This is a genomic window from Spirosoma humi (genome assembly GCF_054776575.1).
Genome location: NZ_BAAHBR010000008.1, coordinates 747,652 through 804,152, shown reverse-complemented (window position 1 = coordinate 804,152; position 56,501 = coordinate 747,652). Strand labels below are relative to the sequence as shown.

The 56,501-nt window shown below is 51.6% G+C and carries 55 protein-coding genes (2 of these 55 only partly in view); 29 read left to right on the top strand and 26 right to left on the bottom strand.

Annotation, left to right across the window (positions count from 1 at the left end):
- From ACYU8Y_RS12090 to ACYU8Y_RS12065, 6 genes are all read left to right on the top strand, one after another.
- On the top strand, window positions 1–1,028 hold the 3' portion of the coding sequence (locus tag ACYU8Y_RS12090; RefSeq protein WP_460937452.1) for a GAF domain-containing sensor histidine kinase. Its footprint begins 190 nt before the window's first position; only the last 1,028 of its 1,218 coding nucleotides appear in the window; its start codon lies off the left edge, out of view; it ends in the stop codon at window positions 1,026–1,028.
- A 140-nt stretch (window positions 1,029–1,168) separates the two neighbouring features.
- Window positions 1,169–1,879 (top strand): TerC family protein, encoded by a 711-nt coding sequence (locus tag ACYU8Y_RS12085; RefSeq protein ID WP_460937450.1) that lies wholly within the window; start codon window positions 1,169–1,171, stop codon window positions 1,877–1,879.
- A gap of 102 nt (window positions 1,880–1,981) precedes the next feature.
- Window positions 1,982–2,677 (top strand): response regulator, encoded by a 696-nt coding sequence (locus tag ACYU8Y_RS12080; protein WP_460937448.1) that lies wholly within the window; start codon window positions 1,982–1,984, stop codon window positions 2,675–2,677.
- On the top strand, window positions 2,674–4,035 hold the full coding sequence (locus tag ACYU8Y_RS12075; protein ID WP_460937446.1) for a HAMP domain-containing sensor histidine kinase: 1,362 nt from the start codon (window positions 2,674–2,676) through the stop codon (window positions 4,033–4,035). The genes ACYU8Y_RS12080 and ACYU8Y_RS12075 overlap by 4 nt, the downstream gene beginning before the upstream one ends.
- Before the next feature lie 152 nt (window positions 4,036–4,187).
- Window positions 4,188–4,583, top strand: coding sequence for a hypothetical protein (locus ACYU8Y_RS12070; protein ID WP_460937444.1), 396 nt, complete (start codon window positions 4,188–4,190; stop codon window positions 4,581–4,583).
- A gap of 152 nt (window positions 4,584–4,735) precedes the next feature.
- Window positions 4,736–5,089 (top strand): tellurite resistance TerB family protein, encoded by a 354-nt coding sequence (locus ACYU8Y_RS12065; protein ID WP_460937442.1) that lies wholly within the window; start codon window positions 4,736–4,738, stop codon window positions 5,087–5,089.
- A gap of 59 nt (window positions 5,090–5,148) precedes the next feature.
- Here the strand turns inward: ACYU8Y_RS12065 and ACYU8Y_RS12060 are convergent, their stop codons facing one another.
- The 5 genes from ACYU8Y_RS12060 to ACYU8Y_RS12040 form a co-directional block, all read right to left on the bottom strand.
- The gene (locus tag ACYU8Y_RS12060; protein ID WP_460937440.1) at window positions 5,149–5,547 is read right to left on the bottom strand and encodes a hypothetical protein; all 399 of its coding nucleotides are present in this window, start codon (window positions 5,545–5,547) and stop codon (window positions 5,149–5,151) included.
- A 202-nt stretch (window positions 5,548–5,749) separates the two neighbouring features.
- Window positions 5,750–6,655, bottom strand: a complete 906-nt coding sequence (locus tag ACYU8Y_RS12055) for an alpha/beta hydrolase (protein ID WP_460937438.1) — start codon at window positions 6,653–6,655, stop codon at window positions 5,750–5,752.
- 260 nt (window positions 6,656–6,915) lie between these two features.
- Window positions 6,916–7,752 carry a sugar phosphate isomerase/epimerase family protein gene (locus ACYU8Y_RS12050; RefSeq protein WP_460937436.1) on the bottom strand — a complete coding sequence of 279 codons (837 nt, stop codon included), beginning with the start codon at window positions 7,750–7,752 and terminating at the stop codon, window positions 6,916–6,918.
- Window positions 7,753–7,941: 189 nt separating this feature from the next.
- Complete coding sequence (locus ACYU8Y_RS12045; RefSeq protein WP_460937434.1) at window positions 7,942–8,304, bottom strand: hypothetical protein; 363 nt, start codon at window positions 8,302–8,304, stop codon at window positions 7,942–7,944.
- A gap of 112 nt (window positions 8,305–8,416) precedes the next feature.
- Window positions 8,417–10,696, bottom strand: coding sequence for a T9SS type A sorting domain-containing protein (locus ACYU8Y_RS12040; protein WP_460937432.1), 2,280 nt, complete (start codon window positions 10,694–10,696; stop codon window positions 8,417–8,419).
- 107 nt (window positions 10,697–10,803) lie between these two features.
- Between ACYU8Y_RS12040 and ACYU8Y_RS12035 the strand changes: the two genes are divergently transcribed.
- Both ACYU8Y_RS12035 and ACYU8Y_RS12030 read left to right on the top strand, forming a co-directional pair.
- The gene (locus tag ACYU8Y_RS12035) at window positions 10,804–12,126 is read left to right on the top strand and encodes a UDP-N-acetylmuramoyl-tripeptide--D-alanyl-D-alanine ligase (protein ID WP_460939032.1); all 1,323 of its coding nucleotides are present in this window, start codon (window positions 10,804–10,806) and stop codon (window positions 12,124–12,126) included.
- 29 nt (window positions 12,127–12,155) lie between these two features.
- Window positions 12,156–12,821, top strand: a complete 666-nt coding sequence (locus ACYU8Y_RS12030) for a GDSL-type esterase/lipase family protein (RefSeq protein WP_460937430.1) — start codon at window positions 12,156–12,158, stop codon at window positions 12,819–12,821.
- Window positions 12,822–12,855: 34 nt separating this feature from the next.
- Here ACYU8Y_RS12030 and ACYU8Y_RS12025 read toward each other — a convergent pair whose 3' ends face one another.
- Window positions 12,856–13,332, bottom strand: coding sequence for a GNAT family N-acetyltransferase (locus tag ACYU8Y_RS12025; protein WP_460937428.1), 477 nt, complete (start codon window positions 13,330–13,332; stop codon window positions 12,856–12,858).
- Window positions 13,333–13,338: 6 nt separating this feature from the next.
- Window positions 13,339–13,830 (bottom strand): MarR family winged helix-turn-helix transcriptional regulator, encoded by a 492-nt coding sequence (locus ACYU8Y_RS12020; RefSeq protein WP_460937426.1) that lies wholly within the window; start codon window positions 13,828–13,830, stop codon window positions 13,339–13,341.
- A gap of 158 nt (window positions 13,831–13,988) precedes the next feature.
- Here ACYU8Y_RS12020 and ACYU8Y_RS12015 point away from each other — a divergent pair, with 158 nt between their 5' ends.
- From ACYU8Y_RS12015 to ACYU8Y_RS12000, 4 genes are all read left to right on the top strand, one after another.
- A complete protein-coding gene (locus tag ACYU8Y_RS12015) occupies window positions 13,989–14,687 on the top strand; it encodes a hypothetical protein (RefSeq protein WP_460937424.1) in 699 nt (232 codons plus the stop codon).
- 258 nt (window positions 14,688–14,945) lie between these two features.
- Window positions 14,946–17,375: a TonB-dependent receptor domain-containing protein gene (locus ACYU8Y_RS12010; protein WP_460937422.1), complete on the top strand. Its 2,430-nt coding sequence runs from the start codon at window positions 14,946–14,948 to the stop codon at window positions 17,373–17,375.
- 86 nt (window positions 17,376–17,461) lie between these two features.
- Window positions 17,462–18,616, top strand: a complete 1,155-nt coding sequence (locus tag ACYU8Y_RS12005) for a PepSY-associated TM helix domain-containing protein (RefSeq protein ID WP_460937420.1) — start codon at window positions 17,462–17,464, stop codon at window positions 18,614–18,616.
- A gap of 24 nt (window positions 18,617–18,640) precedes the next feature.
- The gene (locus ACYU8Y_RS12000; protein ID WP_460937418.1) at window positions 18,641–18,850 is read left to right on the top strand and encodes a hypothetical protein; all 210 of its coding nucleotides are present in this window, start codon (window positions 18,641–18,643) and stop codon (window positions 18,848–18,850) included.
- 50 nt (window positions 18,851–18,900) lie between these two features.
- On the opposite strand, the gene ACYU8Y_RS11995 is transcribed toward ACYU8Y_RS12000, so the two are convergent.
- Window positions 18,901–19,959: a response regulator gene (locus ACYU8Y_RS11995; protein WP_460937416.1), complete on the bottom strand. Its 1,059-nt coding sequence runs from the start codon at window positions 19,957–19,959 to the stop codon at window positions 18,901–18,903.
- The gene (locus ACYU8Y_RS11990; RefSeq protein WP_460937414.1) at window positions 19,937–21,151 is read right to left on the bottom strand and encodes a PAS domain-containing sensor histidine kinase; all 1,215 of its coding nucleotides are present in this window, start codon (window positions 21,149–21,151) and stop codon (window positions 19,937–19,939) included. The genes ACYU8Y_RS11995 and ACYU8Y_RS11990 overlap by 23 nt, the downstream gene beginning before the upstream one ends.
- 139 nt (window positions 21,152–21,290) lie before the next feature.
- Between ACYU8Y_RS11990 and ACYU8Y_RS11985 the strand changes: the two genes are divergently transcribed.
- Window positions 21,291–21,620 (top strand): thioredoxin family protein, encoded by a 330-nt coding sequence (locus ACYU8Y_RS11985; RefSeq protein WP_460937412.1) that lies wholly within the window; start codon window positions 21,291–21,293, stop codon window positions 21,618–21,620.
- Between the two features lie 5 nt (window positions 21,621–21,625).
- Window positions 21,626–22,039 carry a hypothetical protein gene (locus ACYU8Y_RS11980; protein WP_460937410.1) on the top strand — a complete coding sequence of 138 codons (414 nt, stop codon included), beginning with the start codon at window positions 21,626–21,628 and terminating at the stop codon, window positions 22,037–22,039.
- Between the two features lie 48 nt (window positions 22,040–22,087).
- On the opposite strand, the gene ACYU8Y_RS11975 is transcribed toward ACYU8Y_RS11980, so the two are convergent.
- The 9 genes from ACYU8Y_RS11975 to ACYU8Y_RS11935 form a co-directional block, all read right to left on the bottom strand.
- Window positions 22,088–22,783: a sulfite exporter TauE/SafE family protein gene (locus ACYU8Y_RS11975; RefSeq protein WP_460937408.1), complete on the bottom strand. Its 696-nt coding sequence runs from the start codon at window positions 22,781–22,783 to the stop codon at window positions 22,088–22,090.
- Between the two features lie 2 nt (window positions 22,784–22,785).
- Entirely contained in the window at window positions 22,786–23,229 is a 444-nt protein-coding gene (locus tag ACYU8Y_RS11970) for a FixH family protein (RefSeq protein ID WP_460937406.1), read from the bottom strand.
- A 94-nt stretch (window positions 23,230–23,323) separates the two neighbouring features.
- Window positions 23,324–24,766 (bottom strand): cytochrome c oxidase accessory protein CcoG, encoded by a 1,443-nt coding sequence (ccoG, locus tag ACYU8Y_RS11965; protein ID WP_460937404.1) that lies wholly within the window; start codon window positions 24,764–24,766, stop codon window positions 23,324–23,326.
- Window positions 24,767–24,841: 75 nt separating this feature from the next.
- On the bottom strand, window positions 24,842–25,672 hold the full coding sequence (locus ACYU8Y_RS11960; RefSeq protein ID WP_460937402.1) for a cbb3-type cytochrome c oxidase N-terminal domain-containing protein: 831 nt from the start codon (window positions 25,670–25,672) through the stop codon (window positions 24,842–24,844).
- Between the two features lie 12 nt (window positions 25,673–25,684).
- Complete coding sequence (locus tag ACYU8Y_RS11955) at window positions 25,685–25,870, bottom strand: hypothetical protein (RefSeq protein ID WP_460937400.1); 186 nt, start codon at window positions 25,868–25,870, stop codon at window positions 25,685–25,687.
- 2 nt (window positions 25,871–25,872) lie between these two features.
- Window positions 25,873–28,077 (bottom strand): cytochrome-c oxidase, cbb3-type subunit I, encoded by a 2,205-nt coding sequence (ccoN, locus tag ACYU8Y_RS11950; RefSeq protein ID WP_460937398.1) that lies wholly within the window; start codon window positions 28,075–28,077, stop codon window positions 25,873–25,875.
- Window positions 28,078–28,094: 17 nt separating this feature from the next.
- Window positions 28,095–28,280 (bottom strand): cbb3-type cytochrome oxidase assembly protein CcoS, encoded by a 186-nt coding sequence (gene ccoS / locus ACYU8Y_RS11945; RefSeq protein ID WP_460937396.1) that lies wholly within the window; start codon window positions 28,278–28,280, stop codon window positions 28,095–28,097.
- Window positions 28,281–28,380: 100 nt separating this feature from the next.
- A complete protein-coding gene (locus tag ACYU8Y_RS11940) occupies window positions 28,381–29,133 on the bottom strand; it encodes an acyl-CoA desaturase (protein WP_460937394.1) in 753 nt (250 codons plus the stop codon).
- Between the two features lie 118 nt (window positions 29,134–29,251).
- The gene (locus ACYU8Y_RS11935) at window positions 29,252–31,729 is read right to left on the bottom strand and encodes a heavy metal translocating P-type ATPase (RefSeq protein ID WP_460937392.1); all 2,478 of its coding nucleotides are present in this window, start codon (window positions 31,727–31,729) and stop codon (window positions 29,252–29,254) included.
- Window positions 31,730–31,863: 134 nt separating this feature from the next.
- On the opposite strand from ACYU8Y_RS11935, the gene hemN reads away from it, so the two are divergent.
- The gene (gene hemN / locus ACYU8Y_RS11930) at window positions 31,864–33,240 is read left to right on the top strand and encodes an oxygen-independent coproporphyrinogen III oxidase (RefSeq protein WP_460939030.1); all 1,377 of its coding nucleotides are present in this window, start codon (window positions 31,864–31,866) and stop codon (window positions 33,238–33,240) included.
- An 82-nt stretch (window positions 33,241–33,322) separates the two neighbouring features.
- Here hemN and ACYU8Y_RS11925 read toward each other — a convergent pair whose 3' ends face one another.
- On the bottom strand, window positions 33,323–33,652 hold the full coding sequence (locus ACYU8Y_RS11925) for a hypothetical protein (protein WP_460937390.1): 330 nt from the start codon (window positions 33,650–33,652) through the stop codon (window positions 33,323–33,325).
- Window positions 33,653–33,956: 304 nt separating this feature from the next.
- On the opposite strand from ACYU8Y_RS11925, the gene ahcY reads away from it, so the two are divergent.
- The 6 genes from ahcY (at window position 33,957) to ACYU8Y_RS11895 (ending at window position 40,316) form a co-directional block, all read left to right on the top strand.
- Window positions 33,957–35,267: an adenosylhomocysteinase gene (gene ahcY / locus ACYU8Y_RS11920; RefSeq protein ID WP_460937388.1), complete on the top strand. Its 1,311-nt coding sequence runs from the start codon at window positions 33,957–33,959 to the stop codon at window positions 35,265–35,267.
- Between the two features lie 148 nt (window positions 35,268–35,415).
- Complete coding sequence (locus ACYU8Y_RS11915) at window positions 35,416–36,564, top strand: hypothetical protein (protein ID WP_460937386.1); 1,149 nt, start codon at window positions 35,416–35,418, stop codon at window positions 36,562–36,564.
- A gap of 98 nt (window positions 36,565–36,662) precedes the next feature.
- On the top strand, window positions 36,663–37,403 hold the full coding sequence (locus tag ACYU8Y_RS11910; RefSeq protein ID WP_460937384.1) for a 5'-nucleotidase C-terminal domain-containing protein: 741 nt from the start codon (window positions 36,663–36,665) through the stop codon (window positions 37,401–37,403).
- Window positions 37,381–38,328, top strand: coding sequence for a bifunctional metallophosphatase/5'-nucleotidase (locus ACYU8Y_RS11905; protein WP_460937382.1), 948 nt, complete (start codon window positions 37,381–37,383; stop codon window positions 38,326–38,328). Before ACYU8Y_RS11910 ends, ACYU8Y_RS11905 begins: the two co-directional genes overlap by 23 nt.
- Window positions 38,329–38,415: 87 nt before the next feature.
- Entirely contained in the window at window positions 38,416–39,756 is a 1,341-nt protein-coding gene (gene xylA / locus ACYU8Y_RS11900; protein ID WP_460937380.1) for a xylose isomerase, read from the top strand.
- 98 nt (window positions 39,757–39,854) lie between these two features.
- Entirely contained in the window at window positions 39,855–40,316 is a 462-nt protein-coding gene (locus tag ACYU8Y_RS11895; protein ID WP_460937378.1) for a nuclear transport factor 2 family protein, read from the top strand.
- On the opposite strand, the gene ACYU8Y_RS11890 is transcribed toward ACYU8Y_RS11895, so the two are convergent.
- Window positions 40,317–41,135, bottom strand: coding sequence for an enoyl-CoA hydratase-related protein (locus ACYU8Y_RS11890; protein WP_460937376.1), 819 nt, complete (start codon window positions 41,133–41,135; stop codon window positions 40,317–40,319). It abuts the gene before it with no gap.
- Between the two features lie 112 nt (window positions 41,136–41,247).
- Here ACYU8Y_RS11890 and ACYU8Y_RS11885 point away from each other — a divergent pair, with 112 nt between their 5' ends.
- On the top strand, window positions 41,248–42,372 hold the full coding sequence (locus ACYU8Y_RS11885) for a T9SS type A sorting domain-containing protein (RefSeq protein ID WP_460937374.1): 1,125 nt from the start codon (window positions 41,248–41,250) through the stop codon (window positions 42,370–42,372).
- 25 nt (window positions 42,373–42,397) lie between these two features.
- Here ACYU8Y_RS11885 and ACYU8Y_RS11880 read toward each other — a convergent pair whose 3' ends face one another.
- Window positions 42,398–43,375, bottom strand: coding sequence for a radical SAM protein (locus ACYU8Y_RS11880; protein ID WP_460937372.1), 978 nt, complete (start codon window positions 43,373–43,375; stop codon window positions 42,398–42,400).
- An 83-nt stretch (window positions 43,376–43,458) separates the two neighbouring features.
- Window positions 43,459–44,301, bottom strand: a complete 843-nt coding sequence (gene accD, locus ACYU8Y_RS11875; protein WP_460937370.1) for an acetyl-CoA carboxylase, carboxyltransferase subunit beta — start codon at window positions 44,299–44,301, stop codon at window positions 43,459–43,461.
- Window positions 44,302–44,484: 183 nt separating this feature from the next.
- Between accD and ACYU8Y_RS11870 the strand changes: the two genes are divergently transcribed.
- Window positions 44,485–44,928 carry a hypothetical protein gene (locus tag ACYU8Y_RS11870; protein ID WP_460937368.1) on the top strand — a complete coding sequence of 148 codons (444 nt, stop codon included), beginning with the start codon at window positions 44,485–44,487 and terminating at the stop codon, window positions 44,926–44,928.
- Window positions 44,929–45,027: 99 nt separating this feature from the next.
- Here ACYU8Y_RS11870 and ACYU8Y_RS11865 read toward each other — a convergent pair whose 3' ends face one another.
- Window positions 45,028–46,758: a S41 family peptidase gene (locus ACYU8Y_RS11865; RefSeq protein ID WP_460937366.1), complete on the bottom strand. Its 1,731-nt coding sequence runs from the start codon at window positions 46,756–46,758 to the stop codon at window positions 45,028–45,030.
- 234 nt (window positions 46,759–46,992) lie between these two features.
- Between ACYU8Y_RS11865 and ACYU8Y_RS11860 the strand changes: the two genes are divergently transcribed.
- Window positions 46,993–47,292: a Dabb family protein gene (locus tag ACYU8Y_RS11860; RefSeq protein ID WP_460937364.1), complete on the top strand. Its 300-nt coding sequence runs from the start codon at window positions 46,993–46,995 to the stop codon at window positions 47,290–47,292.
- Between the two features lie 84 nt (window positions 47,293–47,376).
- On the opposite strand, the gene ACYU8Y_RS11855 is transcribed toward ACYU8Y_RS11860, so the two are convergent.
- Window positions 47,377–47,790, bottom strand: coding sequence for an Ohr family peroxiredoxin (locus ACYU8Y_RS11855; protein ID WP_460937362.1), 414 nt, complete (start codon window positions 47,788–47,790; stop codon window positions 47,377–47,379).
- Between the two features lie 366 nt (window positions 47,791–48,156).
- On the opposite strand from ACYU8Y_RS11855, the gene ACYU8Y_RS11850 reads away from it, so the two are divergent.
- The 5 genes from ACYU8Y_RS11850 (at window position 48,157) to ACYU8Y_RS11830 (ending at window position 54,147) form a co-directional block, all read left to right on the top strand.
- Entirely contained in the window at window positions 48,157–49,941 is a 1,785-nt protein-coding gene (locus ACYU8Y_RS11850; RefSeq protein WP_460937360.1) for a tetratricopeptide repeat protein, read from the top strand.
- A gap of 95 nt (window positions 49,942–50,036) precedes the next feature.
- The gene (locus ACYU8Y_RS11845) at window positions 50,037–50,915 is read left to right on the top strand and encodes a DUF4292 domain-containing protein (RefSeq protein WP_460937358.1); all 879 of its coding nucleotides are present in this window, start codon (window positions 50,037–50,039) and stop codon (window positions 50,913–50,915) included.
- 24 nt (window positions 50,916–50,939) lie between these two features.
- On the top strand, window positions 50,940–52,367 hold the full coding sequence (locus tag ACYU8Y_RS11840; RefSeq protein WP_460937356.1) for a murein hydrolase activator EnvC family protein: 1,428 nt from the start codon (window positions 50,940–50,942) through the stop codon (window positions 52,365–52,367).
- Window positions 52,368–52,451: 84 nt separating this feature from the next.
- A complete protein-coding gene (gene panB / locus ACYU8Y_RS11835) occupies window positions 52,452–53,270 on the top strand; it encodes a 3-methyl-2-oxobutanoate hydroxymethyltransferase (protein ID WP_460937354.1) in 819 nt (272 codons plus the stop codon).
- Between the two features lie 130 nt (window positions 53,271–53,400).
- Window positions 53,401–54,147 (top strand): RluA family pseudouridine synthase, encoded by a 747-nt coding sequence (locus ACYU8Y_RS11830; protein WP_460937352.1) that lies wholly within the window; start codon window positions 53,401–53,403, stop codon window positions 54,145–54,147.
- A 903-nt stretch (window positions 54,148–55,050) separates the two neighbouring features.
- Here the strand turns inward: ACYU8Y_RS11830 and ACYU8Y_RS11825 are convergent.
- A complete protein-coding gene (locus ACYU8Y_RS11825; RefSeq protein WP_460937350.1) occupies window positions 55,051–56,268 on the bottom strand; it encodes a pyridoxal phosphate-dependent aminotransferase in 1,218 nt (405 codons plus the stop codon).
- Between the two features lie 166 nt (window positions 56,269–56,434).
- A protein-coding gene (gene folK / locus ACYU8Y_RS11820) for a 2-amino-4-hydroxy-6-hydroxymethyldihydropteridine diphosphokinase (RefSeq protein ID WP_460937348.1) crosses the window boundary here: on the bottom strand, window positions 56,435–56,501 show its final stretch. 410 nt of this gene lie beyond the right edge of the window; 67 of the gene's 477 nt are visible here — the last part of the coding sequence; its start codon lies beyond the right edge, outside the window; it ends in the stop codon at window positions 56,435–56,437.

Genomic DNA, 56,501 nt, shown 5'->3' with positions numbered 1-56,501 from the left:
ACGGGCTGGATTTAAAATTTATGCCCCGTGAAGAATCTGTCTGCCAATACACTATTCTGGAGGAGGATAGCTTTGAGGTGAAGGACCTGCAAAACGATGAACGGTTTGCCAAGCAGTGGTATGTAGCCGATGACCCCAACCTACGGTATTATTTTGGCATACCCCTGAAGTCGAGCAAAGGCAACTCACTTGGTGCTCTTTGCGTACTCGATAAGAGCCCCAAAGAGCTTTCTCCTGAGAAGATTGAACTCTTACGGATTATAGCCGCCGAAATCGTGAGCCGGCTGAACACCATCCGGGAGATTCATTATTTAAAACGGCAGGCATCTGAACTGAATGAATCACGCAAACGCGTAGCGCACGACATCCGGGGTCCATTAGGCGGTATCATCACCATGGCCCAACTGGTCACCAGCAGTGGGGACACGATCAAGCTTCAGGAGATCCTGGAATTTATCGAGCTGATTCAAATGAGCAGTAAATCGCTGCTCGAACTGGCCGATGAAATACTTATTCAGGACGATAAGTGGAAAGATAAAAACGAGCCAGCCGAAGAGGTGTTCCATCAAGTGAAATTGAAGGAAATGCTGGAAAAGTTATACACCCCCCAGGCACTGGTAAAAGGGGTTCAGTTGTCTGTCATTACAGATGCTTCGACCGAACTGATGCCCTTTTCCAGAAATAAAGTGCTGCAGATTGTGGGTAATTTGATTTCAAATGCCATTAAGTTTACTCCGCAGACAGGCCGTGTTGAGGTCAACACCAAGCTAACCATGGAGGACTCCCACAACACGCTTCGCCTTACGGTTCAGGATACGGGCGTGGGCATGAGCGAGGAAACAGTCAACCATATTCTAAACGGCCAGAGTCAGTCCAGCCAGGGCACGGCCGGGGAATCGGGCTACGGGTTTGGCTTACCGCTGGTCAAACACCTTGTCGATACCCTGAACGGATCCATGACAATACGCTCGGCCCCCGGCGATGGCACCCACTTTAACGTTAGTTTGTCGCAGGCAAAGCGCAGGTGATGTGGTTCGCGGAAAAGTAAGGAAGGGGGACCTGACCGTTCAGTCATCAAAAACTACCTGAACATCAATCAGCTAACGCAGGTTGTATCGGTGGGTATTTTCATCATGCCCATAACGTTTCAACCTAACGGCGATACTCCATGCAACTGGCTGATCATGTTGTCCCCCTTCTAACACTGATTGTTCTGGAAACCATTCTGGGAATTGACAATATCATTTTTATCTCTATTCTCGCCGACAAGTTGCCCTCTGAACAACGGGACAAGTTGCGCTATTGGGGTATCGGGCTGTCGATGGTCATGCGGCTGGGTCTGCTGGCCCTCATTGCCTGGATTATGCAGCTCGACCAAACCCTGTTTGTGGTGGCGGGTATTGCCATCACGGGCAAGGGCCTGATTTTACTGGCAGGTGGCTTATTCCTGCTTTATAAAAGCACCAAAGAAATTTACCACAAAGCCGAACTGGGCGATGACGCCAACGCCCCGGAGACCACTAAGGCTACATTTCGCGATATGCTGATTCAGGTTCTTATTCTTGATCTGGTGTTTTCCATCGACTCCATCATTACGGCCGTCGGAATGGTCGATCAGCTCTGGGTGATGTACACCGCGGTGATCGTTACGGTGGGCGTTATGCTTGTAGCCTCCAGGCCGATTGCCTCGTTTATTAGTCGCCACCCTTCGTTTAAGATTCTGGCGCTATGCTTTTTACTGATCATCGGGATGTCGTTGGTTGCCGAAGGACTGCATGTAAAAATACCGAAAGGCTATATTTACTTCTCCATGGCCTTTGCCTTTCTGGTTGATCTTATTCAGATGAAGACCGTCCGCCCCACGAAACCCGGCAACTGATTGTCAGGGGTTCATGCACGCTATTTCGTATTGGTTGCTACCTTGCCACGAGTTGTTCTCCGTACGGGGAATCAATTTGCGTCTTAAACTAGTCTTAGCCGTATGATGTCTGGTGCCAATGCGCATTTGCTGGTAGTTGAAGATGAACCCAAGGTAGCGACGTTCATCAAAAAAGGGCTTCAAACCCAGTCGTATACGGTCGATATAGCGTTGACCGGCGAAGAAGGTAAACAACTCTTCGACACAACAGCCTACAAACTGGTCATTCTGGACGTTAACCTGCCTGGTTTGAGCGGACTCGATCTGGCCGAATATATTCGTAGTCAGCAAAGCCGGTTACCGATTCTGATGTTGACGGCCCTGGATACGACCGCCGATAAACTGCTGGGCTTCGAAGCCGGTGCCGACGATTACCTGGCCAAGCCCTTTGATTTTCTTGAATTATTGGCTCGGGTGAAAGCCCTGCTCCGCCGGTCGACGCCGAAGGAGGAAGAGAGCCAGATCCTGCGCGCGGCCGATCTGGAACTGGATCTTCACCAGCGGGTAGCCCGTCGACGGGGCGAAACCATCGACCTGACCGCCCGTGAGTTTTCCCTGCTGGAGTATCTGATGCGCAATGCCGGACGGGTCGTCTCACGGGTCGATATTGCCGAACATGTCTGGGATATCGGCTTCGATACGGGCACCAATGTAATCGATGTTTACATTAGCTACCTGCGCGCTAAAATCGATAAAGACTCACCCGTCAAACTCATTCATACCCTGATTGGCATGGGCTATGTGCTGAAAGAAAAATGAGCCTCCGTAATCGACTGACCCTTCTGTTCACCGCCATTGTCTCGGTTTTACTGGCGCTGTTTTGCGGACTCCTGTTCAAGCTGGCCGGTCAATACCGGGAGCAGCAGTTTCAGGAACGCCTTCAGGCAGAAGCGACGACGGCCGGCCATCTGCTGCTGAGCCAGGAGCGAATAGGGCCGACACTGTATAAACTACTGGACAAAAACCAGTTGACGGTTCTTCCGGACGAGGAGATCATCATTTATAATACGGAGAACAAACTGGTGTACGAAAGCGGGACAGACTACCTCACGCTCAGCCCCGAAAACCTGAACCACATACGCCAAAGCCAACGGGTGGCCTGGAAAGAAGCTAACCGCGAAATCGTCGGTATTTTATTTGCCAACCATCAGCAGCCATTTGTTATTGTTGCCTCTGCCGTAGACACGTACGGGACCCGCACGGTAGCGAGCTTAGGCAACCTATTGGGTATTGGCTGGTGTATAATGATCGGTCTGCTATGGCTCGCTGGCCGTTTTCTTGCGGGTCGTGCCCTCCGGCCTATCAGTCAGATCAACCGACAAATCGATGCGATAACGGCTTCCAGCCTCTCGCTACGCTTACCCGAAGATGCGCAGGGAGACGAATTGGCCCAGCTAGCGCAGCGGTTTAATCGCATGTTAAGTCGACTGGAAGAAGCTTTTCGGCTGCAACGTTCGTTTGTGTCGAGTGCGTCCCATGAATTGCGAACGCCCCTCACCGCCATTACGGGGCAGTTGGAAGTTTCCCTGCTGGCCGACGATGAACCCGACGAATTACGGGCTACGCTCCAGTCGGTTCTGGAGGATGTGCGCGGGCTGAACCGCATGGCGAATGGCCTGTTGGCACTGGCCAATGCCAGCATGGACGCTTCGGCCGTACCGATGGCTCCCGTGCGACTGGATACCCTGCTGGAGCAGATTCAATTGGAGTTCCGGCGAATTCAGCCGACGTATACAATTCACCTGCATATTGACTCGACAACATCGGACACGGCAAACTGGCAGTTGCCGGGTAGCGAGGCCCTGTTGCGAACGGCCTTTTTTAATTTGCTGGACAATGGCGGGAAATTCTCGCCAGACCATACCGTTTGGGTGCAGTTGATTAGTCAGCCTACGGCCATTCAATTGACCGTTCGTAACCTGGGCTCCGTGATTGCTCCTGACCAACTGACCCTCATTTTCAGCCCTTTCCAGCGGGGGCGGAATGCCAGTGGCCACCCCGGACACGGTATCGGCCTGGCCCTGACGGAGCGCATCATCCAGCTACACCAGGGTCAGATACGAGTCGACTCATCGGCCGAGACGGGAACGACCTTCACGGTTAGCCTGCCCCGTTAACACCTCCCAACTACGTACTGCATTTCTAATCCCGTTCTAATGTGGTTCTAACACGAGCCTAACACCGGGATGCGACCTTTGTAAAGTCAACCAGCAGATGAGATTCATTGATCTCACGGCGGTCTGGATTTGACTATATAAACACACAAAACATGAAACGGATCGTATTAATTGCAGCCCTCTGCGGCCTTTCGCTCGTAACAGCCTCGGCCCAGGATGATCGGAAAGTACGGAACGATCACACGTATTCGACACATAATTACAAGCACGCCAATAAAGCAGCCACGGCTCGTCAATGGGAAAACAAGTCGGGCGCTTCGGTTCGGGCGCCAGGAATGAGTACAGGTCCTGTGGCCAACTACAAACACCCGGTACCAGGTGCCGCACCTGTGGGTGGCGTGGTAATGTCCCACACGCCGGAAACGGATGTAACCCTTCGGAACTACAAGATTCAGCGCGTGAGCGTGCCGAATTCCACGTCTTCCGAGCTAGCCAAGTCCGGGAATCCGACACCTGGCCAACAAACCCCTCCTCAAACAGGGCAGTAAGGTCAGCACAAAAGTTCAACGAATGGATAGCTATCCCTTTTGATTAGCTTATCCATTCACTCACGGCCTGTGTCTCGACAGCGAATGGCTGATCGAGACACAGGCGTCGTGAGTCTTTAGCCGAAACCAGACCCTTAACCTTTTCATAAAGTATGTATTCACCCGACGTAGCGATGGGGCTAGGCAGTATTGTATATGCCCTGTCAAAATCAGACGGCCAATTGCAGCCGGAAGAAGCAAAAGCAGTCCGCCGATTGCTGGCAACCTATCCCTACGGCAGTCTGGCCATTGGGGCGGTTTTTCTGCGTGATCATGTCGGCGAAAGCGTTGAAGAGGCCTTCGCCTTTGGCCTGCGCCGGATGGCTACCAAACGCAACGAACTCAGCAAGCAAACAAAAAAACGGTTCGTTCATCTCCTGCTTCGGGTAGCGAAAGCCCACAACGGGGTCTCGCCGAAAGAGCGGGCTTTTATCTGGCGGTTTTGGCGCGAAATCAAGCCTTTATAAAAAAAGGCAGCCACTCTTTCGAATGGCTGCCTTTTTTATGAAGAGGGCTGCTTGTGGGCTTAGTTGATGGCTACCAGCCGACTGGGTGCGCTGGGCTGGTTGGTCGATAACCTCACCGCGTGCGTCGTCGTGTCCACCCCATTGCTCACCCGAACCTGGTAGGATCCGTCGGGCAAATCACTCAATGTCAGCCGTAGACGAGCCATCGTCTCTCTTTTGGCCACCCGCTGGGCAAACAACACTTTGCCCTCGGCATTTACCAACTGAATATCGACCACGCCCGTCGCTTCTTTATCCAAAGCGATCTGCAGTTTACCTTCCGCCGTGGTGTACATGCCCGTTTTGTAGCTGGCCACCGTGGCAGGGCGTCCGCCGGGGTTGGTGTCGGCTAAGGCCGTTTGGAACGTAGCGATGGTTAAGGACAAGGCAATGACGAGGGGATTGATGAGCGCTTTCATGATGTATGTGCTTAATGATTAATGATCTGTTTTGATAGATCAAAGGTCGGCACACAGACCAGCAAGCCTGTCACAAATGAGTCAATCGCTGATACTTTTGGGAATAGTCCATTCATCAACCTACACGAATACCGGCAAACCTGAACTTGTACAGCCAAAACCAGTAATCGATAACCTACCCGTTTAGGCCAACAATGGCCCTTCATTTAGTCGCTTTCTCGGGTGAATGACTGGTGGCTGGTTTTAAAAAGTTATTGTCGGCCAGCCAGTCGGCCATCCGCTGCGGCCAGGTGTTGATCGACTTTAGTTTAGACCGATCGCCCATATTGAAACCGTGTTTTCCCTGGGTATACATATGGACTTCCACCGGCACCTTGGCCGCCCGATACTTCTGGAGCAAGGTAACAACCGGCCCCGAACAGCACACATCGTCGTTGGCGGCCAGCATAAAGGCGGGTGGTGCGTCGGCAGGTACGGTTTCGGGAACGCCCAGCGGACCGGGGTAAATCAGCAGTTGAAAGGAAGGCTTTCCATCGAGCCGGTCGATGGGATCGGGTGCATCGGCAGCGCCCTTGCCGGGTGCATACGCCACCATTTCCACCACTTCGCCACCCGCCGAAAAACCAAGCATACCCAGCCGATTGGGGTCGATACCAAATTCCGTCGCCCGGCTCCGCACGAGCCGCATGGCCCTGTAAGCGTCTTCTCGCGGGTGTTTGTCAAGCGAATAGGGCGAATTCTCTTCCCGAGCCAGCCGATATTTAAGCACAAACGCGGCCACTCCGATGCTGTTGAGGTACTCGGCGGGCTGCCGACCTTCCGCATTGAAAACAAGCTCTCGATGGCCACCACCGGGGCAAATAACAACGGCCGCCCCCGTCGCTCTCTCTTTGGGTGGCAAATAGACGGTTATGGATGGGTTGTTGATATGCCGTACCCAGTAATCTTTAGCCTGTTCGGGTTCCGTATGCCGGTCCTCGAAGCCAGGCGCACCTTTCGGCCAGAGGGGTATTTCGACCGGGCTTCCCTGCGCAGAAACTACGACAGGCAGCCCGCCCAAAAGCAGAACTACGGCGAATCGATTAACTAGAGATAGAATGTTCAGCATAGTGGGGTGTGTCAAACAATCATTATAAGGCGTCGGGTAATGCTTTATTAGTAGCTGATGCTACACCGAATCAAATGACCGCCGGTTTACCCCCCCAACCCCCTCCTAAAACAGGAGGGGACTAGAAAAAGTGTAGCTCGTTACAAAGCCCCCTCCTGTTTTAGGAGGGGGTTGGGGGTGGTTCATTCGTCAGAAACGAATAACTGTCATTTCCGCGGTTAAGTATGTCAATCCAATTAACCCATGTAGCATAATATCCATTAATAGTCGAGTCGGGCCAGGTAATCATAGTCATACTTAGCGCTCTCCAGGGCCGTTTTCGGATACTCTTCCTGCTCAACAAAAAAGTATTTCACGCCCGACTTATCCATGTTCTGCAACATTTGCTTCACGTTGATCTGCCCCTTGCCAAATTCCGTACTTTCCTTTTTCGCTTTATCCATGTCTTTGAGATGCCATAACGGAAAACGGCCGGGGTATTTCTTAAAATAGGCCAGCGGATCATTGCCGGTTACGATGACCCAGCCTAAATCCATCTCCATTTTAACGAGAGTAGGGTCGGTACGATCCAGTAAAATATCGTACAATACTTTCCCGTCAACTTTGTCGAATTCATACTCGTGATTGTGGTAGCCAAACACCAGATTAGCTTTTTTGCAGGCTTCGGCCGCTTTCGAAAACGCATCGGCACAACGCTGGTAATTGGCTACAGTCTGGCCTTCCGATGGCAGTGATGAGCATACCAGATAGGTCTGGCCCGCTTCGGCGGCCATGTCGATGGAGCGCTGCCAATCGTTGTCGATATGCACATGCCCACTGCGAACGGTCATCCCCAGATCATTAGCGATCTTCTTGATTTCTTTAGGCTGCAGGCCATAAAAATTCCCTTTGGCACTGCGGGCCGACTCCAACTCTTTATAGCCGATTTGGGCCAGTTTTTTCAGTGTCCCCGCGGCATCTTCCAGCATCTCCTTCCGAACCGTGTATAGTTGGATACCTACGTTCTTCACCTTCGCGGCTTTTGCCAGGTTGGGAGCCAGTAGAGCACCGGCGGCTAAACAGCCCGATGTTTTCAAAAATGTACGTCTTGTCTGCATAAACATATACTGGTTAAAATAGCGGGAAGCCATCAGGTAACTACCTGCTTCTATAAAGAAAGATCAACGCGTTCTCTACGGCATACTTCCCCATTATATTTAATTTACCTGAGGCCGATCCGTTGTCGTTTTTTTACAACAAAAAAGTCCCGCTCGGTTAAGCGGGACTTTTTTGTTGGTATTTACTCATTAATAGCGCTCATTGCCTTCGTCTTCTTCCTCGGCCAGCTCTATAATTTCAGCATCCAAGTCGTCGTCCGACAAATCGTCGCTGGTATCATCTATAAACTCGTCAAGTTCTGCATCGTTGGAGAGTTCGTCGGTAGCATGGCGCGCCGTAGCCGTATCCGTATACAGCAGGGTATCCGTGGCTTCGTCGTCTCCCTGATTCATGATGTCGGGTTCGTTGTTAACACCCAGCCCGGCATAAACGATAGCATCCTGTTCCACATCATTTTCGGGTATATTGGTATTCTGGGGCGACATGCCTTCCAATGGGCCGCCCGTACTTTGGTCAACCTGTTGCTGACCGGAGCTACTCGTGTTTTCCATAGTGGTTGCGTTGCTGGTGGTGAATGACTGGATTAATTGCCTGCCCGTTTCCGGTCACCAGCTGTTCATCTTTAACTACCGGCAATAAAAAGAGTTTTCAGAAAGTCCGGGGTTATTTCCAGACGACTACTTTCTGAACCTGAATAGGCCGATTGTCCGTCAGGAGCCGTAACAGGTACGTACCGTCGGCCAGGTTTCCCAGGTCAAGGACCGTTTCGACGTCAGCTTTAACGGCCTGTGTGGGTATCATGGATTGGCCCGATAACGATACCAGTTCGATGCGCCCGTCATAGTGCGGACGAACCGTCAGGTAGCGGTCCGTTGGGTTCGGAAATACCCAGGGACCAGTCGGCTCGTCTTCGATGACGCCCGTTACGACTACTTTCTGGGAGGTATTTTTGAGGTAACGCAATCCACCGGCCAGGCTGCCCAGCATTAGATCGGGAAGCTGATCACCGTCGAGATCGGCAACAGCGGCAATCAGTCCTTTACCGGGCAACCCTATCGACGCCAACGAGTCGATCAGCGTAAACGACTGGTCGGGGCGGTCAGGGAATTGATAGACCCGAACCGTACCATTATCGGCCGCGGCAATCAGTTCATTTTTCTGATCGCCGTTCAGGTCGGCCACAACCAGCGAACGGGCTTTTGCATAAACAAAATCGTCGGTGGTAAATCCGCCAAAGGTCTGATTCTGCAATTGAAATACCGGGCTGGTCGCCGTTCCGGCATTTCGGTAGTATAGAATCGTTCCGAAGTTGTAGCGGCCAATAAGCACGTCAGGTTTACCGTCTTTATCGACATCGGTTACGGTCAGCAGGTCGAGAAAGCCCATCAGATCGGGCTTGGGCCAGCGGATAGCCCCGGCCGGATTGTATTGAGCCGCGGCCCCTTTAGCCGCCGAGTTAATGAGCACGCGTATCTCAACACTCGTGGCCGAAGCACCGGTAAGTACCAGGTCCATGCTGCCGTTATTATCCACATCGGCGAAGGAGGGGACAGTGTTTGTCAACGCCAGCGACTGGCCCAGGCCCAGATAGTCGGTTGTGACGAGGGCGAAGGCGGGATTTTGCGTGGTGCCTTTATTTTCGAACTGCCAGATACCGGCGCGGTAGCTGGAGCCCAGCCCTACCCCGCCATAACCGACCAGCATATCCATATCGCCATCGCCATCCAGATCGGCCAGTGCGGGGGCCGCCCGTTCGCCCAGATCGAGCATATCACTTTGCAGAAAATCTTTCTGTATAAGCTGAAACGCCGGCTTTTGGGTTGTCCCCGTATTTTTATAAAACCAGCCCGATGCCCGAAAATCGAAGGCATGGCCATCGTTGAAGTTGACGTTGGGCGAGGCCAGCAAATCTTTCTGCCCATCGCCGTCGACATCTTCCCAATAGGTCGCCGGAAAGGCCGGAAACAGAATCGGGTTAGTAGCCGGGAATAAACTATCGTAGCCGACAAAAGTAGCTTTATCACTGTTCGGACCGGCATTGTGCAACCGGGCAATATTCTCGCAGCTCACAAACCCGAACAGCAGGTCTTTATTTCCATCACCGTCGGTATCGACAACGGTGAGCGTATTGCCCGTATGCAGGGGCCTTGCTCCGCTGGGTTTGCCCTGGCCTGGATTGGTCCCGCCTGGATTGGCGGCAACCCGGCCCGAACCCGAGACATCCGTACACTGAATACCAAACGTAAAATCGTTGCAGAACTCCTTATGGAAATGACCCCAGCACTGATCGCCGGTTCGCATGAAGTCGAGTCCTCCTTTTTTGCCGGTCTTCTCGACGCTCATGTTCTGCTGATAGGCAATGATATTTCCGTCGGCATCGAACGTAATAATATCGATGTCTCCATCATCATCGTAATCTGTAATGGCCGGTAAATCGACGGAGGTAACGTAAAGCGTCTGGAAACCGCTGAAGCCAATCGTTTTGAGCGGATCAACCGCCACCTTAAACGATACGGCTCCGCCCTGCGATTCATTATGGTAGACGACCACTCCCTTATCGCTGTTAGTGAATATGTCTTTCCGGCCGTCGAGGTCATAATCGACCAGCAACATCCAGCTATACATGACGGGTGGAAAAGCGATTTCGTATTCCGGCGCATACTGCCACGCAATGCCGCTACCAATTGGGTTATCAACGGCGATAAAGGTACTGACCTTATTGGTGGTCCGGTCGAACACGGCCAGATCGTCGCGCGAATCGTTGTTCAAGCGGATGGTTGAGTACTGCGTGGTGTTGAGACCACCCGCCCAGGGATTGAGCAGGGGCCGCCCATTGATACTCACCGTCGGGCTTTGCTCATACCGAAATGAGATCTTTCCGGCCGACTGCGCGAACGTGACGAGGGGAATTACTAAAAAACAAAGCGTAAACAGCTTTTTCATCTATTTTTGGGTCTCTCTTTAAGCAGGGAGTAAGGCCTGTGTGAAAAGTCAATTCACGCTCATCCCATCCGTTGCGTTTAGAAAACGTTGAAACCGACCCGAATATGATGGTCTCCATCGAACAACTCTACCATAAATTTCAGGAATGCACGGGCGTGTCGACCGATACCCGCCGAATAACGCCCGATTGTCTGTTTGTCGCCCTCAAAGGCGATACCTTCGATGGGAATACGTTTGCCGAACAGGCCCTGGCAGCGGGCGCTCGTTATGCCGTTGTCGACGATTCGGAGGTAGCCAGCCGTGTTCCGGGTTGCCTGCTCGTATCCGACGGGCTGACGGCCCTTCAGGATTTAGCCCGTCATCACCGCCAAACGTTTACTTTTCCGGTCATTGCCCTGACCGGCTCCAATGGTAAGACAACGACGAAAGAACTGATAGCGGCCGTCTTGTCGAAGAACTACCAGGTGTATGCGACAATCGGCAACCTCAACAACCACATTGGCGTGCCCCTTACGCTCCTGGCGCTCAACGAACAGCACGAACTGGCCATCGTGGAGATGGGCGCTAATCACCAGAAAGAAATTGAGTTACTCTGCTCCATTGCCCAACCCACGCATGGCCTGATCACCAACGTGGGCAAAGCGCATCTCGAAGGGTTCGGTGGTGTAGAAGGCGTCAGAAAAGGGAAAGGAGAACTGTACGATTACCTCGCTCAAAACGCAAAAACGGTCTTTATCAACTCGCGGGATAAAATCCTGACGGCCATGTACCGGGAGCGATTGAAAGCAATCCGCGCTGAAACAACCTTCGCCGAAGTTATCTTTTATCCGGCCGTGGACTCGGATGAGGAACCGATTACCCTGCTCAGCGAATCGCCGGTGGTCGTTTATCGGGATAGCACGGGGCATGAGGTGACTACGCATTTACCGGGCCGTTATAATTTCGAAAACATGCTGGCAGCTCTGGCCATTGGTGCCTATTTCGACGTCTCGCCCGAAGAGGCCAGCCGGGCCGTAGCCGATTACAACCCCACGAACAATCGGTCGCAGCACATCACGAAGGGCACAAATACCGTATTGCTGGATGCCTACAATGCCAATCCGAGTTCGATGGCAGCGGCTATTCAGCAGTTTGCCGCAACGCCCGTGAAACGGAAAGTGGTGATTCTGGGCGATATGTATGAGCTCGGCCCGGAAAGTGAAGCCGAGCACGCAGCGTTGGGCAAACTAATTGCGGAAAGCAAGTTCGATCTGGTCATTCTGGCGGGGAAAGACATGCATTATGCACTGGGCTACTTACCGAAAGCATATTATTTTCCCGATAAATTTTCACTACATAACTGGCTGATGGACAACCCAATGACGGACACACACATCCTGGTAAAAGGATCGCGGGGCATGAGTTTGGAATCGGTTGTGCCTTTCCTCTAAAAAACATTCATCTCGTCGTAATCAATCGCATGAAAATCAGTTGGTGCATAGGCCTATTTTTTATTAGTACCTGGGCGCTGGGGCAGGCGCAGCCCGTAGCGACAAATCAACCGTTTGAAGCCGAAATCCGTGCTTTTGAGCAAGCCGATATGGCCTCGCCCCCACCCCAGAACGCGATTGTTTTTACGGGAAGCTCATCCATTCGGTTGTGGGATAACCTGTCCACTTATTTTCCCACGAAAAAGATACTGCAACGGGGTTTTGGTGGTTCACAACTAAGTCAGGTACTGTTCTATGCAGACCGGATTATCGTTCCATACCACCCGAAACAGGTTGTAGTCTATGCCGGTGAAAACGACATTGCTACGGGCAAACAAACCGGTAAGCAGACTTTTGATCGGTTTGTAGCCTTGTTCGAGCACGTTCGGCAAAAATTACCGAATACTACATTCACGTTTATTTCGATTAAGCCAAGCCCCTCCCGTCGGCAGTATTTCCCGGAAAATGACATAGCTAACCAGCTCATCAAGCAGTACCTGGGTAAACAGAAAAATACGCAGTTTGTGGACATCCGACCGGTTATGCTGGGTCAAAATGGCCAGCCGGTACCCGCCTTGTTCAAGCCTGACAGCCTCCACATGCTGCCCGCAGGCTACGAACGCTGGACGACCGTACTAGCGCCTTATTTGAAATAGATGCTGTGAGGCAAAAAGCCCCCTATCTCACGCATCACAACGTCATTTCCATCCGAATGTCGGCGCGCGAATAGGGCGTAGGCATACTGGGCACTTCGCGAAAACCAACGCTGGCGTACATAGTCAGGGCGGGTGTCAGTATGCGGTTGGATTCCAGCCAGATGGTTTTAGCGCCTACCTGCCGGGCGTACGCAATGGCGGCTATACATAATTTTTTACCAATTCCCTGACCTTGAACCGTCGGCGAAACGGCCATCTTGGCCAGTTCAAATTCTGAATTTTCCTGAGCTGGATCACCCGTATTAACCATCGCCACGCACCCTACGATCGCATCGCCTAGCTTGGCTAAAAATATCTGTCCATTATTCGGTAGAATGTGGACCTCAGGGTGATCCAGTTGTTCCAGATCGTGCGGTTCGACCACGAAAAAGCGGGAGATCCACTCAATGTTCAGTTGTTTAAAGTTTGATTGATAAGCGGCACTGTACGGGATAATAGACATGTCGTTCATGCTAGATCAAGAATTACGATGTTGATTTAACTGGTCCTGTATTCGGTCGGAAAAACTCCGTTCGGCTAATTGCCCTTCCATATCCTCAAGTGATAGCAACAGGTTGTGTGTTTGCTGGCCCAGCATGCTTTTGTTGACCGCAATGAAAGCATCCCAAAGCGGCTGAAGCTTCGGCAGCATGGCTTGCCCGGTTTCGCTCAGTGTCAATAAACGCTTTCGCCCGTCCAGCTCAGATTTAGCGGACACGATGAGCCCGTGCTTTTCAAGTTCATTAAGCACCTGAACCACGGCCGGGTGCGTGATGCCCAGGCGTTCAGCAATTTCCATAACGGCAACCGGTCCCTGTTGAGCAATGAGCACGAAAATGGTAGCCCAGCGCACATCAAAATCCACGCCCGACTGTCGGTAGGTTGCCGTTACGGCCTGCCAGTAAACATCACTTAATCGCCTGAGTCGGCTGGCAAGCGCCAACTCAGCCATTTCGGCCATAAAATCCATAGTATGTAAGAACTTACGTAAGTTCTTACATAGGTAAGCATACGTATGGAAAAAGTCAAGGAAATCTTCCGTTAAGACGCAACCAGATACAGCGCAGGACCGTACGGGCTCATACAACGAGTCATAAAACCGGTTACCAACGCTTAATTCCTTCTTTTATGCCAAGCAACTGTACCTTTCTGCGAATAATCCTCATTGGTTTCCTGCTGTGCTCAGCCCTACAGAATCAGGCCCAGGATACGTCCTATGTTCGTCAGCCCGCAGCCTCATTGGTAGACACCCTGGCTGATGATACACAGCTACGTGAGTCCGCTGTCGATTTATCCGTTCAGCCGCTTTTACCCGAAAAGATGCTCTTCACACAACGGATTTTTTGGGGACCTAACGGGCTACTTCGGGTCATGAAAGCCGCTCCCCTTACACCGGAAGGACGACAGAAAGAACAGAAGGTCCGTGGTTTTATGCTGGTAGCTCACCAGGTTACCGGTTATGCAACCCTGGCGGGATTTGTTATGCAGGGCATCCTGAGCACCAAACTAGCCAGGGCTACAGGTAGCGAATACAGCCACTTGCTCCGTTTACAGCAAACAACGCTGACAATGACCAACATTGCCTACGGCACAACGGCCCTGCTTTCGTTAACGGCTCCCCCGAAAATACGAGCCAATCGAAAAACAACGCCAGGCGGTCTTAAGCTGCATCAATATCTGTCCCTTATTCACCTGACAGGTTTCGTGGCCACTAACATTTTAGCCCAGAAAGCAACGCACAATTCGGAATTCAGGCCCTATCAGCAGGTAGCGGGTTTTACCACATTAGCCGCCTTCGCACCCGCTCTGATCGCGCTGAAATTCTAAGGAATCAACTGAGCGTCTTTCAGTCAACAGTTTTCGTAGCCAATCGCCCGTGCTGGCTTTTGCTATCAACATGCCGGGCTACCTGTCATTTGCAGACTAAGTTTGAGCTACGGGATAATTATAGCTCCTGTCCAAACTTATCTCCTGTCAATCCTAACCGACTGTCCTTTATTTAGATTTATTAAAAATAAATTTCATCTCAGCGAAATCCGTCGTTCATTTGCAACTCTTTAGAATGAATCTATATAATAACTGCAAATGAATGCCATTAAATTACTTTATGTTCTTGTTTTTTCTCTAAGTGCCCTGGTTACTCACGCCCAGACAGGAGGAACCATTCGGGGTCATATAAAAACCTCTGACGGGAATCCGGTCGAAGCCGTAACTGTAAGCCTGAAAGGAAAAGGACAGGGTGCCCTGACGAATGCAAAAGGCGATTTCTCGATAAATCATGTTAAAGCGGGCACCTACCAGCTTCAGGTATCTGCCATTGGCCTCAAGACAGTAGAGCAAACCGTTACCACAACGGGTAATGAGTCGGTTACCGTCGACTTCACGTTATCGGAAAGCGCGTCTCAGTTAACGGAGGTGACTGTCAATGGCAGTCGTACGAACCGGTTTTCCCGCTCTTCGAGTGATTACGTGTCGAAGATGCCGCTGAAGAATCTGGAAAATCCGCAGGTATACAACACCATTGGGAAGGAGTTATTGACCGAGCAACTCGTTTTTTCGGTCGATGATGCCATGCGGAATGCGCCGGGCGTCCAAAAAATGTGGGAGGCTACCGGCCGGTCGGGCGACGGTGGAAGCTATTATAATACCCGTGGCTTTATTGTACAAAGTCAACTGCGCAATGGCCTGGCGGGTAACGTTACCAGCGACATCGATGCCGTGAACCTGGAAAAGCTGGAAACGATAAAAGGGCCATCCGCAACCCTGTTTGGGAGTGCCCTGACCTCTTATGGCGGTCTGATCAACCGGGTCACCAAGAAGCCATACGAAACGTTTGGCGGAGAAGTTACCCTGTCGGCAGGCAGTTACGATTTTCAGCGGGCCAGTCTTGACGTGAACACGCCACTCAACAAAAGCCGCAACCTGATGCTGCGCGTTAATACGGCGTTCCATCACGAAGGAACCTTTCAGACGCAGGGCTTTAGCCGCCGGTTTGCCTTGGCTCCCAGCCTGTTGTTCAAGCCTACCGATCGGTTGTCTATTCAGCTTGATGCCGAAATCTATCGGAACGAGAACGTTGGCAAACAACTCTTCTTTTTCTACGTGCCGGGCTACACGCTTGGTGCTACCCGCGCCGACCAACTGAATGTCGACTACCGGAACTCGTACATGGGCAACGGTCTGAGCCAGCAATCGCGCAGTACGAACCTGTTTGGTCAGGTGAATTACCGGATTTCCCCCGCCTTTACGTCCTCGACAAACATCAGCACCAGCCACAGCTACTCCAACGGGTTCGGGCCTTATTTTTACTTCCTTCCATCGGATCGAGGCCTTGGCAACAACAACCTGGTTCGGGCCGACCAATCGACGCGCAACAGCACCAATGATGTGTTTGAAGTGCAGCAACTTTTCAACGGTGATTTCCGACTGGGCAGCCTGCGCAACCGGATTGTGGTTGGCCTGGATTACCTGCATGTAAACTCGAATCAATTGTTTTTCGGCAGTGTCTATGATACGGTCCCGGTTGCCAACGATTATGATTACAGCAAATTTAGTGGGTCAGCACTAACCGCATTGTATGCCACGAAAGCGCCGGATTTCACCTATCCATCCTCCGGCATTCGGGACACCTATAGTGCCTTTGTTTCCGATGTTCTGAACCTGACCGATCAGTTAAGCGTACTGGCGGCTCTGCGGGTCGATGATTTCCACAACAAGGGTGGCATTGTCGGCTCACCCGTGGCTGGTTACACGCAGACGGCCTTTTCGCCAAAATTCGGACTTGTGTATCAACCGATTAAAGACAAAGTATCGCTGTTTGCCAATTACCAGAACAGCTTCAACAACCAGGGCGTTTACAATGCCTACGACGTAACGGATTCCGACAGCCTGACCCAGCAGTTTGCCAAGCTGGAACAGGCCAACCAGTTTGAGGCCGGGGTGAAACTAAACGCCTTCGGCGGACGGCTCACGACAACGGTCAGTTACTATGACATTCAGGTAAAAAACCTGCTTCGCAACGATCCGAACCCGCTGGCAGCGGCTAAATTTGCCCAGACGCAGGATGGTACGCAGTTGAGCCGGGGCGTTGAAATCGATGTGGTAGCGAATCCATTTACGGGATTCAACGTGGTGGCTGGCTTCTCCTATAATGATTCGAAGCTGACGAAAGCCGATGCTGATGTGAACGGCCGCCGACCTACCACGGCCTCCTCACCCGTGCTGGCCAATCTATGGCTTAGCTACCGCTTCAACTCCTATGGGCTCCGTGGACTGGGCTTTGGCTTCGGTGGTAATTACGCCAGTGACAACAAGATTCAGAACAGCATCAGCCAGGGCGAATTCATTTTACCCGCTTACACAGTTCTTAATGCGTCGGCCTTCTACGACCGGCGTAAATTCCGGATATCGGCTAAAGTAGATAACCTGACCAACCAGCATTATTGGATTGGCTATACCACTATGAACGCCCAGAAGCTGCGAAGCTTCGCCGGAAGCGTTGCCTACAAGTTTTAATCAATTCTAAACGGCATAGCCCCGGTAGTTGCCGGGGCTATGCCGTTTAGAATTATCCAGTTCAAATTACTTAATCCAGTGGTCTCATGAGCACCGCCAACCAAGTTAAAACCTGGTTTCAGATTCATAAATGGACGAGTCTGATTTGTACGGCTTTCCTGCTGATGCTTTGTCTGACAGGCTTACCACTTATCTTCCACGAAGAGATCGAGGCTCTTGAAGGCAAGCCTCCGCTGGCGCCCGCCCTGCCCGCCGGAACGCCGACGGTACCACTGGAACGACTCGCTCAAAAAGCCCGCCAGCAGTTTCCGACAAAAGTGATTCGCTTCGTTTACTGGGACGAACATGAGCCGAACACGACGACATTCACCCTGTCGGATTCCATGACGGCTCCAGCCGACAACTACAAGCTGGTTATTTACGACAACCGCACCGCCCGTGTGCTGGAAGAGCCCAAGCTACAGGAAGGTTTTATGTACGTGATGCTGCAACTGCACATCGACATGTTCATGGGCATCGGTGGCAAATTATTTCTGGGTCTGATGGGCTTGTTCTTTGTCGTTGCCATTGGGTCGGGCCTGATGCTTTACAGTCCGATTATGCGTCGCTTCAATTTCGGCATGATCCGCACGGAACGGTCGACTCGCTTGAAATGGCTTGACTTGCACAACCTTTTGGGGGTCGTAACGGTCGTCTGGGCCACGGTAGTAGGCTTCACGGGCGTACTCAATACGCTGGCCGAAGTGGTGCAGGGGGTATGGCAACAAGGGCAACTGGCCGAGATGGTGGCTCCCTATAAAGGCGCGGCTCCGTTGCGGGGCACTCTGGCTCCACTCGATCAGGCCATGAAAGTAGCCAAAGAAGCGGCTCCCGGTATGGAGCCTTCGTTTGTGGCTTATCCGGGCACGCTGTACTCCAGCCAACACCACTACGCTGTTTTCATGAAAGGGACAACGCCCCTGACGTCCCGGCTAGCCAAACCCGCTCTGGTCGACGCCAAGACGGGTAAACTGACCGACATGCGAAGCATGCCCTGGTATGTCAATGCCGTTTTCATTTCACAACCGCTGCACTTCGGGGATTATGGTGGGTTACCGCTGAAAATCCTCTGGGCCCTGTTCGATGTACTTACCATCATCGTTTTAGGCAGTGGACTTTACTTATGGTTTGCCCGTAATAAAGCTACTCAGGCCCAACTCTCCCGCTTACAGTCAACGGCCCAACCAGCCTTTAGCCGATAGGAAACCATGAAACACCGACGTTTTATGCGTAGACGAGTAAGTACCAGAACCTATGATTACTGGCACGTCTGGACGATGCCAATTTTAATGGGCGTTCTCAGTGTCATTGGGCTTTTGGCGGCCCTGGTCGGCGATGCGGTCTGGGATGGCCTTTCCTGGCTCTGCCTAGCCATCCCGCTGGTTGTCATTGGCTGGTTTTTACGGAAATCAGGATCGGTCAAACGCTATCGATGAAGCGTTGATCACGAAACAGGTAAACGTTTCGTCAATGGCCACCGTGGCCTTTACCAGTTGGCCCGGCGCAGTTTATCGGGTTGCAGTACCCGAATACCGGCATTGCTCACATCTATCAGGCCATCCTGCTTAAACTCGCCCAGTGTGCGGATCAGTGATTCGGTTGCCGTTCCGACAATGGCAGCCAGATCATCCCGTGATAGTTGAATAGCCGCGCCAGCTAGCTGCTCATGCAGCCGCAGCAAGGCATCGGCTACCCGCCGACGCAGCGAACCGTAAGCCATACCCAGTAGCTGCTTTTCGGTTTCATCGACGCGTCCGGCCAGCAAGCGCACAAACTGACGGCTTACCTCAGGTTGTGCCATCAGGAGTTGCTGAAAGTCGGCCTGGGGAATGTAAATCAATTCTGAATCATCCAGCGTAACAGCCGAGTCGGTGTAAGCCGTATGGTCGATCAAGGCGAGATAGCCAAAAAAGTCTCCCGCCCGATAAAGCCCCGTGACGAACTCCTTACCATCCGTATTGGTACGGGTTGTTTTTACCCGTCCGCTTTTAAGAAAATACAGCCGCGTCGGCTCATCCCCCTCGGTATAAACAAATTGCTTTTTGGGGACACGGTGCGCCTTGCGGTCAACAGATAACGCCTGTAGGCCCCCGGTTGACTGGGCATTATCTAAAAATTGATTCAGTTCGTTTGGTTGCACCCGATTAGCCGGATCGGCTGACGTTGGCCCAACATTCCGGAAGCGGTTTAGTCGCCCTTCCACGGCGCTGAGTAGTTCCGTATCGTCGAAAGGCTTGGTCAGGTAATCGTCGGCGCCGAGTTCCATGCCTTTCCGAAAATCTACCCGTTCCGATTTAGCGGTCAGGAAGATGAATGGAATGCCGTTCAGGCCGGGATTGCTGTTGACGATGTGCAGCACGCCATACCCATCCAAAACCGGCATCATAATGTCGCAGATAATCAGGTCGGGCCGGTTGGCTAGGGCTTGCTCAACGCCTACCTTCCCATTTTCAGCGGTCAGCACCCGGTAGCCGGCCAGTTCCAGGATCTCTGCCGTATTCTCGCGAATGTCGGCATTATCTTCAATGAGTAGGATTGTTTTCATAAGGTAGCATCAGGGTAACAGTGGTGCCTCGTCCCAACTGGCTGGTCAGGTCGATCGTGCCGCCCAGCAGTTCGAGGTATTTGGCAACGATGTGCAGGCCAAGGCCCGTACCGGCAAAATTGATAACGTTCTTGGCCCGGAAAAACCGTTCGAAGAGGTGCTTCTGATCGTCGGGCGAGATGCCGATGCCTTCGTCGCGGATGGTCAGTTGCAGGGCGCGGTTCAGCCCGTCGGCCTTAAGCCAGACAGACTGATTTTCGCCGGAATACTTGATGGCGTTGGACAATAGATTCACCAGAATTTTACGCAACAGCGAGGGGTCGGATTGCACCGTCTCTTCGCCGGTGAACGCCGTCTGAAGGCGTTGCCCCGCTTTCAGCATACCCTGCAAATCGGCCACTACCTCACCAACCAGGGCGGGCACATTTACGGGAGACCAGTTGGCTTCCACCCGCCCTTCTTCGAGCCGCCCAACGGACAGGAACTCTTCGAGGATGTCGTTGAGGTGATTAACGGAGGATTTAATTCGCTGGATATGACGCAGCCTCTTGTCCTGCTGATCGCCACCGGGGTATTTTTCGATGAGCGACGCGGAGGTAAGTATAGCACTTAGGGGGGTTCTGAACTCGTGAGAAGCCATCGAGACGAAGCGGGATTTGAGTTCGCCCAATTCGCGTTCGGCGGCCAACGCTTTGGCCAGTTCATCTTTCGACTGCTCAAGCTGGTGGAGGGTGGCCATGAGCGCGTGCGTACGGTCGGCGACTTTCTGCTCCAATTGGGCATTGAGCTGCTCGATGCGATCTTTCTGCTCCAGCAGTGTCCGCTCAGCTTCTTTTTTGAACGTAATGTCGATGATGTAGGCAACGGCGAACAGCGCCCCGTTCTGGTGATAATAGCTCAGGCTGATTTCGGCGGGGAACACGGAGCCATCCCTTCGTTTGGCGTACAGATCGCGGCCGTGCCCCATGGCTCTCACCTGTGGATTCTCATTAAACGAAGCCCGCAGCCGCTCGTGGCGGTTGACCACCGTGTCGGGCACAAGCGCTTCGATGCCTAGTTCGGTCATGTCTGTATCGTAGCCAAACAGTGTACACGCAGAGCGATTGGCGGATATGATCCGCCCCTGCTCATCCGAAACAAGGATGGCTACGGTAGCATGAGTAAAAACGGCCTCGAACGAGTCGTTGGACATACGATACTAATTTCTGAGTGCGAAAGTAACACGAACCGGCGTCGTATTGGCTGATAAAAATCAGTTTATCGGTTGATACGGCTCACCGTTTGGTGGTCGTAATCGGCGCAACTTTACAGCAATAAACTAACTTTTCGTCATGATATCCTCTTCTTCGTTGCTGACGCCGGTTCAGCTACCCGTGCTGCTGGTCTTTACGCCAGCGACTCTGACCCAGCGGGCTGAGGTGGACCAGTTGGTAGAAAAAGCCCGATCGGTGCTCAACCCGGCCGTTCGGATAACGCATATCACCGAAACGACGCATCCAGAAGTGGTCAGTAGTTTCGGGTTTTCGTCGCAGCCCTCGTTTGTGCTGCTCCAGCGCGGCCTGGAGTTATGGCGGCATACCGGCTTTATCGACAGCCCGGAACTTCTTCAGCAGTTACGCACCCGGCTTGGTCAATCCATTTTCACAAACCTTACCGATTAAATTTTATGAACCGTACCGCTTTCTGGCAATCGAATGTACCTACACTTCCTGCCTGCCGGGCAGGGTATCTGGATCAGAAACAGGCTATTGATCGACAAACCCAAGAGATTGACCAGCTCCAGACCCTGCTGCTTGACATCCTGAACCGCTACAACTACCGAAGTCTGCGCCACTCGGCTATAGAGTACTACCGCAAGCTGAATAACTTAAGGACGCGCCTGAACTGGCTGCATCGTGACTTCGTCTGTGAGGGCGCGAATTGCGGAGCCATTACCGAAACGAGGGCCTGCTCTGATACGCACTTTGGCCTATCGACCGCCCTGGAACGTCATATCGCTACCCTGATGGATGAGTACGAGTGTATCAAAGCAGACTGCACTCAATTTTTGTCAGGTATGATGACGCTCAACCTTCTTTAACACGTCCTTGTATTGAAAAGGCGTCAGGCTTGGAAGTCTGACGCCTTTTCATTTTACCAGGGCACCGTGGCAGATCGGGATGGTGCCCGAAGGTTGGTCGGGGATTTGGTAATTGGCAAGTCCCCGACCAATGAGTAGCAGCCCAACGACGACCGTTGCAAGGGACAATGCCCAATTCAGCCGTCTGCGGCCCACCGTTGTTAACCAGACCGCCAGGGTGTTAACGCCCACCAAGGCAGGCAATGTACCCATCCCGAACAGCAGCATGTAGGTAGCCCCCGCCAGTGGCGTATCGGTGGTCAGGGTACCAGCCAGCGCCACGTAGGTAAATCCGCAGGGTAACAGACCATTCAGAACACCCAATCCGGCGAAACCCACCCAGCCCGGTTGACGCAGGCGTTGTCCAAACGCGGTTGTTACCCAACGATTTAGCCAGGGCCAGCGTAAGCCCGCAGCCCAATGGCTCCGCCCGATAGAACCGGCCAGCAGAACAATTCCGCTAAAAACAGCCAGGGGGCGCTGCCAGCCCAGCAAATGCAAACCGAACCCCAGCGTACCGGCGAAGGCCCCCAACGTGCTGTAGGTTGCGATTCGGCCGGCATGGTACAACCCGATGGCCAACCCGCGCTTCGACCGTTCCAGGCGGCCAACGGGCAAAGCCGCTGCCAAAGGACCACACATGCCCACGCAGTGCAGGCTGCTGATCAGTCCTGTCAGAAGTGCGGTAACCAGCCAGGCTAGCATCTTTATATAAATAGCTGCTCCTCTTTGTAGTAGTCTCGTCGGCCGTCCGACCAGGAGAATTGCACCCGCCAATGCCCTTTCGACAGTTTTTTAGTCGAAATCACCTGGCGCGTAGCGGGGCCGGCCAGCATTGGAACCTGAAAATCCTGACGCCGGTCGGCGGGGCGATAAAATAGAATCTGGCCCTTCCTGAGCGAGTCAGGCAAGGCAAAAACAACCTGTTGCTGATGAGATTGATACGTCATGGTAACAGAAGAGTTAGATTGATCCGGTCCGGTGTTGCGTGCGTTGCTAACCTGGTCGATGTGTTGCTGATAGCTAAGCTCATCCTGATAATAGTCGTCGCGCACCAGATCGACGCGCTGGCGGCTCATCCGAAACACCATTGTGCCAATGAAACCAGCAAACAGAATAAAAAAAAGCGGTATGGCTTTGCCCCAGTTCATACGTAATGAGTGAAAAGTGAATGGATAAAGAGTGAAAGAGTGGATGAATGAAAGAGCGAAAACTTCATCTCAGCATATTTTATTGCTTTTTCGCTTACTGAATCGGTCCCAGAAAGGTTGTTTTAATGGTATCGAGTACGACCCCTCCGGATAGAATTTCGATCTCTACAGGGGTACTGTTTTGGTGGATAGCTTTTTCGGGCAGGAGTATGAAGAACATACCCTTCGCCAGTTCGTCAGCGGGCACCCTCGCCAGAGGCTGCACCATTTTTAACTGAGCGCCCGGATACGTCACACGGAAGGTTACGGGTCGGGGGTGGTGCGTTTTATTGACCACTTCGACCAAATAGAGATTTGACACCCGGCCACCTGATTCGCGCTGGAACAGTTGACCAGGTGCTCGCAGAACGGTCGTTTCCAGATCGGCGCGCCCGGCCAGTAGATACCCCCACACGCCCATAATCAGGAGCAGGACGAGACTATAGGCCAGCATCCGGCCTGAAAATCGCCACGGACTACGTGTCTGAATACCCGCCAGCGAATCGTGCCGGATAAGGCCCCGCGGACGATCAATTTTGTCCATCACGTCGTCGCAGGCGTCGATGCAGGCGGTGCAGCTAATGCATTCCATCTGAATGCCCTTGCGAATGTCGATGCCGGTAGGGCAAACCTGTACGCATAACTTACAATCGATGCAGTCTCCTTTCGGGGCAACCGTCAGGGGTTGCAGCGTGGAGCTGATAGCAGGTGTTACCTTCTGTTTTTTCCCACGAGGTTCGCCACGCAGCTCATCATAGGCAACTACGACTGATTTTCGGTCGAGCAGAACGCCCTGCAGACGGCCGTATGGGCAAATGGTGGTACAGACAATCTCGCGCAGCCAGGCAAAAACGGCGTAAAATACAACGGTAAAGATCAGAATGGCCGATAGTCCGCCGAGGTGGTTCATGGGGTCATCGCGGACGATGTCAAGCAGCGCATCCTTACCAATGATATACGCCAGAAATGTGTTGCTGATGACGAACGAGATGAGAAAGAAAACGGTGTATTTTGTGCCCTTCTTCAGGAGTTTCTCCATTGTCCAGGGAGCGGCATCGAGTCGTCTACGGGCCTTGAAATCACCTTCGATGGCCATTTCGATTTTCCGAAATACCATTTCCATGAATACCGTTTGTGGACAGGCCCACCCACACCATACCCGGCCATAAACGACCGTAAAGAGCGAAATGAAGACGATGAACGCCAGCATACCGATGGCAACGAGGTGAAAATCCTGTGGCCAGAACGTAACCCCGAAGAAGTTGAATTTCCGCTCCAGTACATTGAACAGAAACAACGGCTGCCCATCGCGGCTAAGAAATGGCCCGCCGAAAAACAACGCCAGCAATAGCCAGGCAACCCCTGTGCGCCAGCGGTAGTAACGACCTTTTACCTCACGCGGATAGAGCCACTGCCGCTTACCGCTCGATGGTTCGGCGGCAGCCTGCCGCCGGTACGCATCAACGGGCGTTTCAAAGTCATTGAATTCCGTCGTCATGGAGTTTGGTTGTTACGCGGAGGTACGTAAAGAATACGCTAAGCTTTACAGGGCCGGTTTCGTTAGGCGTTCGTTTCAGCGAACGGCCACGGGGGGACCTTCGGGCGTTACCTTATCGCCCTGCGGCTCTTTGGCATCCGCTGGCTTCGACCCCTGCAACGACAGCACGTAACTGGCTACCTGCTGAATCTGTAACGGATTGAGCTGTTTCTTCCACGAAATCATGCCCTTTTCCGGAACGCCCTCGGTGATGGTATGGTAAACAGCCCTGATCGAGCCCCCGTGGAGCCAGTACTCATCGGTTAGGTTTGGCCCCACTTTACCTTCGGCATTCTGCCCGTGGCAGGCAGTACAATACTGGGCAAAAAGCGCCTTTCCGCCCTCAATTCCCTTTGCGTCGGTGAGTTGGGTCACGTTATTTTCGTTGATTTTCCCCGACACCAGCTTCAGGTAGGCTTCGCGTTGCTTGTCGGCGATGGCCACCTCCTGGCTATATTCCTGCTCCATAATATTGCCGGAGCCGATCACGTGAAAAACCAATAGGTACACCACCCCAAAACCAATCGTACTGTAAAACAGGCCCATAAACCAGGGCGGTGTTGGGTTGTCCAGCTCGGCAATGCCATCGTAAGCGTGTTCCATAACCAGATCGCTCTCGCTGCTGAGCGCGTGGAGCCCTGCCCACCGCTGCCAGGATGAGCGGTTATCGACCGGTTTGGCGACGACCCGCGGCCCCAGTGCCTGCCGTAAAATATAGGCCAGGTACAGGGTTGCGACGAACATCAGGCCGACTCCCGCAGCGATCAGAAAAAGTATGACTACCCACAGCAGGTCATCGCCCGAACGGAGGTTCCAGACGGATGAGCCCGTGGTCGGATCGACTAAGTTGGTTAAAAACAGGTTCATGACAGGAAGGAATTAAAGTACTGGCGCTCCGGCATCGGTAGATTCGTCCAGGGGCAGGCGACCCATGCGTTGAATGTGCCCTTTGTCCGCAATGAGCAGGTACAGACCCACCAGCACAAAAAAGAAAAGAAACGTCAGGAACGAGCCGATCATGTAGATGTCTGCCCCCGGAATCGTGGATATAAATTGCTTGAACATGGCTAGTTTGTCTGCATTTTCTTAATGTCCGTACCGAGTCGTTGCAGGTAGGCGATCAGCGCCACAATCTCGCGATCCGACTTGACCTTGATCCCTTCCTTCGCCAGTCGGCCACTGACCTGATCAGCTTGCTTCATGAGGGACTCGTTGGCGTAGTCAATCGTTTGATCATCGTAGGGAACACCTACTTTCTTCAGCGCCCGCAGCTTATCCGACGTCGTCGATATGTCCAGTTTCTGCTCCAGCAGCCACGGATACGGCGGCATGATGGAGCCGGGCGACATCGAAGCCGGGTCGCGCATGTGGTGGTAGTGCCAGGAGTCGGGGTACTTGCCGCCTTCGCGGTGCAGGTCCGGGCCGGTGCGCTTACTGCCCCACAGAAACGGGTGGTCATACACGAATTCGCCCGCTTTCGAATACTCACCGTAGCGCTCGGTTTCGGAGCGGAACGGGCGTACCATCTGGCTATGGCAGTTAACGCAGCCCTCCCGGATGTAGAGGTCGCGTCCCTGCACTTCGAGTGCCGTATAAGGCTGTACAGAAGCAATGGTCGGCACGTTCGACTGGACCATGAAGGTTGGAATCAGCTCGACCAGTGACCCAATCAGAATCACCACGAGCGAGCCAACCAGCAGCGGAAAAGGTTTTCGCTCAAACCAGCGGTGCCAGTAGGTATCCGAGCCGGTGGGCGTATAGGCTTTTGTTAAGGCTGGTGCTTCGGCGGCTTCGTTGGCAACGAGCGTTCCGGCGGCCATTGTCTTGAACAGGTTGTAGGCCATCAGCATTGCCCCGAATAGGTAGAACGTACCGCCCAGCGCCCGCATCTGGTGCATGGGCAAAATCTGGAGTGTCGTTTCGAGAAAGCTGGGGTATTTCAGAACACCTTCGGGCGTGAATTCTTTCCACATCATTCCCTGTGTGAAGCCCGAGATATACATCGGCACGGCATAGAACAGGATACCCAGCGTACCGACCCAAAAATGAATGTTCATCAACTTCTTCGAGTAGATCGGCGTATGGTACAGGCGCGGAATGAGCCAATACAGTATGGCAAAAGCCAGGAAGCCGTTCCAGCCCAGGGCACCCACGTGCACGTGCGCGACGATCCAGTCGGTGAAGTGGGCAATGGCATTGACGTTCTTCAGCGCGAGCATCGGCCCCTCGAAGGTAGCCATGCCGTAGGCCGTTAACCCCACGACCATAAATTTCAGAATGGCATCCTCACGAACCTTGTCCCAGGCACCCCGCAACGTCAGCAGCCCGTTGATCATGCCACCCCACGACGGCGCAATCAGCATGACCGAGAAGACAACTCCCAGTGACTGCGCCCAGTCGGGCAGTGAGGTGTAGAGCAAATGGTGCGGCCCTGCCCAGATATAGATAAAAATCAAGGCCCAGAAGTGCAGAATCGACAGTTTGTAGGAGTATACCGGCCGATTGGCCATCTTGGGCAGGAAGTAATACATCATCCCCAGGAATGGCGTGGTCAGGAAAAACGCCACGGCATTGTGTCCGTACCACCACTGCACCAGGGCATCCTGAACACCAGCGTAGAGGTAGTAACTTTTGAAGAGGCTCACCGGCATCTCGAACGAGTTGACAATGTGAAGCACGGCAACGGTCACGAACGTAGCGATGTAAAACCAGATGGCTACGTACAGATGCCGCTCCCGACGTTTGATGATGGTGCCAAACATATTGACGCCAAACACCACCCAAATCAGGGTAATGGCAATGTCGATGGGCCATTCGAGTTCGGCGTATTCATGGGAGGTGGTCATACCCAGCGGCAGTGTAATAGCCGCAGCGACAATGATGGCCTGCCATCCCCAGAAGTGAATTTTACTAAGCACATCAGAAAACATCCGCGCTTTACAGAGCCGTTGCAACGAGTAATACACGCCCATAAAAATCGCGTTCCCGACAAAGGCGAAAATAACGGCATTGGTATGCAGGGGGCGAATCCGGCCGAACGTGGTGTACTGATTGCCCAGGTTGGCAGACGGGGCAAATAACTGGCTGGCAACCAGGACGCCGACCAGCATACCAACGAGCCCCCAGATAACGGTAGCTACCGCGAAGTTGCGGACAGTCCGGTTGTCGTAAGCAAAATACTCTACCGGCGATCCCCCTTCTGGCGGCTGCTTTCCAATAGCTTCGCGGTCGGACGAGATAATGGCTACGGGTGATTTAGACGAGACATTCATGGCAAACAAAGAGGTGATTAAGGTACGGTAGGTTCGGCTCCATGGGTTACGGGGGCTTCCGGCATGTCATCGTCCAGCAACATTCGCAAAGACGGTGTATACAGATCATCCTGCTGGCCGGTTTTCATCGACCAGAAGAAGGCCCCCAGGAAGCCCAGTGCCATCAACAGGCTGACTCCGATCATGAAAAAGATAATGTGCATGGCCCAACGATTTAACGGCTCAAAGGTGCAGCTAACCAAACCGGCATGGTATGAGAAACGTCAGCTGAGGGACTGATAGAATTCAGGAGGACACCCCTAACTACATGTAGTTCAAATCGTTGTTAACCTTCAGGCGGATAATACCCAGGCGGTTCAGCAGGCGTATGATTGGGTAGGTCGGATCGAACTCGTGCCATCGAAAGCCACCAAAATTAGCCCGCCCGCCAAACTTATGATGGTTGTTGTGATACGACTCGCCCATCATCAGAAAATCAACCGGCAGCAGGTTTTTGGCCGTGTCGTTTACGGGGAAATTTACGTAGCCATATCGGTGCGCGTACCAGTTAATGATAGCTCCGTGAATTGGTCCCATCAGGTAATGCACCGGCAGCAACGCAAACCACCAGGCCGATGGCGCGTAGAAACAATACACGAGCGTATACGCCGTTCCCCACGCCAGCCGTACCGGCCATCGATCGCCGAGCCACTCCATAAACGGCCAGTTTGGTACACCCTTCTTGAATTTTGGGGCGATGTGGTCGCGATTATTGAGGATGTCATTATAGAATAGCCGGGTTTTCCACATCATATCGAACAATCCGGTTGCGTACGAAGGCGAATGCGGATCGTCTTCCGTATCGGCATAGGCGTGGTGCAGACGGTGCATGATGCCATAGGCGCGGGGGCTCAGAAACGACGACCCCTGGCCAATAAACGTCAGGGTATAAAAAAACTTCTCCCAGCGGGGGCTCATGACGAACATCTGGTGAGCCGCGTAACGATGCAGGAAAAAGGTTTGGGTGAAGATGGAGAGATACCAGTGGCAGACAAAGAACGCAAGAATGATAAGCATGTAGGAAGCGGAAAGTGCTGGCACAAAGTTGAGCGGTATCCTGCGCCGACACCATGACAAGCGTCAGGCCGACGGCTGAAGCCAATCAGGTTTGAGTCGACAATAGCCTACTCCTTGTTCAGCGTTCGTCGCTTAGTTTTCCAGCCGCCCACCACCGCATACCGAGTGTTGCGATAAGGACCATGGTAGTCGAGCTAAGCGGCATCAGGATGGCAGCCACTACCGGAGACAGGTGCCCCATCAGGGCGTAGCTCAGGCCGACGACGTTATAGAGCAACGATACACAGAAGCTAAACCGGATCAGTCGCATGCCGAACCGGCTGAAATGGATAAACCGGGCGAGTTCATGCAGCGATGACGCGTCCAGGATTCCGTCGCTGGCGGGCGTAAACTGGATGGTATCGTCTGTGACGGCAATACCCACATCGGCCTGTTTGAGCGCACCGGCATCGTTCAGGCCATCGCCGATCATCAGCACGCGGTGACCTTCGGTCTGCAACTGGCGCACCACATCGAGTTTCTGTTGGGGGCTGCATTCGAACACCATCCGGTCGTTCTGAAACCAGGACAGCAGTTCCGGTTTGGCAGCCTCATTATCGCCCGAAAGCAGGTGAAGCGTATGGGTCTTACTCAGGTCGGTGAGCATCGCTCCAATACCGGGTCGGTACTGGCCAGGAAAGTGAAAATAGCCCCGGTAATGGCCCTCAATACCAAGGTGAACGACAACGCCTGCGGGTTTTCGGGCAGCCTCATCGCCCCCAACAAAATCCAGTCGGCCTACTTTCACCTGCCAACCATCCACCAGTGCCTGAATACCCTGTCCGGCCAATTCGGTAAAGCCTTCGGTCGGCAGGGGATGCACCTGGTTCAGGTACGTCGTTAATCGCCGACTAAGCGGGTGGGCCGACTGACGTACGACCGACAGCACCAGCGACCGTTCAAAATTGGTCAGTGCGGGAGAAAACGATTCAGTAATGCCAATTGAACCCGTTACGGTTTGTTCGCTCACTGGCTCATTGACCGTTGTGAGGGTACCCGTTTTGTCCAGAACAATGGTATCGCAGGCAGCCATTTGTTCAATGACGTCGGCGTTTTTAAGGTAAAGCTTACGCTTACCCAGCAAACGCAGCCCATGCCCCAGTGCTACGGGATACGATAACGACAGAACGCAGGGACAAGCTACGATCAGTACGGCGGTAAAGGCGTTGACCGCCGTACCGACCTCGCCCCGATAGCCATACCAATACAAGCCGATGAAGGTCGCCAGACTGAGTACGGTCAGCGTAAAGTATTTACCCACGTAGTCGGCAAACGTAGTGAACTCGTCTTTATCGGCCTTTCGAAACGCATCGTTGTTCCAGAGCTGAGTCAGGTAGCTTTGCGATGTTTCGCGAACGATCTCTATGTCGATAACTTCGCCCATTTGCCGTCCCCCGGCAAACAATAACGTACCGGGTTCCTTCCGCTCCGGCTCCGATTCGCCCGTCACGAATGAGTAGTCGATGATGCCCGTACCCCGATACAAAATACCGTCAGCCGGGATCAACTCGCCATGACGAATACGAATGCGGTCACCTTTCTGTAGGTCCGCTACCGGAACGGGCGTTTCAGCGTTGGACAAAGCGTTGCGATTAAGAACGCGTTCTGTCCCTTTTGGTAATCGCATAACGGCCAGCGGAAAGTACGCCTTATAATCACGCTCGAACGACAGAAAATCGTAGGTCCGCTGTTGAAACCACTTGCCGCACAGCAGAAAGAAAATCAAACCCGCTACAGAATCGTAATAGCCTGCTCCATTGAGGAAAAGGACTTCATACGTGCCTCGTGTGTACGCAACTAGAATGCCCACTAAAATAGGAAAGTCGATATTGACGAATCCCCGCCGAACGTCCTGGCGTAAACTTCGCCAGACGGATTCAAAATAACCCGACCCCGAATAGAACACCACGGGTGTTGCCAGCAGTAAGTTAATAATGCCGAACCAGTGCCTGAACGATGGCTCATCGAGGCCGAGGTACTCGGGAAAGCTAAACAACATGATGTTGCCCGCACAAAAGCCCGCTACTGCCAGCCGGTAAAGCAGAGGGCGGTAGGTTGGCGTTTGCTGTTGGTGTACGACATCGCTCAGGCTGATGAGTGGCTCATACCCCAGCGAGGTAAGCAGTTCGGCAAGTTCACGCAACGACAGCTCGGTCGTGGCAAAGGTTAGATGGACCTGTTTTTTAAGAAAATCGACCCGTGACTGCCGGATGGCCGGGTTCAGGCGGTAGAGGTGTTCCAGCAGCCAAAGGCACGAACTGCAGTGAATGGTCGGGATGTAAAACGTCACGATCGTGATGGTATCGTTCGTAAACTCCACCAGCTGGTGCCGTACCTCGGGCAAGTCCAGAAAGGCCATTCGGGCAATCGGCCGGGGTGTCTGGCCCGGCCGCGCGTTGAGGTCGTAGTATTGGCAAAGCTGATTTGCGCTCAGGATTTCGTACACGGTCTTACAACCGTCACAGCAAAAATGCCTGTCGTCAACGCATAAATCTTGCGCCGTGCAGTCGTTGCCGCAGTGGTAGCAACGGGCAATAGGTACCGAGGCCGTAGACATGGTCATAGAATTTGGCGCAAGTTGCCACGACCTGCCGTCCTGTGCCCTGACAACCATCAGGTATGGAGCTGACAGGACTCAGGGAGGTTCCCGGCCGGGCCAGCCATCTTTGCCGGATCAAGGCTAAACACCGCATGAACACGCTTATTCAGAAATACAACGTTCCGGGTCCCCGGTACACCAGCTATCCGACGGTTCCGTTCTGGGACGAGACTACTTTCAGCGAAGCCGCCTGGATAACCAACCTGAACCGGGCGTTCAGCGCAACGAACAGCGCCAGTGGGATTAGCCTGTACGTGCATTTGCCCTATTGCGAAAGCCTCTGCACATTCTGCGGCTGTACGAAGCGCATCACCAAAAATCATCGTGTCGAAGAGCCGTATATAACTGCCCTGCTTGCCGAATGGGACACTTATTGTACCCTGCTGCCCGGTCGTCCACGCCTTGCCGAACTTCATTTTGGGGGCGGTACACCAAGCTTCTTCTCCCCCGAACAGCTTCAGCGTTTGTTGACCGGCCTGTTTCGCCGGGCCGATCCGGCTCCAATGCCTGACTATGGCTGGGAAGGACACCCGAATAATACCACAGCCGAACACCTACAGGTACTTTACACGTTTGGATTCCGGCGCGTCAGTTTCGGTGTGCAGGATTATGACCCGCGGGTACAACAGGCCATTCACCGGATTCAGCCGCCAGAAAATGTCTGGCGTGTAACGGAACAGGCGCGGGCCATTGGGTATACATCCGTGAGTCACGATCTCGTGTTTGGACTGCCGTTCCAGACGCCGGACTCCATCGAAGACACGATCCTCAAAACGTTACGCCAGAACCCTGACCGCATTGCGTTTTACTCCTATGCACACGTACCCTGGATAAAAGGAAATGGGCAGCGTGGTTTTCGCGACGAGGATCTGCCATCGGGGGATCAGAAGCGAGTGCTGTACGAAACAGGCCGCGACCTTCTCGAGAGAGCGGGCTACGTCGAGATTGGCATGGACCACTTCGCACGGCCGCACGATTCTCTTTATCTGGCCATGCAGAACGGCACGGTGCACCGCAATTTCATGGGATACACCACAACCCAGACGCAGATGCTGATCGGCCTGGGAGCATCATCCATTGGTGATGTCTGGTCCGCTTTTGCGCAAAACGAAAAAGATATTGATGCTTATGTAGGCAAAGCCATGGAGGGCCAACTGCCTTTGCTGCGCGGGCACATTCTGGATGATCAGGATCAGTTCCTGCGTCGGCAAATTTTAAATATCATGTGTCAGGGCAAAACGAGCTGGCATCTGGGCGGTTGGTCGAAGGTTGAGTGGGCGCGGCTATCGGAACGGCTCGAAGCATTCCGACTCGATGGTTTACTGAATTACGATGCCGAAGGACTGCGTGTCAACCCGGAAGGTCGTCCGTTTCTTCGTAACATCTGCATGGCCTTCGACGAACGGCTCAATCACACCCAACAAAACAGGAGTACTGTTCAAAGGCCTTTGTTTTCTCAAACCATCTGACGAAGACGGTACTAACCCGGTCATAAAAAGCCCCTGATCCGCTGGATCAGGGGCTTTTTATGACCGGGTTATTTTCTCCTGCTTACAGGACATCGACCAGGATAATCAATACGTGAATGACCACACTGATCGCGAATGTCGATAAGATGTATTTGACGGGCATAGCCGACAGTACTGGAACCAATACGAGCATAAAACTCAGCATACCGACCAGAAACTGCCAGTCGCCCCCACCAAAATTAAACATAGCCAGTAATAGAGCGGGGGCCAGCACACAACCCTGGATAGCAACGGCCGTAGCTGCCCAGCCAATACGATTGAACTCTGCTTTGGTGGTGAAATTCTGGTAAGCCGTGAGCCAGCCTGACGATGGGGTAGTTGTATAGGTCGACGATTGAGTGAGCGTTGCCATGATTGTTGTTCGTTTTAAATGATATGGCAAAATAACCGCCTGTTTCCCTGAGCCCATATGACGTTGGTTAGTTCCTCTGCTGATTGTTGTTGGCTCACCAATGAAGGAACGTATCATTCGGTTGGCGCACCAACAACCCCTCCTATTTCCGACCGTACGCTGCTGCCATTTACTAAAGTCTTTTAATTCGGATAGGGATTCTCCCCGCCCGTTCTTATTTTTGCACTTTCCTAAGAAATTACCTAGCGAGGGACGGCTGGCTATACTGACACAGAATCGTTCCTGTACTTCTATCAATTCAATTATGGAAACATCAACCTACGTCCCCTATAAGGTTAAGGACATCGCGCTGGCCGAGTGGGGCCGCAAGGAAATTAAACTTGCCGAAGCCGAAATGCCGGGACTGATGGCCCTTCGTGCTGAATACGGCCCATCGAAACCCCTGCAGGGCGCACGTGTTGCTGGCTGCCTGCACATGACCATTCAAACCGCGGTTTTGATCGAAACGCTGGTTGAGCTAGGTGCCGACGTTACGTGGTCGTCCTGTAATATTTTTTCGACACAGGACCATGCCGCGGCAGCCATTGCGGCTGCTGGCATTCCGGTATATGCCTGGAAAGGCATGAACGAAGAAGAGTTCAACTGGTGTATCGAACAAACGTTGTTTTTCGGCGAAGATCGTCAGCCACTGAACATGATTCTTGATGACGGTGGCGACTTGACGAACATGGTTTTCGATGACTACCCGGAGTTGATTCAGGGCATCAAAGGCCTGTCGGAAGAAACAACGACCGGTGTTCACCGTCTGTATGAGCGCATGAAGAACGGAACGCTTCATTTGCCAGCCATCAACGTGAATGACTCGGTAACGAAGTCTAAATTCGATAACAAATACGGTTGCCGCGAATCGCTCGTTGATGCCATCCGTCGGGCTACCGACCTGATGCTGGCGGGTAAAGTAGCCGTCGTTGCCGGTTACGGTGACGTGGGCAAAGGATCGGCCGAATCGCTACGGGGTGCCGGTTGCCGCGTGCTGGTCACCGAAATCGATCCGATTTGCGCGCTCCAGGCGGCTATGGATGGATTCGAAGTTCTTCCGATGGACGAAGCCGTTCACCGGGCACAAATTTTCGTAACGGCAACGGGTAACGTAGGCATCATCAAAGCTCGTCACTTCGAAGCCATGCGCGACAAAGCCATTGTCTGCAACATTGGTCACTTCGATAACGAAATTGACATGGCGTGGCTGAACGAGAACTACGGTCAGACAAAGAGCCAGATCAAACCGCAAGTGGATATGTATGAGGTCAACGGCAAAGAAATTATCATTCTGGCCGAAGGCCGTCTGGTAAACCTTGGCTGCGCCATGGGCCACCCTTCCTTTGTGATGTCGTGCTCGTTCTCGAACCAAACGCTGGCCCAACTGGAATTGTGGTCCAACGCCGACAAATACGAGAACAAAGTGTATGTGCTTCCTAAAATTCTCGATGAGAAAGTAGCCGCGCTGCATCTGTCTCACGTAGGCGCAAAACTTGAACCACTGGCCCAGGAACAGGCCGACTACATCGGTGTATCGGTTCAGGGTCCGTTCAAATCGGAAATGTATCGGTACTAAATCAGGTAGGCCATAAGCTGTAAGGTCTATGATATAACCCACTGGGATATAAAACCTATAGCATACGTTAGCAAGCGCGACTCCGAAAACGGGTCGCGCTTTTTTGCATTAAATTTGCTAGTATTGACCCAAGGAAACACTACTCGACATGAACCGTCTGCTCCTCGTGCTGCTATTGTCACCCCTGCTCGGTTCGGCGCAGGCGACAATCGATACGCTGCACTGGAGCGCCACCCGGCGGCTACAACTCACTGATTTTCATGCACCTACCCAGCCCGGACTGGGCGGCTCCGATTTCCACTACCAAATTGGCTACGAAGTTCGCCCGACTTCCGTATGGAGCCAGCCAGCCATTGATGCGTTCTGCCTGATGTTCCGCAATCTGTCGTGGGTGTCAGCAACGGCGCGCGATGAGCGAACGCTGGCCTATAACCAGGTTTTGTTCGATCTGGTCGAAGTACACACCCGGCTGATGAAGGCTAAATTGATCGCGCTTCGGGCTGATCGTCACTTTAAACAGCAGGCGACGCAAATCGAGTACCTGACCAATGCCGAACTGGGTGCCGAAGTCAACCGGTTTCGGGCTGAGACGGGGGGGGGCGACGATCTGCCAGTATTGAAACAGTGGCAGCTAAAGGTAGCGCAGCGCCTGTACGATACCCCGGACCTGGTGACGACTTTTCTCTCGTCGAAAGTTGGCTTCGGCATGTTTGTGGGTGTGGGTGGTTTTTTGCCGACCGGTCCCGTAACGCAAACGATTAATCCGGGAGCAGGGGTTGTCTTCGGTTTAGATGTTACGTTCCGGCGGACAGTATTCCTCCTGCATCCGACTCTGTACAATGGGACCCTACGGTCTGGGTTTGCGCACGGTAATCAAACCTGGGCCGAAGACATGAAGGTTACATCAAGCTTAGTTGAAGTAGGTTTAGGCCATGTCCTTGCCAATTCGACCCGTCGCCGACTGATTCCCTATATCGGCTATCGCTTACTTGACCTGTCGCCACGCGACCAGAACGACGAACGGTACAAAGGTTTATCATTGCTCAATCATGCTCCTACCGCTGGCCTAATGCTGGATATCAAACTGGGCGACAACACGCCCAGAGCCGATCATTCGGAAGACAGCTTTTGGTTTGTACGCACCAAAGTTTCTTACAGCCCATTGCTGTCCCACGACACCTTCTCGGGTGGGTTGATCAATCTGCAGGTTAGTATCGGCGGATTCAGCCGTGTTCGTAAGGTGACCTACAAACCCGAACACACCCTGATTCCCCTGCAGGGCACGAACCTGAACTGAGGTAGCGGTTCCGTGTGTATATCCTGTGGTCTGTACGCGTCGGTTTCTAATGATTTGTTAACGCATCATTGCTCAGAGTTTCCGAACTTGCTACCCATATGAGAAAACACATTCTGATACTGGTCCTGGCCGCCCTGTCAGCCTGTAACCCAAGCTATCACTTAACGAATCGAACAGCCAACCGGATTGGCGTCGATTCGCTAACCGCTTCGGCCGACAGCAGCGTTGCCCAGTTTCTGCAACCTTATCGGCAAGGGCTCGACAAGACCATGAACGAGGTCTTGGCACGCTCAAGCGGTCGTATTGAAAAAGGCCAGCCCGAAGCCCCCCTCAACGATTTATTGACCGATGCACTCCTTAAACAGGCCATCCAGCGATACGGTAAATCCATTGACTGTTCGCACCTTAACTACGGTGGCATCCGCAGTAATTTACCGGAGGGAAACATCACGATCGGCTCTATTTTCGAAGTGATGCCGTTCGATAATCAATTGATTGTGTTGACCGTTAAAGGCGATATGCTCCGGCAAATGCTGAATCATTTTGCCAAAGGCGATAAACTGGTGATAGGCGGCCTACGGGCTAAAATCCATAATGAACAGGTGCAGTCCGTTACGTTTACGAACGGACGAATCCTTCAGCCCGATGAGACGTATACCGTTGTCATAAGCGACTATGTGGCCAATGGGGGCGATGACGCTGGCTTTTTGAGAAACCCCATCAAGAGTGAAAATATCAACTACCTCATGCGTGATGCCTTGATCGACTACTTTCGGGAACAGGGCAAAACCGGACAACCCATTAATCCTGTTTCTGATGGACGCATTAGCATCGAATAGACGCCAGTTTCTGAAAGTGTTGGGCACAGCCGCCGTGATTGGCTCCGTTGCGCCCGACATACTAGCCCGACCAACCGGAAACAGCCGATCCACCTCGCTGACCATTTTGCATACCAACGACGTGCATAGTCGGCTGGACCCGTTCCCGATGGATGGGAGTCGGAATGCAGGCAAGGGTGGTGTTGCCCGTCGGGCGACCCTCATCCAGAAAATTCGGAGTGAACAAGTAGATGGTCATCCCCGCAACGTGCTGCTATTCGATGCAGGCGATATTTTTCAGGGAACGCCTTATTTCAATATCTACAAAGGCGAACCTGAGATCTTGGCCATGAACCGGCTTGGCTACGATGCGGGTACCATCGGAAATCACGATTTCGATGGAGGCATCGACAACATGGTCACGCAGTTTGGTAAGGCTAGCTTCCCCATGCTGATCGCCAACTACGATTTTAAAAATACCGTGATGGATGGCCGCACGACACCGTACAAAGTTTTCACAAAAGACGGCGTTCGGGTTGGTGTGTTTGGCCTGGGAATCAAACCCGAAGGCCTGATTCCGCGCAATGCCTACAAGGAAACGAAATACCTTGACCCTATCGAAATCGGCAACGACATGGCCGCCAGACTGCGTAGCGATAAGAAGTGCGATTACGTCGTTTGCCTGTCGCACCTGGGATTCAAATATACCAACGAGCCTACCGTTTCCGACAATGTGCTGGCGGCCAAAACGCATAACATCGACCTCATTATTGGCGGACATACCCATACGTTTCTGGATGCTCCGGTTGCGGTCAACAACCTCAATGGGCAACCCGTCTGGATCAATCAGGTTGGCTTTGCGGGAATCAATCTCGGTCGAATCGATCTGTCTTTTGAAAAAGGTAAAGCCGTGGCCAGTACCGGACAATCCGTAGAAGTAAAGTAACTAGCCCATAAGAAAGGATTTGCTATCTGGATAAGGAGAAGTTACCGTTGGCCTTCTTTTTTACCCATTACCTTACTTTCCATTTCCATGGCTGAAATTAAATTAACCCTTGGCGAGAAAACGTATTTCCCGTCTATAGAGAAGCCCATTGCTTACGAAGGCCGCGAGTCTGACAACCCGATGGCGTTCAAGTTCTACGATGCAAACCGGCTCATTTTGGGTAAACCCATGAAGGATATTTTCCGGTTTGCAACGGCTTACTGGCATACCTTCTGTGGCACGGGTGCCGACCCCTTTGGTCCGGGCGTCAAACACTTTCCCTGGGATGCGAACTCAGACCGGTTGGCAGCGGCTCACGACAAAATGGACGCAGCCTTCGAGTTCATCACGAAAATCGGCATGGAATTTTACTGTTTCCACGATGTCGATGTGGCACCGGAGGGAAACTCAAACGCCGAATTCGAGAAAAATTTCCGCGCCATTGTCGATTACGCCAAGCAGAAACAAGCGGCCAGTGGTGTAAAACTGCTGTGGGGAACGGCCAATCTGTTCTCGCACGAGCGCTACATGAATGGCGCATCGACTAACCCTGATTTCCACGTGCTGGCCCACGGTGGCTGGCAGGTAAAAAATGCCATCGACGCGACGATCGAGCTGGGCGGAGCAGGTTACACCTTCTGGGGAGGTCGTGAAGGCTACATGTCGCTGCTGAACACCAATATGAAGCGCGAACAGGAACACCTGGGCAAATTCCTGCAGATCAGCCGTGACTATGCCCGCAAACAAGGCTTCAAAGGATCGTTCTACATCGAGCCCAAGCCAATGGAGCCGACCAAACACCAGTACGATTTCGATGCGGCTACCGTTGTTGGTTTTCTGAACCGGTTCGGTTTACAGGATGATTTTGAACTGAATATCGAAACCAACCACGCAACACTGGCCAATCACACTTTTGCGCATGAGTTGCAGGTAGCAGCCGATAACAACATGCTCGGCAGCATCGACGCCAACCGGGGCGACTACCAGAACGGCTGGGATACCGACCAGTTCCCGGTGGATGTGTACGAATTGACCGAAGCCATGCTGGTCATTCTGGAAGCGGGAGGCCTGAAATCAGGTGGGGTTAACTTCGACGCCAAAACGCGCCGGAACTCAACCGATCTGGACGATATTTTCATTGCCCACATCGGTGGTATGGATACCTTCGCCCGGGCAGCGATTGCTGCCGAAGCGATTCTGGCGAAATCGCAGTACAAGAAATTACGGTCTGAGCGCTACGCCAGCTACGATTCGGGTGAGGGCGCACGCTTCGAGAAAGGCGAATTAACCCTAGAGGATCTGCGTCAGTACGCCATGGCCAACGGCGAACCGAAGCAACTCAGTGGTAAACAGGAATTGTACGAAATGATTGTCAATCAGTATATTTAACTCGTAATGGAACGCGGCTTTTTATGATGTTTAAGATTAGGTATGATTTTATCAGCGCAAATCATAAACATCATAAAAATCAGCGTCCCATCCTTCTCATGAAAACGCTACTCCTTCTATTGGCCAGCCTGTCGGCTTTTGCACAAACGTCTACTGACGAAGCCGCCGTGCGTACAACCATCAAACTGATGTTCGATGGCATGCGTAAGAGTGACTCGACACAGATTAAAAATACGTTTCTGCCCGGTGGCTCGCTACAGACCATCGCCAAGAATAAAGAAGGAGAAGTGTCGGTGCGCACCGACGATATGGGGAAATTTGCGGCTTCTGTCGCGAAGTATCCAGCGTTTACGCTCGATGAGCGCCTGTCCGGCATGGATATCAAAATTGATGCTGAACTGGCTACTGCCTGGACGCCCTACGTCTTTTATCTAAAGGATCAAAAAAGCCATTGTGGTGTGAATGCCTTTACCCTTGTCAAAGTAAATGGCAACTGGAAAATCCAATCCATTATCGACACGCGCCGGAAAGACAATTGCCCGGATTTGCCAAAGTCGTAGTTAGCCCCCGTTCCACTTCGGCGGTCGTTTTTCCAGAAAAGCAGCCATGCCTTCTTTCGCATCGGGCGTTTGTTGGAGCTTCGTAAACTGATCAGACAAAAAGGCCTGCTGCTCACTGGATGGCAGGTCTTTTAGTTGTTGGTAGGCTCGAAGGCCAGCCTGCATGGCTGTGGGCGAAAATTGTTTTAGTTCGTCGATTAGGCGGGTTACCGCATCGGTGAGCGCGTCGGCCGACACAATTTCTGTCACCAGGCCGAGCGTCAATGCTTCCGGCGCCTGAATTGTTTTAGCCCGTAGACACAGATCAAGAGCGATGCGAGCAGGCATTATGTTGAGCAGAGCAGCCATCACCTGAAAAGGAAACAGTCCCCGCTTTACTTCCGGTAAGCTAAACGTAGCCGACTCGGCCGCTACGACATAGATACTTGTGGCCACCAGTAAAAAACCACCGGCATAAACAGGCCCCTGGACACGCGCAATACTTGGTTTGTGCAAACCGGCCATCAGCTCGCCCAGACGAACTGGCCCCGCTGGCTCAGAAACGGAAATGGGCTCTATAGCGCCTGTGGACAGGCTTTTCAAATCCATTCCCGCACAAAACGTGTCGCCCGTTGCGGCCAGCACCACCAGCCAAACATCGGGCGTATACTGCGCGTACGCCAACGCAAAAGCTAGCTCAGCAAGCATTGGCGGATTGAGCGCATTCTTTTTTTCGGGCCGGTTTAGCGTAATGGTCAGTACGTGCTCGTTGAGCGATGTGAGCAGATACCGAAACCCTTCGGCAGGCAGTTGAGCAGTTTGATCAGGCGAGTAGAGCATAGCTGAAAAGTACAAAAATACCGCTTACGAAATGTCCGGCCTTAAGTATATGGGTATTTGTCTATTTAAAGTTATCTGGATAAGTCTATCCTCCCAACCTTTCCAATTCGTTATGAAAACGGCTCTAATTCTCTTCCTGATTCTATTAGGCACACAGATTTCTCAGGCGACGCATTTGCTCGGCGGCTACATTCAGGCAAAACCCGTTACGGTTTCGACAGGTAGCTATCAGATCACAGCCGTTCTTTACATGGACGAAATTCGGGGAAAACCGGCGGCCGATCAGGGCGAATCAATACAAATCTGCTTCGGCGATGGTAGCACAGGTATAGCGTATCGGGCAAGTCGGCTGTTCATAAACGATAGAAGTACGAGTATTAATAGCTACAGTGCAATCCATACCTATACCGGGCCAGGCATTTATCAACTGGCAGTTTCGCAGTCGAACCGAACAGTTGTTAAGAATATCACCAATGCCGATGGCCAACTATTTACTCTTAGAACGACACTCTCTATCGCTTCTTCTACGGCCAATCAAACGCCTACGCCCGGCTTTCCTCAAAATGGTTTCCATATTGGGGCAAATCGTAAGGCCACACTTTTATTGGCCGCCACTGATGCAGATGGGGATAGTTTGGTGTATGACCTCGTTAAGCCACTCACAAATACGAGCCAGGACCAATGTGGTTATCGCCCCCTTACGTCGTATCAATTCCCCAATGATTTAGTAAAAAAAGGTACTTTCAAAATCAATAATCGTACGGGAGAACTGGTTTGGGACGCCCCCACGGAATTAGGCTATTATAGCGTAGCGATAACGATAGACGAATACCGTAATGGCAATCTTATCAGCCAAACCCTTCAGGAAATTTCATTAATCGTTGACGATTTACGTGGTACAGCCGACACAATACCGCCCTATGAACCTGCTGCCGAAGGAGCTTCCACAGGCTTGATAACGGCCGTTGGGGAACGCGAAGACGTGAACTTCCGTCTCATCACGTTTCCCAATCCGGTAGATGACCGGTTGCAGGTAGTTATTCAAACCAGCAACCTGACAACCGCCACGGTTCAATTGAGTGATGTCAACGGCCGCAAAATTCACGAATTAACCTTTCCCCGGATGGCTCGCCAGCACGAACAAGTCGTCAGCCTGAACAGCCTGGCACCGGGCATTTATTTAATTAAAGCGATGGTTGATAAACAGACTCTGGTACGTAAAGTGATAAAGAGATGATTTTTTGATCGTACGCTACCAACCATTAAAATAACTGCTTCCAGGTGCCTTTGACCCAGTTATACTTAAGGGTGCTGGGAAGTGAGCGCCAGAAGTATTTATTTACTTCAACAGCAAAGGAAGGCTGCATGTAGCAGTTGATGGCACAGCCCTCGCAGGCGGGCAAACGCCCTTCCAGCGCCACTAGCTTCTGCACTTCTTCGGAGTTATAAAGTGCGTATAAGTTATCGTCAACGGCAAAGTCTTTCAACCCTAAATGGTAGCAGGGCAGAACAAGTTTGTTTTCGGGAGAAAGAACAATCGTTGTGCTTGCTGCGCGACAAACGGGATCTTCGATGTGGTTACCTCCATCGCGCCGAAGCTGAATAAACGCATCGTTCAGGTATACATTTTTCTGTTTACCCCACCACGACATTTGCGCCAGAGCACCCTCCGAAAAGCGGTCGCCCGTTTCAACGGCGTTGTACTCAAATACCGGATTGAGAATCAGTACGAGGTCGTTCGGAAGGCAGATAGTCTCGTGCATCTGCTTGATTTTATGCACATTATGCTCAAAAACCGTAAACAGGATATCAGGTCGTTCGCCAAGGTTTCGGGCAATAGCAATGGATTCCATCACCTTATCAAAGCATTTTACACCCCGAGAGGCATCGTGTTCTTCGGCAACGGGTGAGTCGAGCGAAAAATGCAGCATGTCGACCAGGCCACGCAGCCGTTCGGCCTGTTTGGGATACAGAAGCCCATTGGTGGTAACGGTCGTAATTAACCCCAGACGCTTGGCTTCCCGGAGCAATTCAGGCAATTGGCGATGCAGCAACGGTTCGCCCCCCGTGAAATCAACTACCCGAACACCCAGCTTTTTGAGGTCACGCAGGTTCTGGCGGGCATTGTCAAGCGTTACATACGGCGAGGGTCGCTCCCATATATCGCAAAAACTACAGGTCGCATTGCAGCGATATGTCAGGTAGTAATTGCACAGAACGGGGTGAGAGACAAGACGCATGTGGGCAGTGCTGTAGAGACGCATACTTGCGTCTCATATGCGTCAGCAAAAACCATCCGGATATGAGACGCAAGTATACGTCTCTACAGTAACATTTTAAACAGGCTAACTAATTTATCTTTCAGGTCTTTCCGGTCGACAATAAAATCCAGAAAACCGTGATCGAGGACAAATTCTGCACTCTGGAACCCTTTGGGCAAATCTTTGCCTATCGTTTCACGGATAACGCGCGGACCGGCAAAACCAATCAGCGCTTCGGGTTCGGCAATGTTAAAATCTCCCAGCATGGCATAAGAGGCCGTAACACCGCCCGTTGTCGGATCCGTCAGCAGCGATACATAGGGCAGTTTAGCTTTTTCCAGCAAGGCTAGTTTTGCGGATGTCTTGGCCATTTGCATCAGCGAGAAACCGGCTTCCATCATACGCGCACCACCCGACTTTGATACCATCAGAAAAGGCGTCCTGTTTGCAATGGCGTGATCAATGGCACGGGCAATCTTCTCCCCTACAACAGACCCCATGGAGCCCCCAATAAAATTAAAGTCCATGACGGCCATCGTTACTGTCAGGCCGTTCATCGGGCCATACGCTGTGCGTACGGCATCTTTCAGCCCCGTTTTGGCAATGGTTGCTTTTACTCGGTCCGGATAAGCTTTGGTATCGACAAATTTGAGCGGATCGGCCGAGCGCATGTCAGCATCGAGTTCGGTGAACTCATTGTCATCGAACAGGATAGAGAAGTAGGCCTCGGACCCTATTTTTTCATGGTAGTTGCAATGAACACAAGTATAGGCGTTGAGTTTGTGCTCCCGCGTATTCATTACTTTTTTGCAGTTCGGACATTGATACCACAACCCATCGGGAGCTTCCCGCTTCATTTCGGTTGGGGTTTGAATACCCTTATCTTTTCGGACGAACCAAGACATTTTCAGTAAGTAATTATCAGGAAAGGAACGACAAAGGTACAAAGAAAAGCACGAGGAACGCTACCCTTTATCTATTCAAAGAGAACCTCCGGCTGGCCGTCGGATACATGTTCGATCTAACCAGACAGTCGTTTTAGTTTGTATACCGTTTTTTTATACCGATAAAGTTGTTGTTTTGCAGCCATGAAACACGCATTAACTGCTTTGCTTTTAGCGATCACCTTATCGGCCTTTGGCCAGGCATCGGTAGCTTATTACCCGTTCAATAACCTGATTACCGTTAGTACCAACGCCGATCGGGCGCTTTGGCTTGACGCCCGGGTACAAACGAACACGGTGTTTGGGTCGTTGAGCACCACCATATGCCCAATGGTCAACGTGGCCCGAAAGGCCCAGGTAAATTATTACACAGGCTTAGGCGTACGCTTTAATGCGCTTAATGGCATTGATGACCGGGATGTGCTGGAAGGTTATTCGCTACATGTCGGTGTGCGTATAAAACCGCTCCTTATGATCCCCAATTTACGCGTTGCCTTCGAGTTAGCTCCCTATTCACGCAAGGATTTTAAGACGGGAAATCTTCAATCGTTTTTGGGGATCGTCTACCAATTTGCCAAAAAGCCCTAAATAAAGTAGTAGGAGTGAGGAGCGGGGAATTAGGAGGGCTGACGCATGTGTTGCTTTCGTGTCAGCCCTCCTAATTCCCCGCTCCTCACTCCCATTACTCTATTTCTGATTGTACGTCATCGCACCGTGTTCCAGTTTGTTGGCCCGGTCGAAAAGTTTGAGTGCTTTCTGGTACGTATCATCTGTCTGGCTGATGACACGGAAAAACTCATTATTCTGGCCGCCTTTGTTGTTTTTCTGATAAATGGACCGCGCCACCAACGCCTTGATCTGGTTCCGCAGGTAGTTTTTCGAGCGGTTATATTCCTTTTCGTTAAACTTGATTCCTTCAGCCGTTGCGTCTTTCACCAGGCGGTTCATCTGCTCGTCATTGATCGTGACCGTACGGTCAAATTCTTCGAACGGTATTTTCTCAAGTTTACTCCGGTTATCGTTGGCATACTCCATTGCAAACTCCCGAATGATGTTCTTCCCATAAAGCTGAACCAGATAAGCCGTCTGCCAGGTCGAATCCCTCGGAATGAAATAATCAGGTGTAATGCCGCCCCCACCATACACAACTCGTCCACCATCGGTTTTGAATTTGAGCTTGGGATCATTCTTGATTGAATCGGCAATGTAATACTCTCCTCTTTTCGAACGCAATTCGAGATCTTTCTCGTAGTCGCCTTCGTGGCCAGGCACGTAAGGCTTCTGGATACTCCGGCCGCTGGGCGTGTAGTAGCGGGAAATCGTCAGCCGTAATTCAGACCCGTCAGACAGTTGCACCGGCATTTGTACCAGCCCCTTCCCGAATGACCGACGGCCCGCAATCAGCGCCCGGTCGTGGTCCTGCAACGCTCCCGACACAATCTCCGATGCCGAGGCACTGCCTTCATCGATCAGCACGACCAGAGCCCCTTCTTCAAACTGACCGGCAATATGGGCCATCGTTTTGCGATCGTACCGATTGTCTTTCCCGTCAGTATACACCAGCAGCTTATTACCCGAAATAAACTCATCAGCGATGTTCGTGGCCCGATCCATGTAGCCGCCGGGATTGTTGCGCAAGTCCATCATCAGTTGAGTCATCCCCTTCGCTTTGAGCGATGCCAGCGCCGTTTTAAACTCGTCGTAGGTTGTTTCGGAGAAGCGGTTGATTTTGATATAGCCGGTCTTGGCGTCAATCATGTAGGCGGCATCAACGGAATACGTCGGAATCCGATCACGAGTCACCGTAAACTCTTTAGCCTGCTTATCGCCTTTCCGAAGAATGGTCAGCTTAACGGCAGTACCCCGTTTGCCGCGAAGTGCCTTGAAAACAGCGCTGTTTTCGATTTTACCACCCGTTGCCAGCGCTTTATCATCCACTTTGAGAATTTTATCACCGCTCTGGATACCCGCCGATTCTGAAGGTCCACCAGCCAGGGGCGTTACCACATAAACCGTGTCTTTGTAGATATTGAATTCAACGCCAATACCATCAAAGCCGCCTTCAAGCTGTGAGCGAGCCGCGATGGCATCCTGAGGATTCATATAGGCCGTGTGTGGATCAAGCTTTTCGAGCATTTTCGTAATCGAGAAATCAACCAGTTCATCGGTATTGACCGAGTCAACATAGTTATTTTCAATTAGCTGCAAGATTTCCCGGTATTTGGCGTAGCCTTTCCCGATGTTGTTCATGCTTTTTGTTCCACCAAAAAATGTTGCGCCAATAAGCATTCCACCCGCCAGGGTAATGCCTAACAACATGGGTATCCGAACGGTCGTTTTGTCGTTCTGAATCCGGTTTCCGCGCCCATCAACTTCATAACCGCCCGGTTTATTCGTGGCGTTGCTATCTCCCTCCATTCGTTCGTCTCGTAAGTGGTGTCTCTTGTACTGCCATAACGTTTTGAAGGTAGCGAAATGTTTGCCACAAAGATTATATGATGTTAAAAAAATAGAAAGCGCTCCTGCTACTGATTCAGGGCGGTGCTAATTGCGGTTTTTAGGTGGCCTTTCATCCGGTTTTTCGATAAAGCGGATCAAAAACTATGCTTACTTTTACGGCGCAGCCAATACCTTAGCCTGCTCCTTACTCTTATGTTTGTACATACCGTTTTTTTCTGGCTACGTCATCCCGAAAACCAGGACGACCACCAGGCCCTACGCGCTGGTCTGGAAGGCCTTAAGTCGATCCCCGATATCACAACGGCTTACGTTGGCACTCCCGCCGACACCCGTCGGCCAGTCATCGACCACAGCTATGATTTCGCCCTAACGCTCGTCTTTACGGACAGAGCCGCTCACGATGCCTACCAGGTCCATCCGGGTCATTTGGCCTTTGTCGATACATGTTCGCACCTCTGGGAGCGCGTTCAGATCTATGATGCCGTAAGCTAGTAATAGGAGTGAGGAGTTGCTGACGCATACTATGCTGCCAGATGTCTCCTCACGTCTAACTCCTCACTCCTATTACTTAATTTTTTACACCAGTACTTCAATCTTCATATCCATATTTCCTTTGACGGCTTTGGAATACGGACAGACGGCATGGGCAGATTCTGCTAACTGCTGCAGCTGATCGTGATCCATATGCGGAGCTTTAACCGTAATTTTCCCCGACAGAAACATGTTGTTCCCGTCTTTATTGAGCGAAATACTAACCTCTACGGCATGTTCGGGAAGAATAACTTTCCGGCGTTCGGCAACGGCCATGAGCGCTCCATTGTAACAGGCGCTATAAGCAGCCGCGAATAACATTTCGGGATTGGGAGCCCCGCCCTGTCCGTGCATTTCTACCGGACGTTTCACATCTAATTCTAAAATACCATCGAGTGACTTCACGTCGCCTTCACGCCCACCGACATTGCTGACGGTGGCAGTATACAAAGTTTCCATTATCTTGAGTTTTAGTCTGAATCAACCGGCGCTGACACGGCCAATTGATGTTCTATAAACTCAGAAAGCGTCACTTGTTCACAGGCTGGTATTGGTTACCAGCCATAAAAAGGAAGTGATGGGGCGCGTTAAAAACGATTTATTGATGAATTGGACGCTATCTATTCATAGTAAGGCAAACTATTTGCATATCAATTGGCAGACGGTTTCCCGATAAAAAGGTTAGTTGCTCAGGCTGGTTTGGTCTTTACTGACATTCCATCATTTTAAACTACCTTTGTCTTAGCGGTTTATTTAAATCAAAGCCGCAATAGACCGGGTTGAGCCGCGTTTTTCGTACGTATGCATCACGACACGCAGACCAACATGACTCCATTATCTATACCATACCGGACCCGTCATCTGTTTCTAGGATTAGCGGGTAGTTTGGGGCTACTGCTTGGGCTGTCAGCCGAGCCAGTTTTTGCCCAGCGCAAGCGCGAAAAAGCCGATACAGCCCTGGCCAAACCAGGCTCGACTTCGACAACGACTGTGCGGATGGAGGAAGAAACCCAGTTTACAGAAGGCGTTCGGTATTTGATGACCGACGAGCCGACCAAAGCCATTGCGCAGTTCGCCAAAGTATTACAAAAAGACCCCAACAACGCTGCGGCTCAGTACTCAACCGCCAGTGCTTATCTGAAAAGTGGCAAAACAGCGGAGGCCATTCCCTACGCAACAAAAGCCCACTCGCTGGACGTAGAAAATAAGTTCTACTCGCTGCTTCTGGCAGAGCTGTACGTTAAACAAAAACGTTATGGTGAAGCTGAAGAACTCTATGAAGCGCTACTAAAGAAGGGCCCGGAAAACGCCGAATATGGCGTTGAGCTGGCGGCTATTTATCTGTTTAACGAAAAGCCCGACAAAGCGCTGGAAACCTATAATAAGGTGGAGCGTGAATTAGGGCTGAATGAAGAAATTACCCGGCAAAAACAACGCATTTATCTTAAGCAAAATAAGATAGATAAAGCCGTTGAAGAAGCTGAGAAATTAGTTGCGTCAGAACCATCGGACCCGGATTATCTGCTCGAAGGGGCCGAATTATTGATTGCCAACGACCGAACCGACCAGGCAATTGGCTGGATCGATCGGGCACTCAAACTGAGCACTGACTTACCCCAGGCTCATGTGTTGCTGGCGGATATCTATCGCAAGAAAGGGGATATGGACCGCGTCAGCAAAGAGCTGAATCAGGTGCTGGCGAACCCGAATCTGGAAGCGGGCCTGAAAGCCCGTATTTTGTCAAGCTACGTAGGCATGACGGGGTCAAATCCAACGGCGCAGCAGGATGCGCTCGGCATGGCGCAGAATTTGGCCAAAACCTCGCCCAACGATCCAAAAACGCAGGTCATGCTGGCTAATCTACTGCATCAGCAGGGCAAAAAGGCCGAAGCACGCGACGCCTACGCCAAGGCGGCTCGTCTGGATGGTTCCATCTACGAGGTTTGGGAAGCGTTGTTGCAACTGGACGGCGAATTAAATCAGGTAGATAGTTTATTAGCCCATTCCGAAAAAGCGCTGGAAGTGTTTCCCACGCAGGGCTATTTCTGGTACTCCAACGGATCGGCTAATTTGTACAAACGCAAGTACCAGCAAGCCGTCGATGCGCTTGAAGAAAGCCAGAAACTACTGGCTGCCAGTTCTAATAATGAATTGAAAAAAGGCATTTACGCTCAACTAGGGGACGCTTATAACGGATTGGGCGATCACGCGAAGTCCGACGAAGCCTATGAAGCCGTTCTGAAGGTAGATCCGCTGAACGATCACGTCCTGAATAATTATAGTTACTTTCTGTCCTTACGCAAAGAGAATTTACCCAGAGCCGTACAACTGGCTCAGAAACTCGTTGAGCGCAACCCAACGAATGCGACCTATCTGGATACGTATGCCTGGGTCCTCTACGTATCGAAAGACTATGCCAAGGCAAAACAATATCTGGAAAAAGCCCTGGCCGATCCGGCCAATGTGAGTGGAACAATCATTGAACATTATGGCGATGTGCTTTACCAACTGGGGGAGCGTGACAAAGCGCTTGAGCAGTGGAAGCAGGCCAAAAGTAAAGGCGGTGCCAGTACTGATTTAGAGAAGAAAATAGCCTCTGGCAAAATGTAAACCGCTTTACGGCCGCTGGTTTTACGGATTCATCCCAGACAAATCTTTTGGCGTACTGAACCCGTGAGCGAAGGCTGCAAATCGAAATCACCTAAATGAATAAATACCTTTTCATTGCGTTTATACTAGGCCTATTCCTCCAGTCGGAAGGTTGTCGACGGCATCACGTGTCGCACAGCACCCGTTCAACTCCGGCTTCGTCAGTTCCTGCGCAAATCGACTCAACTGTTGCCGGCAACCCATCGCAAACATTACCCGCTGACTCGGCCTCTCGCCCGGTCCCGTCCAGGCCTGGAATCGAGGAAGCCCGCACCAATGTTGCTGAAATTGATTTCCGCTACTTGGCGGCAAAGTCAAAAATTTCCTTTAAAAGCCAGCAGCAGGATATTGACAATGCGAATGTGAACATCCGGGTTCGGAAAGACAGCCTCATCTGGCTATCTGTTTCCAAGTTAGGCATCGAAGCGGTCCGCGGGCTGATTACCCGCGATTCAATCACAATTATTGACAAGATCCATCGGGAATACTCCGTCTACGACTTTCCGACGCTGAGCAAACAGGTCAACTTTAATATGAATTTTGAATTGCTGCAAGCGCTAATTGTCGGAAACCTGCCCTTGCCTGAACGCCCGGCCCAAAAAATTAAAAATGATCGGGATTACCTTCTTCTTCGGCAGAGTGAAGGCAATGTACTGGTTGAAAATTATATTGGTGAGCAGGATAGAAAACTTAAAAAGCTGATGATTACGGAACAGCCAACGAAAAATACGCTGCGCCTTGATTATACAGACTTTACTTCGCTGAATAATTTTCTATTTCCCTACACCAGCTTGGTGACGGTAGATTATAAGTCGAAGACCGACGGGCAATCTTACCAAACCCTGTTGCGTATCAAGCATAATAAAGTCGAACTGGTCGACAAAAACCCGGGGTTCCCGTTTTCAATACCCACATCTTACACTCGTCGACCCTAAGTTTAGTCGTTGGTTTCATTCCTTATGTACGTCCCGTTTCGTCCCTTTTCCAACGTTGTTCACTGGTCGGTTGTTAGCCTGCTTGTTATCGTTTGTTTATGCCTGACGCATCCTCTGCAGGCGCAGCAAACGGTGCACAACCGGCAAGTACTGGAAAAAGAAAAAAAGCAGAATCTGGAGAAAATGAACCAGATCCGGACTATTTTGAAACAAACAGCGTCGGAGAAACAAGCAGGCCTGGGGCAGTTGAAAGCGCTGGATCAACAGATTCAAACGCAGTCGAAGCAGATTGGTCTGCTGAACAAAGACCTTCAACTCACGGAATCAGAAATTTCTGAACTTCGGCAGGCAAGCGCCACCCTCACCAAAGACCTTAACAAACTACGGGCCGAATATGGCTCCATGATTTATGCCGCCGACAAACGACGGCAACAGGTAAATCCGTTGGGTTTTTTATTCGCTGCCGATAACTTCAATCAACTCGTAGCCCGGTATCGATACCTGCGTCAATATTCCGATGCCCGCTTAAGTCAGGTTCGACAAATGAACAATGTCAAAACCATGCTGCAAGGGAAACAACAGGCGACCCTCCGCAAACGACAAGAGCAGAAAAATACCATTGGGGCCAAAGTGAATGAAACAAAGAGCCTGGAAACGCTGAAGGTCGTCAAAAATCAGGTTGTCAAAGAGTTAAGCCAGAAAGAATCTGAACTTAAAACAGAACTGGACGAAAGTCGCCGGTCCGTAGCCCAGCTTGAGTCATTGATCAAACGACTGATCCTGCGCGAAGCAAAAGAGCGTGCCGAACGAGAAGCCCGCGAGCGCGCCGACCGCGAACGCATTGCCCGACTGGAAGCAGAACGCAAAGCCGCCGAACGAAAACGCGCCGAAGCCGCCATTGCCGCAGCCGAGAAAGCAGGCGAAAAGCCAGCACCAGCCGACGTAGCCAAGGTAGAACGCCCAACTGAGCCCGAGCCAGCCGCCAGAAAACCCGACGAACGGCGCAACAATAACCTCAATGATGAAGAGACGGCCTTGGCATCGTCCTTTACGGGCGCTCGCGCACGTCTGCCGTGGCCCGTTACAAAAGGGTTTATTTCGGATCACTTCGGCCGCAAACCCCACCCCGTACTCAGGGGTATCTACGTCGAAAACCAGGGCGTCGATATCCAAACGAACGCGGGCGAAGGGGTACGGTCGGTATACGATGGCATTGTGCAGGACGTAACCAGCATGCCGGGTATGAACAACGTCGTTGCGATTCAACACGGCGATTACTTTACCGTTTATGCCAAACTCCGCAGCGTATCCGTTCGGATTGGCCAACGGGTAAAAGCCCGTGAGTCGATTGGCACGGTAGCTACCGATAAGAATGGTGTGTCCGAAATCCAGTTCCAGATTTGGAAGGAGTTCACCAAACTTAACCCCGAATCGTGGCTGACACCAAGGTAATTCATAGTTTGTAGTGCAGAGTTTGTAGTTTTGATTCGTGGTTGATTGAGTACGACCACCAACGACAAACCACAAACTTGAGTCATGTCTGTACATAATCCCGATATCAAGCGAGTTACAACGCACACTATTCAGGAACTAAAGAATAAAGGCGAGAAAATTTCGGCCTTGACCGCCTACGACTACGCGATGGCGCAGGTCGTTGACGCAGCTGGTGTCGAACTGATTCTGGTTGGCGACTCAGCCTCAAACGTAATGGCCGGGCACGAGACAACGCTGCCCATCACGCTCGACCAGATGATTTACCACGCCAGCTCGGTTGTACGGGGTGTCAAGCGGGCACTGGTTGTTGTTGATCTACCCTTCGGTTCGTATCAGGGCAACTCGACGGAAGCGCTGCGGTCGGCCATTCGGATTATGAAAGAATCGGGTGCCCACGCCGTCAAGATGGAGGGTGGTCTGGAAATTAAAGAGTCTATTGTGCGTATCTTAAGCGCGGGTGTGCCCGTTATGGGGCATCTTGGCCTGACACCGCAATCGATTTATAAATTCGGCACCTACGCCGTACGGGCTAAAGAAGACGCCGAAGCACAGAAGTTGATCGACGATGCACATATGCTTCAGGAAATTGGCTGTTTTGGTGTCGTGCTCGAAAAAATACCCGCTGCCCTGACAAAGAAGGTGTCTACTAGTCTAAGCATTCCTACAATAGGGATTGGTGCCGGACCGGATGCCGATGGTCAGATTCTCGTTATCCATGATCTACTGGGCATTACGAACGAGTTCAAACCCCGATTCCTGCGCCGGTACGCCGACCTGCATAAGGTTATGACAGAGGCTATTGCCCATTACGTTGACGACGTGAAAAGCAATGACTTCCCGAACGAGAAAGAAGCGTATTGAGTTAAGAGAGAGACGAATACGCTGACGCTGGATTTCCGAATCTGACCAGCGAGGCTTTAGCAGCCTCATCAATAGCAGCCAAGAGGTTTCCAGAAACCTCAAAAAAGGCGGGTTCCCACCTGCGCAACTTATGAAGCATAAACCATTTCAGGTTATTTACGAAGATAATCACCTGCTCATTGTCAATAAAGAGCCGGGCGTTCTGGTGCAGGGAGACCGCACTGGCGACGTTACGCTGCTGGACTTGTTGAAAGATTACATTAAGGAAAAGTACAATAAACCAGGCGAGGTATTTCTGGGGCTGGTTCACCGGCTCGACCGCCCGGTGAGCGGCCTGGTCGTCTTTGCCCGTACATCGAAGGCGCTGGAACGCATGAACGAAATTTTTCGGAAGCGGCAGGTGCAGAAAACCTACTGGGCAATTGTTCGGCGAAAGCCTCCCAAAGACGCCGACAAGCTGGTTGGCTGGATTACGAAAGATGAGCAGAAGAATCAGGTAACCGTTCACGATTTTGAAGTACCTAAGTCGCAGAAGGCCGAACTCTCCTATCGGGTACTTGGCAAGATCAACGAGCACTATTTGCTCGAGGTAAATCCGATTACAGGCCGACCGCACCAGATCCGGTCACAATTAGCCCACATGGGTTGCCCCATCCGGGGCGACATTAAATACGGGTACGACCGAGCTGTTGCCGACAAGAAAATCTATTTACACGCCCGTCGACTGTATTTCATTCACCCCATTAAACAGCCGGGGGCCCCGGATCGGCCCTTGATTTGTAAGGCGGGCTTACCGAATGATCCGTTCTGGGAAGAATTCCTGGCTTTGGATGATGAAATTTACAATGACAAAAACCTGGGTTTCACATTTGAATAAGCTGCGCTTCCAGAAGTGCTTACTATATAGAAGAAGGGCCGCCTTTTCCAACTGGAAAAGGCGGCCCTTCTTCTATATAGTAAGCGAAGCTTAGTGATCGGTCATGGCTTGAGTTGTACTCTGTTCAGAGGGCGCAATGTCCAGAATAATTTGTTCCATAACACGCTCAATCATCTGAACGATTCCCCTTAAAGCCCCGAATACGATACATAACGGAAGTATGATAGGAAGGAAGAAAACCCACTGAAAAATCATATATACACGAAAATTTCTCATCAGCTTAGGGAACAATTAAAGATTAAGTTTACGGTCAATAAAAAGAGAGTCTTTTTTGAATTATTTTTCAAATTTTTTTCTATCGATATTCAAATTTAACCTTGCCTTAGTACAAAAACAAAATTAATTGGAAAAAGTTTGCCGCTGGACTCACCTATTTTGCACTATATCGAGTAAAGTTGTTGTCACTTTCAGATAACTTGATTGCTATCAACTACTGTGCCAGAAATCATAAAGCATTAAACTTTATAAATTATATTAATAATGTGGGTCACAAGGCTAAATTAAAGCTTTAATTTGGCATTTTCACAAAATAAGCGTTTAAAATTTCATACTATACCTAATTAATATAGATTAGGCCAGAGGTAACCGATTGCTGAAGTAGCTATACAACCGCGCTGATGAGGTATAAGGTGTTTTTCCACAATACGCAATGGCTTCCGATAGTGTTGCGCGTCAACGTCGCTCCAACGCGCTAATTCATTCCGGTCAATTTCTGTTCAATCAAGAATTACCCCCGGTTGGTCCGACCTGCACTAAATATAACACAAAAAGGGACGGAGTCGGAAGTCACATCTTGATCAAGATGTGACTTCCGACTCCGTCCCTTTTTGTTCGGTATGCCTATTATTTTAACGTTGCTACGGCGTCTTTAATACGCTGCACAGCCTCAACGAGGGATTCGTCAGATGCGGCTGTTGAAATGCGTAAGCAATCAGGAGCGCCGAAACCAGAACCCGCTACAGTTGCTACATAAGCCGTGTTGAGTAACCAGGAAGCAAAATCGTCCGAGTTATTGATGGTTGTTGTTCCATCCGTTTTGCCGTAATAGTAGCTGATATCCGGAAAAGCGTAAAAGGCACCTTCAGGCACGTTAGTCCGGAAATGAGGAACCTCTTTGAGCAATTTCACGACCAGATCGCGCCGACGGTGGTAGGCTTTCGCCATTTCCTGCGATGGCTCCATAGGTCCGTTCAACGCAGCTACGGTGGCTTTCTGAGCAATTGAGTTTGTGCCTGATGTAACCTGGCCCTGTAACTTTTCAACCCCATCGGCAATCCATTTTGCTGCGCCGATATAGCCAATACGCCAGCCCGTCATCGCGTATCCTTTCGCCACACCATTTACCGTAATGACTCGCTCCGCCACTTCCGGAATTGATCCCATGCTAAAGTGGCCCTCCGGCGTGAAGTTGATGTATTCATAGATTTCATCAGCCAGCACATGAACATTCTCGTGCCGCGCAACAACAGCGGCAATCGCACGAAGCTCGGCTTCGGAATAGATCGACCCCGTTGGGTTATTAGGCGATGCATACATAACAATCTTCGTCCGATCCGTAATGGCGGCTTCAAATTGCTCGGGCGTCACCTTGAAATTATTATCAAAACTACCATCGATAACAACGGCTTTCCCTTCGGCCAGCTTCACCATTTCGGAGTAACTTACCCAGTAAGGGGAGAAAATGACTACCTCATCGCCGGGATTTATCAACACTTGAATGACATTAGCCAGCGAGTGTTTGGCACCCGTCGACACGACAATATTCTCGGGTTTCCAATCAATGTTGTTATCGCGCTTGAATTTATCGGCAATGGCTTTGCGGAGATCAGGATAACCAGCCACGGGCGAGTAGCCATGAAAGCCATCATCAATCGCCTTTTTGGCAGCCTCACAGATGTGGGCAGGTGTTTTAAAATCCGGCTCCCCAACGCTCAGGCTGATTACTTTGTGGCCCAGAGCGGCCAATTCACGAGCTTTCTTGGTCATCGCCAGCGTGGACGATTCCTCCAGCGCATTGATGCGGTCGGCTAACAAACTCACGGTGTCAAGCGTGGCAGACATAATCGGTGATGTTTTAAGAAAATGATAACAAACTGACCGCAAAGGTAGTAGGTTTTCAGTGGAGGGTAGATGTTTTTGGAAAATTAAAAATCTGTTTCGTATAGCATCAGGTTGAACAGGTAAAGAGTAGAAACTCTTTGTAAGTCTTTACCTTTCAACGATAGATTTAACGATAGGGCATCACTTTGCTTTCATCGGTGCACTCCGCAAGTAGTTCAGTAGTCGTCTTCAGT

What these genes read in the sequence shown, in the direction of transcription:
- ACYU8Y_RS11845 (WP_460937358.1), top strand. Translation starts at nt 50,037, where the DNA reads ATGAATAAATACCTTTTCATTGCGTTTATACTAGGCCTATTCCTCCAG.
- ACYU8Y_RS11915 (WP_460937386.1), top strand. Translation starts at nt 35,416, where the DNA reads ATGAACCGTCTGCTCCTCGTGCTGCTATTGTCACCCCTGCTCGGTTCG.
- ACYU8Y_RS12085 (WP_460937450.1), top strand. Translation starts at nt 1,169, where the DNA reads ATGCAACTGGCTGATCATGTTGTCCCCCTTCTAACACTGATTGTTCTG.
- ACYU8Y_RS11840 (WP_460937356.1), top strand. Translation starts at nt 50,940, where the DNA reads ATGTACGTCCCGTTTCGTCCCTTTTCCAACGTTGTTCACTGGTCGGTT.
- ACYU8Y_RS12000 (WP_460937418.1), top strand. Translation starts at nt 18,641, where the DNA reads ATGCGTAGACGAGTAAGTACCAGAACCTATGATTACTGGCACGTCTGG.
- xylA (WP_460937380.1), top strand. Translation starts at nt 38,416, where the DNA reads ATGGCTGAAATTAAATTAACCCTTGGCGAGAAAACGTATTTCCCGTCT.
- ACYU8Y_RS12040 (WP_460937432.1), bottom strand. Translation starts at nt 10,696, where the DNA reads ATGAAAAAGCTGTTTACGCTTTGTTTTTTAGTAATTCCCCTCGTCACG.
- ACYU8Y_RS11890 (WP_460937376.1), bottom strand. Translation starts at nt 41,135, where the DNA reads ATGCTCTACTCGCCTGATCAAACTGCTCAACTGCCTGCCGAAGGGTTT.
- ACYU8Y_RS12045 (WP_460937434.1), bottom strand. Translation starts at nt 8,304, where the DNA reads ATGGAAAACACGAGTAGCTCCGGTCAGCAACAGGTTGACCAAAGTACG.
- hemN (WP_460939030.1), top strand. Translation starts at nt 31,864, where the DNA reads ATGAACACGCTTATTCAGAAATACAACGTTCCGGGTCCCCGGTACACC.
- ccoN (WP_460937398.1), bottom strand. Translation starts at nt 28,077, where the DNA reads ATGAATGTCTCGTCTAAATCACCCGTAGCCATTATCTCGTCCGACCGC.
- ACYU8Y_RS11990 (WP_460937414.1), bottom strand. Translation starts at nt 21,151, where the DNA reads ATGTCCAACGACTCGTTCGAGGCCGTTTTTACTCATGCTACCGTAGCC.
- ACYU8Y_RS12055 (WP_460937438.1), bottom strand. Translation starts at nt 6,655, where the DNA reads ATGCTGAACATTCTATCTCTAGTTAATCGATTCGCCGTAGTTCTGCTT.
- ACYU8Y_RS12065 (WP_460937442.1), top strand. Translation starts at nt 4,736, where the DNA reads ATGTATTCACCCGACGTAGCGATGGGGCTAGGCAGTATTGTATATGCC.
- ACYU8Y_RS12025 (WP_460937428.1), bottom strand. Translation starts at nt 13,332, where the DNA reads ATGAACGACATGTCTATTATCCCGTACAGTGCCGCTTATCAATCAAAC.
- ACYU8Y_RS12080 (WP_460937448.1), top strand. Translation starts at nt 1,982, where the DNA reads ATGATGTCTGGTGCCAATGCGCATTTGCTGGTAGTTGAAGATGAACCC.
- ACYU8Y_RS11995 (WP_460937416.1), bottom strand. Translation starts at nt 19,959, where the DNA reads ATGAAAACAATCCTACTCATTGAAGATAATGCCGACATTCGCGAGAAT.
- ACYU8Y_RS12070 (WP_460937444.1), top strand. Translation starts at nt 4,188, where the DNA reads ATGAAACGGATCGTATTAATTGCAGCCCTCTGCGGCCTTTCGCTCGTA.
- accD (WP_460937370.1), bottom strand. Translation starts at nt 44,301, where the DNA reads ATGTCTTGGTTCGTCCGAAAAGATAAGGGTATTCAAACCCCAACCGAA.
- ACYU8Y_RS11935 (WP_460937392.1), bottom strand. Translation starts at nt 31,729, where the DNA reads ATGTCTACGGCCTCGGTACCTATTGCCCGTTGCTACCACTGCGGCAAC.
- ACYU8Y_RS11855 (WP_460937362.1), bottom strand. Translation starts at nt 47,790, where the DNA reads ATGGAAACTTTGTATACTGCCACCGTCAGCAATGTCGGTGGGCGTGAA.
- ACYU8Y_RS11975 (WP_460937408.1), bottom strand. Translation starts at nt 22,783, where the DNA reads ATGCTAGCCTGGCTGGTTACCGCACTTCTGACAGGACTGATCAGCAGC.
- ACYU8Y_RS11880 (WP_460937372.1), bottom strand. Translation starts at nt 43,375, where the DNA reads ATGCGTCTTGTCTCTCACCCCGTTCTGTGCAATTACTACCTGACATAT.
- ACYU8Y_RS11980 (WP_460937410.1), top strand. Translation starts at nt 21,626, where the DNA reads ATGAACCGTACCGCTTTCTGGCAATCGAATGTACCTACACTTCCTGCC.
- ACYU8Y_RS11955 (WP_460937400.1), bottom strand. Translation starts at nt 25,870, where the DNA reads ATGTTCAAGCAATTTATATCCACGATTCCGGGGGCAGACATCTACATG.
- ACYU8Y_RS11870 (WP_460937368.1), top strand. Translation starts at nt 44,485, where the DNA reads ATGAAACACGCATTAACTGCTTTGCTTTTAGCGATCACCTTATCGGCC.
- ACYU8Y_RS12035 (WP_460939032.1), top strand. Translation starts at nt 10,804, where the DNA reads ATGGTCTCCATCGAACAACTCTACCATAAATTTCAGGAATGCACGGGC.
- ACYU8Y_RS12005 (WP_460937420.1), top strand. Translation starts at nt 17,462, where the DNA reads ATGAGCACCGCCAACCAAGTTAAAACCTGGTTTCAGATTCATAAATGG.
- ccoS (WP_460937396.1), bottom strand. Translation starts at nt 28,280, where the DNA reads ATGCACATTATCTTTTTCATGATCGGAGTCAGCCTGTTGATGGCACTG.
- ACYU8Y_RS11860 (WP_460937364.1), top strand. Translation starts at nt 46,993, where the DNA reads ATGTTTGTACATACCGTTTTTTTCTGGCTACGTCATCCCGAAAACCAG.
- ACYU8Y_RS11885 (WP_460937374.1), top strand. Translation starts at nt 41,248, where the DNA reads ATGAAAACGGCTCTAATTCTCTTCCTGATTCTATTAGGCACACAGATT.
- ACYU8Y_RS11865 (WP_460937366.1), bottom strand. Translation starts at nt 46,758, where the DNA reads ATGGAGGGAGATAGCAACGCCACGAATAAACCGGGCGGTTATGAAGTT.
- ACYU8Y_RS12075 (WP_460937446.1), top strand. Translation starts at nt 2,674, where the DNA reads ATGAGCCTCCGTAATCGACTGACCCTTCTGTTCACCGCCATTGTCTCG.
- ACYU8Y_RS11910 (WP_460937384.1), top strand. Translation starts at nt 36,663, where the DNA reads ATGAGAAAACACATTCTGATACTGGTCCTGGCCGCCCTGTCAGCCTGT.
- ACYU8Y_RS11895 (WP_460937378.1), top strand. Translation starts at nt 39,855, where the DNA reads ATGAAAACGCTACTCCTTCTATTGGCCAGCCTGTCGGCTTTTGCACAA.
- ACYU8Y_RS12015 (WP_460937424.1), top strand. Translation starts at nt 13,989, where the DNA reads ATGCCAAGCAACTGTACCTTTCTGCGAATAATCCTCATTGGTTTCCTG.
- ACYU8Y_RS11830 (WP_460937352.1), top strand. Translation starts at nt 53,401, where the DNA reads ATGAAGCATAAACCATTTCAGGTTATTTACGAAGATAATCACCTGCTC.
- ACYU8Y_RS11850 (WP_460937360.1), top strand. Translation starts at nt 48,157, where the DNA reads ATGACTCCATTATCTATACCATACCGGACCCGTCATCTGTTTCTAGGA.
- ACYU8Y_RS11970 (WP_460937406.1), bottom strand. Translation starts at nt 23,229, where the DNA reads ATGAACTGGGGCAAAGCCATACCGCTTTTTTTTATTCTGTTTGCTGGT.
- ACYU8Y_RS12010 (WP_460937422.1), top strand. Translation starts at nt 14,946, where the DNA reads ATGAATGCCATTAAATTACTTTATGTTCTTGTTTTTTCTCTAAGTGCC.
- ACYU8Y_RS11985 (WP_460937412.1), top strand. Translation starts at nt 21,291, where the DNA reads ATGATATCCTCTTCTTCGTTGCTGACGCCGGTTCAGCTACCCGTGCTG.
- ACYU8Y_RS11940 (WP_460937394.1), bottom strand. Translation starts at nt 29,133, where the DNA reads ATGCTTATCATTCTTGCGTTCTTTGTCTGCCACTGGTATCTCTCCATC.
- ACYU8Y_RS11960 (WP_460937402.1), bottom strand. Translation starts at nt 25,672, where the DNA reads ATGAACCTGTTTTTAACCAACTTAGTCGATCCGACCACGGGCTCATCC.
- ACYU8Y_RS12020 (WP_460937426.1), bottom strand. Translation starts at nt 13,830, where the DNA reads ATGGATTTTATGGCCGAAATGGCTGAGTTGGCGCTTGCCAGCCGACTC.
- ahcY (WP_460937388.1), top strand. Translation starts at nt 33,957, where the DNA reads ATGGAAACATCAACCTACGTCCCCTATAAGGTTAAGGACATCGCGCTG.
- ACYU8Y_RS11925 (WP_460937390.1), bottom strand. Translation starts at nt 33,652, where the DNA reads ATGGCAACGCTCACTCAATCGTCGACCTATACAACTACCCCATCGTCA.
- panB (WP_460937354.1), top strand. Translation starts at nt 52,452, where the DNA reads ATGTCTGTACATAATCCCGATATCAAGCGAGTTACAACGCACACTATT.
- ccoG (WP_460937404.1), bottom strand. Translation starts at nt 24,766, where the DNA reads ATGACGACGGAATTCAATGACTTTGAAACGCCCGTTGATGCGTACCGG.
- ACYU8Y_RS11905 (WP_460937382.1), top strand. Translation starts at nt 37,381, where the DNA reads ATGGACGCATTAGCATCGAATAGACGCCAGTTTCTGAAAGTGTTGGGC.
- ACYU8Y_RS12060 (WP_460937440.1), bottom strand. Translation starts at nt 5,547, where the DNA reads ATGAAAGCGCTCATCAATCCCCTCGTCATTGCCTTGTCCTTAACCATC.
- ACYU8Y_RS12050 (WP_460937436.1), bottom strand. Translation starts at nt 7,752, where the DNA reads ATGCAGACAAGACGTACATTTTTGAAAACATCGGGCTGTTTAGCCGCC.
- ACYU8Y_RS11825 (WP_460937350.1), bottom strand. Translation starts at nt 56,268, where the DNA reads ATGTCTGCCACGCTTGACACCGTGAGTTTGTTAGCCGACCGCATCAAT.
- ACYU8Y_RS12030 (WP_460937430.1), top strand. Translation starts at nt 12,156, where the DNA reads ATGAAAATCAGTTGGTGCATAGGCCTATTTTTTATTAGTACCTGGGCG.